The following is a 57,374-nucleotide window of genomic DNA, read 5'->3' as shown; positions in this document are numbered from 1 at the left end:
TAATATGAATTTTTTCTGCTGCTAAAGCATCATAAACTTCGGCACGTTCTTCACCAATGAAATCATTTAACCCGAAGGCATGGCTGATAAATACTTTGTCTTGTAGGCCATATTCTTTCGTTAAACGGATAATTTCTTTAATCGTTGTTGTCCCAGCTTCGTGACGGTCATGTAAATGAATATCCACACCGACACCATGTTTATCTGCTAAGCGGAATGTTTCAGCCAATGATTTTTTGTAATCACCATCTAGTGAATAAGGATCCACGCCACCAATAAAATCGGCACCTTTTGCCAATGCTTGATCAACTAATTCAACGGAATCTGAACGTAGTAAGCCGTGCTGTGGAAAGACGACAATTTCTACCGCAAATGGTTTCGTTTGGGCCAATGCTTGGACTTCATCAAAATAACGTAAGTCTGTCATCGGTTCCACGTCGACATGTGTTCTGAAAGCTGTCGCGCCATGTGGTAATTCTAAGTCGATTAAATGGTTGGCGCGTTCAGTTAAAGAAAGTTCTAAACTATCTAAATAAGGAATTTCTGTTTCGACACGTTCCACAATTGACTTCGCTGGTGTCACCGGATACCACGGAACACCTAGTTTACTTTTATCAAAGTGACAATGTTTTTCAATCAAACCTGGTAAAATCAATTGATGGTGACCATCAATAATTGTCAACCCAGGTTCTTCTACCAATTCTTCATTGGGAATGATTTTCGTAAATACTCCATCTGTTACTTCAATTGCTACTTCTTTGGTTACTGTCCCAGATAACCAGTCACCTTCTTTTTGATACCCTGTTTCAATTCGAACATTTTTTAACCAATAATTCATGCTTTCCTTCACTCCTACCTGTATTTATTCCTTCCCGAAAGGACACAATACTTAGTTGTACTGTGCTAAAATTTTACTAATTTCCGTATAACCTTTTTGCTTGGCATAGTCCATTGCTGTTCGACCAGAATTGTCTTTAATGGATTGATCCGCACCATTTTCCATTAACAATTTTACAATATCTTGGTAAAGTTGGTTCCCTTCACGTAACCCCACTGCCTCAATCAACGCTGTATAGCCAAAGTCATTTTGGAAATCTATGTCTTCTCGTCCATCTTCTAACAAGAGCTTCACATTGTCAATATGTCCTTTTTCAGCTGCCGGAATTAACGCATTGCCACCGTAACGGTTATGCTTATTTAAATCTGGGGTCGCATTTTTTAACATATACGCTAAAATCTCCGTACGTCCTTGCGCTCCCGCATAAAGATAGGGACTATCACTAATGCTATTTTGCAGATTAATATCGGCACCCCGATCAATCAACGCTTTTGCAATCTCAATGTCATTATTGTGAACAGCGATATTGAGCGGTGTGTTGCCTTCTGTGTCGACTTCATCCACTTGATAAGTAGTATTTTGTAAAATTTCCTTGACCTTCTTCGTATCTCGTTGATTGGCTGCTTCTAAAAGCGCACCCACTTCATAGGTCTTCATCGGTTCTTTCACTTCCTCTTTTGATGTTGTTTGAGCCACCGAACGGGTTGTACTGGTGCTTTCAGTTTTTGCACTACTTTGAGTAGTCACCGTTTGACTATTTTTTGACGCTGCGGAGGGTGTTTCTCCTCCTTGACACGCAGCAAGTAATGGAATGGTCACGACACTTAATAGCCCCATTAAAATTTTTTTGTTCATTGTGCTCAACTTCCTTTCCTCGAGAGAAATATGAGATTTTTCTCCAGTGGTTCTAATCTAACGAATCTTTTTTTATTTGTCGATTAAAACGCTTTCTCTGTTTTTCTATTTTAAAAAGAGAGAAACCAAAAGAAGTCGAAACTTTTTTTGGTTTCCATTCGTATGTTTTGTTCTTAAAAGGTAAATTCAGGATTAAAAGTTCCTTGGTATGGTTCATGTTCCACATAGACTTGGATATCGTTTCCTTCGTTATCTTTACCCATTCGTGTGTACGTAAAACGATTATCATTCAATTCTGTTAATTCTAAGACAGCACCATAGCGATTGGTTCCAATCGAAACATGGGCACGGAATTTATTTTGATTTCCTACTTTAAAGTAGCCATAGTCGCCACGAGTTTCACCAGTTTGTAAATTGAAAAATTCATATTTGCTGCTATCTTGGTCAAATTTCGCTAAGCTGATAAAGTTTTGGTTGGCCGAAGTTACGTCATTGCCATCTTTATCCACTACTTTTGTGCCATTCCAAAGAAGTTGCGGTGTCCCATCAAAGGAAGTTTTACCAATAATTTCATCCCCTTGTCGATTTACATCAATCTGGCCTGTTTGTTCTGTCATGGCACGGCGTCCATTCGTGAATTCTAGTGTTCTGGGACGATTATTGGGGTATGGCTGCGGACGACCATAAACTGGTCCTGAGGTTGCTTTGTTTTCTACGAAAACTTCAATATCATTTCCGTTTTTATCTTTCCCCATCTGTCTATACGTAAAAGTATCTTGGTATAAAGTTCTAAGTGGGTATACACCTTGATAATTTTTGGTTTCAGAAATAATTACAAGACGGGAAACATCTGTAATACCAGCGGTCATAAAGAAGGTTCCTTCATCTCCTGTTGATTCTCCAGTCTCTTTATCAAAAAATTCATAGAAACTAGTGGTTGCATCAAATTTGATTGCATGTAATAGGTTTTGATTTTCATCTGTTAAGTCATTCCCGTTTCGATCATAAACGCGTGTTCCAGCCCAATCTTTTTCTGATAATCCTTCATCTTGTCTAATACCAACTGAACGTAAATACTCAGGTAAATCCCCTAAATTATTGGGATTGTCTACGCTTTGAGGAACGTATGCTTCTGCCGTCAAAGCCCCTCCTGCTCCACCAACTAATAACGCACTTAAAGCCAACAACGTAATTGTACCAACGATTTTTTTCTTCATAAACGACTACTCCCTTTCCTTTTGATAATTTAAGGATAGCAAGTAGTTATTAACTCCACCTGTCCATAATATGAACAAATTATTAAATAATAATCATTATAATTATCTTAATAATAATATTTAATTATAACTAATAACAATTTATTTATAGAAGAAGAAGAGAAAACAAAAGAACGTTGAGGGACGTTCTTTTGTTAAATAAGAGAGAAGACAAGAGACTTTTAGAAAGTAAAGGCTGGATGATATGCGCCTTGGTAAGGTTCATGTTCCACGAACACTTGAATATCATTACCAGCATTATCTTTACCCATTCGAGTATACGTAAATCGATCATTGTTTAGTTCCGTTAATTCTAGCGCTGCACCGTAGCGATTCGTACCAATAGATACATGGGCCCGAATCTTGTTATTGTCCACCACTTGGAAGTACCCAAAGTCGCCGCGGGTTTCACCTGTTTGTAAATTGAAAAATTCATATTTACTTGTGTTTGGATCAAATTTCGCTAAACTAATGAAATTTTGATTGGCCGCTGTCACATCATTCCCGTTTTTATCTACGACTTTTGTGCCATTCCACAAGGTTGTTCCTAAAATTTTATCCCCTGATTTATTTGTCACAATTTTGCCAGTTTGATTGGTTAATGCTTCACGTCCATTTGTAAAAGCTAATTTTTTCCCATGATAAGGGATGTGTTCCACGTAAACTTCAACATCATTCCCCAGTTTATCTTTCCCTAAACGCTTGTAAGTAAATTTGTCTTTACTCACTTCGGTTAAATCCACTACGGCTTGATAATTTTGTGTCCGCGAAATTAAAATTCGTTTTGTGCCATCACCCGTCACAAAAAATGTTCCTTCGTCACCACGGGTTTCCCCAGTGTTTTTGTCGAAAAACTCGTAAAAACCGGTTTCACCATCATATTTTGCTAACCCAATAAAATTAGCATTTTCTGCCGTTAAATCATTACCTGCAGCATCATAAACTCGGGTTCCTTGCCAGTCCGTGCCAGATAAAATCTTAGTCACCTTATCGCCTTTTGTTTGGCCATTGTTTTGATGTTTGCCTAAATTTGCTGTAGCACTATTTGGATTGGCTGCATGACCTGCAAATGCTGGACTTGCATAACCTGCTATAAGTAACGTACTTAATGTTACTAAAGTAATCGAACTTAATACTTTCTTTTTCATAAAGCATCGCTCCTTTTCTTTGATAAACCTATCTTAACAAACGATTCTAAACTACCACTGTCAGAAAAATGAACAATTTATAAACGATTAAAAACAACTATAAACTATTTTTTTGTTAAAAATGAAGCGGTCAAAAGAATCCTTTACTTCCTTTTGACCGCTTCATCCACTCGTGATTGACCAATTAGAACGTGAAGTCTGGCGTAAAGTCTCCTTCATATGGTTCATGTTCTACAAAGACTTTAATTTCTTTGCCATTGTTGTCTTTACCCATTCGTGTATACGTAAAACGTTTATCATTTAATTCTGTTAATTCTAACGCAGCTCCATATTTATTGTCACCAATTGAAACGTGGGCCCGGATTTTGTTATTATCAATTACTTGGAAGTAACCAAAATCTCCACGGGTTTTACCCGTTTCTAAATCAAAGAATTCATATTTACTTGTTTTATTATCAAATTTCGCTAAACTAATAAACATTTTATTTGCTTCAGTAACATCGTTACCGTCTTCATCTAAAACTTTCGTGCCATTCCATAATGTAGCCCCTAAAATGTCATCCCCAGGTTCACTGGTAACAATCTTGCCAGTTTCTGTTTCTAAATCTTTACGGCCATTCGTAAAGGTTAATTTCTCGTCAGAATAAGGGATATGTTCTACAAAGACTTCTACATCTTTCCCGTCTTTATCTTTACCCATTCGCTTATAGGTAAATTTATCTTTCGTCACTTCCGTTAAATCGACCACCGCTTGATAGTTTTGTGTATCCGAAATTAAGATACGCTTTTCGCCATCGTCTGTCACAAAGAATGTGCCTTCATCGCCACGGGTTTCACCTGTTTCTTTGTCGAAAAATTCATAAAAACCTGTTTCACCATCATATTTTGCTAAACCAATAAAATTAGCATTTTCTGCTGTTAAATCATTATTGTTTTTGTCGTAAACTTTTGTGCCTTGCCAATCAGTACTGGATAAAATTTCTGTTAATTCTTGTCCTTTTGATTGCTCTTTAGCTGCTTCTGCTGAACTAGAGACTGCAGTGCTTGAGCTAGCTGCACTTGATTTATCTGTTGCAGAGTTGGCTCCGCCAGCACAGCCTGCAATCAACAACGTACTAAAGGTTAATAAGGTAATCGTACTAAAAACTTTTTTCTTTTTCATAGTTGGTAATCCCCTTTTTTCTTTTTGATATACCTAGAATAGCAAAGCCTTATAAACTCCTACTTGCCGAAAAATGAACAAATTATAAACAAATGAAAAAAAGTTAATAACAATACTAGCTTTTTTTTGTTCACTTGTAATACACTATAAGTAAGAAATAGATTAAAACCACTAGGAGGAACGCTTTTGACCATTAAACGCCGCTTTTTTATTTCTTATATTAGTGCCATCATTATTACTTTAGCCTCTGTTTTAGCTGTTTTATCCTTAGCTTCTTACATCACGTTAGGAACTGTCCCCAGTTTGCCCCAAGCTTACCGAATGATGAATAAGCAACGACCATTGACCGCTAACGAAGAAGAAAGTTATTTGGCCTTAGATCAACTGCTAAAAAAATCACCGAAATTACTAGATACACCTTTGAGTAAAGAATTAAAGGAAACGATTCAAACAATTGAAGCAAAAGGATTAAGTGTGATTATTCGAAAGAATGCACGGTTTCCTTATTATTCGGATAATTTAGTAGAAAAATCTTTGTCTGTACATATTCCAAACTACGAAATGAATAATATTATGCCAACTGGCACACTGGATAATGCAGGGCGTCTATATCATTATGTCAAATCCGATTTTCATTATTTAGATGGTTCTAACGGGAGCTTTATTGTCTTGAAACGCGAAAGCAGCCTTTTTGAATTCTTCACACGCTGGATTATCTGGATGATTTTGTTAATTATCCTTGTAGCAATTGCGGCAGCTTGGCTCATTAATAAGCGCTTAACCAAAACCACTATCGAGCCATTAGAAGCATTAGAAAAAGCGACTAAAACATTGGGTAAGGATGCCCAAAAAGAAAATCCATTTACACCAACTAGCCACCAAACCGTCTCAACAGAAGTCAAACAGCTCCAACTTAGTTTTGAACAAATGTGGCAAGATTTAGAAGAAGCCAATGCGGAACGCGAAAAATATGAAGCTAATCGGAAAGAATTAATTGCAAATATTTCTCATGACTTAAAAACACCAATTACTTCTATTATTGGTTACGTTGAAGGTTTGATGGATGGCGTTGCCAATACTGAAGAAAAAAAACAGCGCTATTTAACGGTCATTCATGAAAAAAGTTTAGGCCTCAATGATTTAATTGAAGAATTATTTTTGTATTCTAAATTAGACCTAGATCGTGCTGTCTTTACAATGGAAAAGACCAATTTCACTCGTTTTATTGCACATATTCTTGAAGAATACCGTTTGGAACAAGAACTCGTGATTACTTCTGTACTTCCCACCGAAGCCTTATACGTTCAAATGGACCCCACGCAGATGAATCGCGTGATTACCAATCTAATTCAAAATAGCATTAAATTTGCGGATCCCACTAAAGAACAACTAGCCTTTACGATTTCTTTAACACATAATCAAACAGACTTAGTTTTAACCATTACAGATAACGGCATTGGTATCGATAAAAAAGAATTACCTTATTTATTCGAACGCTTCTATCGTGTAGACAAATCTCGAACCCCAACAGTTAAAGGAAGCGGCTTGGGATTAAGTATTGTCAAACAAATTATTGACTATCATCAGGGAACAATCACTGTCACAAGTAAAAAAGGAGACGGCACCAACGTGATAATTACGTTGCCGTTGTTGGAGGATGAAAAATGAAACCACATGTATTAATTATTGAAGATGATCCAAGCATTGCTGATTTGCAAAAAGATTATTTAGAAATTAACGATATGACTGTCACAATTGAACATGATGGAAAAAAAGGATTGGAAGCAGCTTTAAATGAGCCCTTTGATTTAATTATTTTAGATGTGATGCTGCCAACTATGGATGGTTTTGAAATCTGTCGTGCAATTCGAAAAAAAAAGCAAACGCCGATCATGATTGTTTCGGCTAAAAAAGAAGATATTGATAAAATTCGTGGGCTTGGCTTAGGTGCTGATGATTATATAATCAAGCCGTTTAGTCCCAATGAATTAGTCGCTCGAGCAAAAGCCCATATGAACCGTTATCAATTGCTAAGCAAAGCAGAACAACCACCACAATTACTAAAAATCAATGAAATCGCTGTCGACACTGCCGCCCACAAAGTGTTTGTTTTAGAAAATGAAGTTATTTTTACAAGCAAAGAATACAAATTGTTGGTTTTCTTGATGGAACATCCTAATCGCGTGTGGAATAAAGAAGAACTTTTTGAAAGTGTCTGGGGATTTGATGCCTTAGATACTGAGGTTTCGACTGTCGTTGTTCACATTAAACGGATTCGGGAAAAATTAAAAAAAGCCAATCTTTCTGACTCTCCAATTGAAACACTCTGGGGAAGTGGCTACCGCTTCAATCGATAAAGAGAGCAAAAATAAGTCGGAGCCTATTTCTAGGCTCCGACTTATTTTTTTATTAATTTACACGAGAAAATTTTTGATAAAGTTGGTTGAAAACAATCATAAATTGTTCAATTTCTGCCATTGTATTGCTTTCATCTAAACTAATGCGCACAGCGGAAGTCGCCAATTCCCCAGGCACATGCATGGCATACAAGGTGCTGCTAGCCATTTTTTTTCGGCTAGAACAAGCACTCGTAGTCGAAATATAAATCTGTTTTTCTTCCAATGCATGGACTAGCACTTCGCCGCGAATCCCTTTCAAAGCAAAACATAAAATGTGTGGCGCAAAATGTTCATTATCTTGTGAAAAAACAGTCACATTTTGAAATTCTTCTAGCGCCTTTAGTAAATAACTCCGTAATGTCGCCACATGTTGCGGCCGTTGTTGTTCGTTCTCTAAATGCAAGCGTAACGCTTTGGCCATTGCCACAATTGCTGGTACGTTTTCTGTCCCACTGCGTTGGTTGTTTTCTTGCCCGCCTCCTGTTAAAAGCGGCGCTAAACGTTTTCCTTGTTTCCAATACATAAAACCAATGCCTCGTGGTCCATGAAATTTATGTGCAGAAAACGTTGCAAAATCCACCCGATCCGTTAACCACTCTGAGTAATTAACTTTCCCAATTGCTTGAACCGCGTCTACATGAAAATGAATTTTAGGAAACTCCGCTAAAACCTCGCTGATTTCTTTAATTGGTTGAATCGTTCCCACTTCATTGTTGACTGCCATAACAGAAACCAAAATCGTTTCTTTTCTAATTAATTTCTGTAATTCCTCGACTTTCACACGACCTTCTTTATCCACTGGCGCATAAGAAAGTTCAAAACCTAGTTCGACTAATTGTTCCGCTGTTTCTGTAACTGCTGGATGTTCCACTGCAGAAATAATAATATGATTACCAAATTCTCGTTTTTCGATTGCCGTTCCTTTTAAAACCCAGTTATCTCCTTCAGTTCCGCCACTTGTAAAATAGATTTCATTTGCTGAAACATTGATTAGCTCCGCAATCTGCTTCCGTGCTTGTTGTAAGAGCCGATTCGCTTGGTTGCCTAAGTCATGCAGACTAGACGGATTGCCAATAATCCGCTGACTGGTTTTTACATATGTATCTAAAGCCTGGGGGTAAATCGGTGTAGTTGCACTATTATCAAAATAAATCATTTGTCACCCTTCTTTTTTAAAATTCTTTCCCATTATATACTTTCTAAAGTATCACTTCAAGTCACCACCACGCCATAAAAACAGAGGCTTGTCTGTCGACAAACCTCTGTTTAGTGATTGTGGCTCTATAATATCTAGTGTTGGTGACGCCTTCTGTTGCCAATACTTTTTCTTTTTTCTAATAAACGCAAACAGACACCTTGAAATCCTTTAGAATAAAGTCGACGAAAACCATTCAAAGGAGTGTTTCAAGATGTCCTATTCAGAGTTTACCAAAGAGTTACTAGATATTCTAGACCTAAATCTTATCTTTCATGAAGATGCCTTTCGCAAAGAGCGAATCAATGACGAAACATGTTTTGTTTTTGATGGCACATTGACCTATCAACCAGAGGAATGCTTCCATTGTCACTATCAAAATAAGCAAACGATCATTAAATGGGGCTGGAAAAAAGTATCCATCTTATTGAATGATGTCAGTAACTACAAGACCATTCTGCGGATTAACAAACAGCGCTTCAAATGTAAACACTGTGGAAAGACTTTTTTAGCAGAAGATTCAGTTAGTGATCGTCGCTGCTCCATCGCCCGCAGAGTCAAACAAGCCATTCTTGAGCTATTAAGTGAGCCTATTTCTATGTCTTTGATTGCACGTATGAAGCACATTTCTCCGACCACTGTCATTCGAATACTTCGCAGCCTTCGGCCTAAAACCGTTTCTTTGAACCAGCCGTTACCAGAAGTGGTGTGTTTCGATGAATTCAAATCGGTGAAAAACGTCTCGGGAGCCATGAGCTTTGTCATGATGGACGGCAAGACCCATCAACTGATTGATATTGTGGAAAATCGGCAACTCAATCCTTTACGCGACTATTTCTTGCGCTACCCTAGAAAAGTCCGTGAACAAGTGCGTCTAGTGGTTTCAGATTTCTATACACCTTATCGCACATTGGTGAAAGAGTGTTTTCCGAATGCCCGAATCGTCGCCGATCGCTTTCATATTAGCCAACACATTGGTCGGGCTTTTACCAACCACCGAATTCAAGTAATGAAGACCTTTAAAAAAGGGGATCGTCGGTCGAAGCACTTAAAGAAATACTGGAGACTACTTCAAAAGAATGCGTGGGAATTGAAAGGTCAGCATCGCTACTGGCGTCCGTCATTTCGAGATCATCTGACAGAAGCAGAGATAGTCGATCGGCTATTATCTTATGATGATTCCTTAAAGCGAGGCTACGAAGTCTACCAGGATTTTCTTTCCGTTATCAGAAGACAAGATGTTCCTGAATTCGTCGCGCTCCTAAAAGAAGACTACAAGGAGTTGCCAGAGCACTACCAACCAGTGTTCACGACCTTCAAGAAATACCAAACAGAAATCAAACGAGCGTTGCGCGTTCCCTATTCCAACGGCCCTATAGAATGTTTGAATAACCATATCAAAGTACTAAAACGAATTGCCTATGGCTTTAGAAACTTTCAAAACTACCGAGAACGAATCTTTTTATATCGAGGAAAATATTTTAAGAAAACTAAGAATACTACCCAACTGACTAAAGCCAGAACAACAACACGGCTAGACAAGATAGCTGTCTAGCCGTGTGAGTATCTCGATTATTCTATTGAATTTCTTCACCAACACTCATTGACGAAGAGCCGTGATTGTTTAATTAAATTGCTGTTAAATTAGGGTTATTGATATTTTTAAAATAAAAATCTTCGATTCGTTTGAACGCCCCTGGCTCAACAGCTTCCAATGCCGTTCCAATTTCATCTAATGCATCTTGATAACGGAATTCTGTCGAGAATAAATACATGCTTTTATCTAAAGCCGCTCGGATGTTCTCGTGAGTATGACGATAGCGGTTTGCATATTGCATCATTTGTTCTGTCAGAGCTGCTGCATTGACTAAATCTTTTGTTTTCTTATCTAATAACTCTAAATCATCTTCGCATAAGTCACACAAACGATTGATTTCATCCATGTTAATGCGCATTTTATTTAAGGCTCGGCTTAAATCTTCAATTCGATCCGTTGCCACATAGAAAAATTCTAAGTAATCAGCAGACAAACCTGGTAATCGTTGCTTTTCAACATACCGTTTGATACTCCGTAAACGGAATTCGTATTCGTCGACTTTTTCTTGAGCGACTTTTTCGCCTTTTCTTAGTTCTTTCAATGAAGCATCAATTTCTAATTGTTGATTTTCAATATCATCTAAAATCTTATAGCATTCTTTATAGAACGCTTGAATTTCAGAGTAAGGAACGGTATGTTCTTTCATTCGAGGTTCCAAATCTTTTTGACGGCGAATAATTTCTTCAATTTCCGTTTGGAAACCACGACTACGTCCTAGCTCGTTGTTGTTTAAGGTATAGCTTTGTGATACATGGTCCAATTCAATCATTAATTGACGGTTATTTTTTAAGGAATGAGAAATATAATCGTCAATAATTTTTTGATTGGTTACGACATATTTCTTCGCTTCAATTTCACGTTCCATCACTTCATATAATGCATCAATCGCCGTTGCTGTGTCGCGATTTGCGACCTCTACTGCAGCAATCTCTGTTTTCTCTAAATCAGCCATTGAATTCTCGACACGTTTTTTCGCATGTTGAATTTCTTCAGCAAAGTTTTGTTCAGGGAACACATAATCGTCAGCTAATAATTGGTTGTAGCCTTCTTCGATTTCTTTTAATTGATCTGGGAAAGTTTCATTTAATTCTTCATACATTGGTGGAATCCGTTTCATTAAGTCTTCCAATTCATACGTATGACGTTCTGCATCTTCTAGGACTTCTCGAGCCTCGATTGGGTCTCCCGATGTATTTAGTGTGACAAATTGTGTGAATTCAATTTCGACGTTTCTTAATTGTTTTTGGATTTCGGAGTAAGCTGGACCAAAGCTAGCTTTATCATCTTTTAGTGATTTACTTAATTCTTCATAGACATCCAAAGCTTTTTGAACTTCTAATGAATTGCGCTCTTCACTTTCACGTAATTCTTTCAAGCCATTACGAATGACTTCCACTTCGGCTTCCATTTCGGTCATCGTTTCATTCGCTTCCACGACTGCTTTCTTCGCTTTCATGAAACGGAAAATTTCATTTTGATTTTCGACTTCATAAATTTGACTCTCTAGTTCGGCGAAAGAACGTGTCGATAGTTCTACCCAACGTTGATTCCATTCACGGAAACTATTTTGACTCTGTCCAACTAGATGCATTTTTTTAATGTCATCGATTTCTTCAAAGACTGGTAAGTCAAACAGGGCTTCTTTACGAACTTCTAATTCATCTAATTGTTCTTGATTTTTTTTGCGCATAAAATAACCAATTAAGTATAGCACCGCAGCAATAATAACGATTACTAGTACTAAAATGATAATCCAATTATTCTTCATTTTGGCTCCTCCGATAATTTTTCTATAATAAAAGAAAGGTTGTTTGTTCTCTTCACACGGTTATCTATTGTTCCTGACCCTTGAAAAAGGGCATTCTTGCAGAAATACCTATAGAAAATTATAGCACAAACTGTATATTCATTCACTAGTTATAACAAACTTTTTTAAGAAAACCCGCGATCTTCTTACGAAGGGGTTGATTCACTGCTTTCATCGATCCGATTTTCACTAATTTTTTTACAAATATCACTTAGTTGTGTTAAGAAGGCATCCGCTTGACTTTGATCCATCCCAAAGTGTTCATCGCGCATCGCCCAAACTTCTAGCCCAGCTTCTTTGGCAGAGGCAATGCCTTTTTCTGAATCCTCAATGGCTATACATTCCTGTGGCGCAACAGCTAATTCTTGTAACGTGTGCAGATAAATATCCGGCGCCGGTTTACTTTCTTCGAAATCTTCCCCACTCACGACCGCATCAAAATAACTACTTAATTGCCCCACTGCCAAAACCTCTTCAATTGCGTCTTTTGTGGAAGAAGAAGCTAATCCGATTTTATAGCCTTGTCTTTTTAAAAATTGTAAAACACGTTTCGCATTTTCATCAAGCACAGCTAAATAATCTATCGGATGCGCTTTTTTATAGGCTATGTATTGTTCATTTAAAAAAGCAATATCTAGCTCTTTTTTGTTGACTTGTTCAATCTTTTGCCATAATGAACGCATATCTGCACCGACTAATTCTGGCAAGGTTAGGCCCTCAATGGTCAAATCAAATTCCGCTAAAAATGCTTTACGTCGCTCATAATAATAAGCTTCGCTATCTACTAGGACACCGTCCATATCAAAAATAATGGCAGTTTTGGATTCTGTCATACTATTTAACTCCTTCGTTACGACTCATATCTTTACAGTTTAACAAAATTTTAAGGAAAAATGAAGAACAAATATTTTCATGATTTCCTAACTTTCTGAAAATAAGTGGTTGCTTTTCTAAATGTTTTTCGGTATCCTTTTACTAATCTACAAATGAGAAAATAATTAAAAACAGGAGTGATAAACGTGAACGTAGTTAAATTCGGCGGTAGCTCGCTAGCATCAGCACCACAGTTACAGAAAGTCTTACAAATCGTCAAGGAAGAGCCGCGCCGAACGTTTGTCGTTGTATCCGCTCCTGGAAAGCGAACCCCGCAAGATATTAAAGTGACTGATTTATTGATTCAATACTATCAGCGCTACTTAAATAATGAGGAAATTGAATCGACAATCTCTGCCATCATTCGTCGTTATGAAGATCTTTTTGATGAATTACACTTGGATAAAGCAGTTTTAGCTGATATTGCTATTTCGATTCGCCAATTAGCCACTTTACCAAAAGAAAACAATGCTTTTTTATTTGACTATTTTTTAGCTAGCGGCGAGGACAATAATGCAAAAGTTGTTGCCAGTTTTTTCAATCAGAATGGCTTAGATGCTCGCTACATTAGTCCAAAAGAATTAGGTCTCCTAGTGACACCTGAGCCAGGCAATGCCCGCATTTTACCAAAAGCTTTAGAGAAAATTAGTGCCTATCGTGAGACTCAACAAATCTTGGTTATTCCAGGTTTCTTTGGTTATACAGAAGCCGGCGAAATTTGTACTTTTTCTCGTGGCGGTTCCGATATCACAGGGTCCATTGTTGCCGCAGGTGTTCAAGCAGATTTGTATGAAAACTTTACCGATGTGGACGGAATTTATGTCGCCCATCCTGGAATTATTGAACAGCCTCAAACGATTCAAGAATTGACCTATAGAGAAATGCGGGAGTTAGCTTATGCAGGATTTGCCGTCCTCCACGACGAAGCCTTAATGCCTGCCTATCGCGCAAATATTCCAGTCGTTATCAAAAATACCAACAACCCACATCATCCTGGCACCCTAATTACCACCTCTCGCAAAGTGAAGCATGCCCCTGTTGTAGGAATTGCTAGTGATCAAGGGTTCGCAAGTATTTACATTAGTAAGTATTTAATGAATAGAGAGTTAGGTTTTGGGCGACGGCTTTTAGAAGTACTAGAAAAATTAGCCTTAAGCTATGAGCATATGCCCTCAGGAATTGATGACATCACGATTGTTTTAAGAGAAGACCAGTTAACAACTGAAATTGAAAATCGACTGATGGCTCAACTCCAAGAAGTTTTAGCGCCTGATGAGTTACGCATCACGCATCACCTTTCTATGATTATGATTGTCGGGGAAGGCATGCGCCAACGAATTGGGGTTACTGCTGAAAGTACAATGGCGTTAGCCAAAGAAAAAATCAACTTAGAAATGATTAACCAAGGATCTTCGGAAGTAAGCATTATGTTTGGTATCAAAAAAGAACAAGAGGAAAAAGCCATCAAAGCCTTATATCGGACGTTCTTCCATGATTAATAAAAAAGACGAATGAGTTTTCTCATTCGTCTTTTTCATTGGTCTCAGTAATTTTCAATTGGCGTTGAATTTCCGCTTTAATTTTAGCTTCTGGCGCAAAATCTTGTTCCCAATTTTCAGGTTTTAATACTTTATTTGTTTCCGGATCATAATGTGGCTGCCCATCTGGAAATAATTTCCCCATATTGGCTTGATGAACGATTTCAATAATTTTTGTTGGATTGACGCCCATTAAGCAAAACGAACCATAAGTAAAATACAATAAATCGACTAGTGCATCCACTTCCTCCACTAAAGGATCAGATACTGGTTTGCCTTTCGCCAAGACTTTCTGCTCTGCTTTATCGACAGATTTTTTTAATCCGTCGACCAATTGTTGAAAAAGCACTTGGTCATTATTAGCAGCACTATATAAAAATTCCACAAGTTCTTCGACTTTAAACTCTGCTCGTCGACTGGCTAGCTCTGGCGAAAAAGCAGTTGGTTGCTCTGGTTGTTGTGGATTAAAAACCTCGTGGAATGCACAAGCCATTTCATAAGGGGATTGCTTTTCAGACATTCAGCTACCTTCTTTCTCAAAATAAATCTAATTGTTTTGGATTCAAATCATCGTAACTCAAATTCAAGACTTTTTGCATCTGTAGGGCGTTTTCTGCAGCATCGCCGCCAGAATTATTATTAAAAATTACGCCCACTTCTTTAGCTTCTTGCGACATTTTTAAAACAGCTTCGCTTAAATCAGCGATTTCCTGCGTATTATAATGATAGAGGGTTCTTTTTTTACGCCACTCTGCATCATTGGCTAACCAGCCAGCCGCATTACGTCCGTGAAACCGGAAGAGCACGAGATTAGGATTCGTTACATACGGATAAAAGGGCACTGGATTTGTAGGAATCTGCGGTTCATCTACAATCACAAGTGAAAATTGATTTTCTTTCATAAATTGCAACATTTGTTTTACAAAGTTTGGTTGATACCATGAATTATTTCGTAATTCAATGGCGATAGGTAGGTCTTTAAACCAGTGACGAATTTTTTGCAAGTAAGCGACATTTTCTTTCGTACAACCAAATGTTCCTGAAAATTGTACCAGAAAGGCAAATAATTTTTTACTTTCAATTAATGGGGCCATACTTTCTAAAAAAGCGGTGATCATTTCTTCTTCACTTGCATAATAGGTCTGCCACTCACCTTGACAACTGATTCCACTATAAACTTTCATGACAAAGCGAAAGTTTTCGGGAACTGCTTTGACCCATTCAGCTACTCGTTCTTTGGGAGGAATCCCGTAATACGCCGTGTCCATTTCAACTAGCGGTAAATGACTGGCATATTCATAAAGCGTGGCCCGTTTTTTTCCAGTTAAATAGTCGTGTTCACTAAAAGATGTTAATCCTAAGCGAATCATGTCCTTCCTCCTCTGCGTAACTTTTTATTTTTCTAAACCGTCATCTCAACTTAGTTGGTCCAATCGATATTCGCTTCACAATAGGTTTGACCATCAATCCGAATCTCATGGCGCGTTTTCAACTGATTTTCTTGTTCGACAATTTCGTAATGACTTTCGACTTCTTGGCCATATTCTACTTCTTTATCAAATTTCACAAGAATTTTTTTCGGTTGATGCGTTGTTAAAAAGTCATACCCTAACACATCCAATAACCAATTAAAGTAAATCGCATTATTAACATGTTGATTGCCATCAATATCAAAAAAACGCACACGATAAGGTAAAAAGTTCCCCTCTGTGACTTTTTCAATTTTTTCATGGCGATAAATTTTAGTGATTTTTTCAGAATCAAAAGGTGCAATAATTTCTGGTAACACACTACTGATTTTCCGATTTTTTTGATCCATTAAGACAAAGGTTGATTTCACAAAGACACATTCATTGCCTTCTTCATCATGAACCCAAAAGTTACGATAACAAAAATATTTGTTATAACTCATAGCTTGCGTTGTAATTGCTACTTTTTCACCAACTTTTGGTAAGCGGTGAATCTCTATTTCATAATTGGTGATGACCCAGCCTAGACCAAATTGAGCGACATAAGCCGCATCTCTTCCTAGTAATTCTGTTTGTTCTTCTGATACTTTAATGACAACCGCTAACAAAGCCGGTATCTTCATTGCACCAGTAAAATCGCCGTCATAGTAGGCAACTTCATAAGAGGATGTATGTTTTTTTCCCACGAAATAATCTCCTTTTTCCAATGGCTACTTTCGTGTCATTGTTTCTTCTTAAAAGTATACCACGTGATTTCTTCAATTGCGATTCCGAATGAAAAATTAACAAAACTTTGAAAAACACTATTATTTATATTATTTAAAAACATTCTTAATATTACTTAAAAAATATTGTTTTATTTTTAAAAATAACATTTCTTATTATTTGTATCCGAAAGATTATTATGTTATATTCCTATCTGTAAGCGCATACAAAATAATTTTTTAGGAGGTTTTTTCGTGAAAAAGAGTTTATTAACAATCGTCCTGGCTTTTAGTTTTGTTTTAGGTGGCGCTGCATTGGCCCCTACTGTTTCGGAGGCTCATGGTTACGTAGCAAGTCCTGGAAGTCGTGCTTTCTTTGGTAGTTCTGCTGGTGGTAACTTAAATACAAATGTTGGTCGTGCACAATGGGAACCTCAAAGTATCGAAGCGCCCAAAAATACGTTTATTACTGGCAAATTAGCCAGTGCAGGTGTCTCAGGTTTTGAACCTTTGGATGAACAAACAGCTACTCGTTGGCACAAAACAAACATTACAACAGGTCCCCTTGACATCACTTGGAACTTAACTGCCCAACATAGAACTGCTTCTTGGGATTACTATATTACTAAAAATGGCTGGAATCCCAATCAACCATTAGACATTAAAAACTTCGACAAAATTGCTTCAATTGACGGTAAACAAGAAGTTCCTAATAAAGTTGTTAAACAAACAATTAATATTCCGACAGACCGCAAAGGTTATCATGTCATTTACGCTGTCTGGGGCATTGGTGATACGGTGAACGCCTTTTACCAAGCGATTGATGTGAACATTCAGTAAAAATACTCACATCTTAAACTACATTAAAGGAGTTCTCAAAAAATGAAGCTAAAAAAAATAATTCCTGCTTTTCTCCTTCTTTCAACCGTTGCAGTTGGCTTGTGGTTAACGCCTACTCAAGCTTCTGCAGATGCTGCGGATACGATGGTAGATATCTCTGGCAAAAAAGTGTTGGTTGGATATTGGCATAACTGGGCCTCAAAAGGACGCGATGGTTACAAACAAGGAACATCAGCATCACTGAACCTTTCAGAAGTAAATCAAGCCTACAATGTCGTACCGGTTTCCTTCATGAAAAGCGATGGCACGACACGGATTCCTACGTTCAAGCCTTATAACCAAACAGACACTGCCTTCCGACAAGAAGTCGCACAATTAAATAGTCAAGGTCGCGCAGTTTTATTGGCACTTGGTGGAGCAGATGCACATATCCAATTAGTCAAAGGCGATGAACAAGCCTTTGCGAATGAAATCATTCGTCAAGTGGAAACATACGGCTTTGATGGTTTAGACATTGACTTAGAGCAATTAGCGATTACTGCTGGCGACAACCAAACCGTCATCCCTGCTGCGTTGAAAATAGTCAAAGACCATTATCGAGCACAAGGAAAAAATTTCATCATTACGATGGCGCCAGAATTCCCTTATTTAAAACCTGGTGCCGCTTATGAAACATACATTACTTCCCTAAATGGTTATTATGATTACATTGCCCCACAATTATATAACCAAGGCGGTGACGGTGTCTGGGTTGATGAAATTATGACTTGGGTTGCTCAAAGCAACGATGCTCTAAAATACGAGTTCCTCTATTATATGTCTGATTCATTAATCCATGGCACGCGCGGCTATCTACAGATACCAAACGATAAATTAGTCCTTGGTTTACCAGCAAATCGGGATGCTGCTGGTAGCGGCTATGTCGTTGAGGCTACCCCTGTAGCCAAAACTTTTGATCAGTTAGCAAAAGACGGTAATCCTATCCGTGGCTTAATGACTTGGTCTGCAAATTGGGACGTTGGTCAAGATGTCAACGGCAAGTCCTACAACAATGAATTTGCGACACGTTATAGTAACCTTGTAAAATAAAAGCTATTTTGAGACAGAACACCGCATTTGGTTCTGTCTCTTTTTAAATTTTACTCACCTGTCTTTCAATAATCCAAACAATGTTCTCTCGCCTTCTAACCAATTAATTTTAAACCAATCACAGAAACAATGATTAAAAAAATAAAAAATATCCGGCGTAGGTCTTTTGATTCACCTAAGAGCATTCCTAAAATAGCGCCTCCTGCTGTACCAATTCCTGTCCAAACCGCATAAGAAACGCCCATCGGTAATTGTCTCATCCCTAAATATAAAAATAAGAAACTACCACTAAACGCTAGAATTAAAATTAACAATGAACGTAAGTCTTTTTTTGTTGTAAATAATTTAATTGAACCTACGCCAAAGATTTCAAAACAGCCTGCAATAACTAAGTATAACCAACTCATCTTGTTTCCTCCTCTTTATTTCCAGTTACCATTTTTAAGCCAATTACACCTATTAATAACAGCAACAGAAAAAGAACTTTTCCTATGCCCAATGGTGTGTGGAATAAAAAATGATCTGTCACAATAGTTCCAGCACTACCTAAGCCGACAAATACAGCATAGGCTGTGCCAACTGGCAATTCCTCTCCTGCTTTAATCAGCGCATAAAAACTGATAAAGATTGCGATTACTGTCCCTAAAATCTCCCACCATGTTGTACTATGCTTCATACCAATGACCCAAATCACTTCACAAAAAGCGCCAAAAATAACTTTTAACCAAGCTTTACTCATCTTGTTTTCCTTCCCTTCCAAACAAAAAAAGTGCCAACAAACAGTTCAGCTATGGCCTAAGAACTGTTCATTAACACTTTAGTCGCAAGCATCCGGCGATGTTTACGAAAGTTTATGTATTAAAATATCTCAGGCTATTATATTCTTATTTTTTTAAAAAATCAACTAAAAAATAATAGTTCGAATTCGAGACATTTCTTTTGCATTTTTAGGACTAATCATTTAAACTTACTTTTAGTAAGTTAATTAATTAAAAAATTATTTTTCTTTTAGGAGGATTTTTATTATGAATACACAAATTTTAGGTTTACACCACGTCACTGCCATGACTTCAAGTGCTGAAAAAATTTATCACTTTTTCACCGATATTTTAGGTCTACGTTTAATTAAGAAGACTGTCAACCAAGACGATATTGAAACATATCATTTATTTTTTGCTGATGATGCCGGCTCTCCCGGAACAGATATGACTTTCTTTGACTTTCCAGGCTTACCTAAAGGAACCAAAGGAACCAATACAATTTCTCGTACTTCCTTCCGTGTAAAAGATGATGCTGCTTTGGATTACTGGGTATCACGCTTTAATGAATATGCAATTGATCATGGAGAAATTCAAGAACGTTTTGGTAAAAAGTATTTAGAATTTGAAGACTTTGACAATCAACGTTACCAACTTATTTCTGATGAAAAGAACCAAGGTGTCGCAGCCGGCACGCCTTGGAAAAAATCTAACGTTCCTAGTGAACATGCTTTAATCGGCTTAGGTCCAGCCTTTGTAACTGTCGAAAATTACGAACATCTGCAACTAGTTTTAACTGAAGTTTTAGGATTCAAATTGATTGATGCTGAAGGTAGTTTCCATTTATTTGAAGTTGGTGAAGGTGGGAATGGCGCCAGCATCATCGTAGAGCATCGAGAAGATTTGCCAGCGGCTCAAGAAGGCTACGGCAATGTCCATCACTTAGCCTTGCGCGTTGCCGATGAGGAAGCACTACGTTTCTGGATTGAAAAAATTAATCGTTTGGAATTTCCTAATTCTGGCTTTGTGGAACGTTTTTACTTTAAATCTGAATATTTCTTGGCAGCAACACATGTTTTATTTGAACTGGCAACCGATGGTCCTGGATTTTTAGAGGATGAAACCTATGAACACGCTGGCGAAAAATTATCATTACCGCCATTTTTAGAACCAAAACGGGCAGGGATTGAAGAATTTGTGCGTCCTTTCGATACTTCAGATGCGAATGTTCAACGAAATTAGTATTTTTTCTAGGAGGTTCCTATGATTCATTACAATAGTAACGAGTTATCTGCAAAAACAGCGTATAAATTTTTATCAGGAAGTATTATTCCTCGGCCAATCGCTTGGGTTACAACACAAGATACAGCTACAGGTGTCGTCAACGCTGCCCCCTTTAGTTTCTTTAATGCGGCGGCAGCTGAAATTCCTTTAGCAACGTTGTCCATTTTACGACCAGACAAAGAGCCTAAAGATACGGCACGAAACATCTTGGCTACTAAAGAACTTGTCATCCATTTCGTTAACGAAGACGTTCTTACTCAAATGAATCAGACTTCGGCACCTTTAGCAGCAGAGATCAGTGAAATTGACACATTTGGGATTGAAACCATTGCCAGCCAGACTGTTGCTGTTCCAGCAATCAAAGCCGCGCCGATTCGGATGGAAGCTCGCTTACATCAATATGTACCTATTGCTAACCATGAAGGTCAAATTATTACGGATTTATTCATTGTAGAAATTACCGATTTCTATTTTGATTCAGCCGTTTTCGATGAAGAACATCAGTACATTTTACCTGAAAAACTCCAACCGATTGCTCGTTTAGCAGGCAATGATTATACAACATTGGGCGAAATCCGTGAAGTTCGCCGCCCAACGTAAAAAGAAGGCCCCCGCCATGACGGCGGGGGCCTTCTTTTTCTGTTTTATGCTAATGCGCCCATTGGATCCCAAGGTGCCAAAACAGTTGGCGCTTGTTCCCAAGCTTTTTTCTGTTCATCAGTTAATAAATCTTTGTGCACAACGATTTGATAAGTGTACTCGTCCATCCACGCATCGCTCATAACGAAGAAGCCATTTTCACCGACTTTTTCGCCCCAGCTATTTTCCACTTTCCATTTTGTTGTTTGACCATCAACGATATCAACACCTGTTAAAACCATGGCGTGTGTCATTAAGCTTTCACCAAAGTCTAAACGTTCTGCTTTAGTCATCGTAAAATCAATATCAAAAAGATCGTTCATATCGTAAACGTCTAATGCCATAATTCCTGTGTCACGTGTTGAAGATTGTCCGACATCACAACCAAACCAAACAGATTCGCCTTGTTCCAATTGTGCAGCAGCTAATTTTTTGAAAGCAGCCATTTCTACATTTAAATATTTAACTTCTTTGCCGCCGACAACATTCCCTAACATTTCAACAGTGTATGTTTTGTTGAAGGGTTTATCTTCTGTAGGAGCATTAATAATACTTACATAATCATGTAAATTAACGCCAACGTATTTTTCAAAGAATGTTTGCGGTGTTAGATTTTGATCCAAATGATAATTTTTTTCTTCGTCACGGTATTCAAAATCAAAGGTTTCTGGCGGCGTTCCTAAAGAGATTGCTAAGAAATTATAAATTTCTTGTAACATTGCTTCTTTGTTTTTTTGGACTTCTTCAGCAGAAGCGCCTTTTTCAATTAAACTACGTAAAATTGTTGCATCTTTGCGTAATTTTTTATTTAAATAGTTGTTTAAATCACGTGAATTGGAACTGTTGCTGCTTTCAGGCATTGCCGTTTTAGGCACTACGCCATATTTATCAAAAATTGAAACGATCATATCCCATTGCCCACCATCTTGTTGTGGTGTCGCTAATAAAAAGGCCACTTTACGACTAGTCAACGGTTGATCGGCTGTTGCAATAATATTTTCATAGAAATAGTTTGATTTTTCATATTTATCCCAGAAAAATGTATAGTTTTGTGATAATTCAAAATCTTTTAATTGAAACGCATTTAACATTCTATGTCTAAATGTATTTAATGCCGCAAACATCCAGCAGCGACCGCTTTGTTTTTGATTGGCTACTTTTCCAGTAGCTAAGTCGACTGAAAAGACGGGTACGTTATTCACGGCTCCTTGTACAGATTCACCTGAAGCGCTGATACCATTTTTTACTACACTACGTTGTAAGGCATTTTGTTTATTATTGTTCAAGAAATCTTGATGGAATTTCTCTGTTAATTTTGGTTCAATTGCTGTCATATTTTCATCGTCCTTTCATTTTACGTTCTTCTTCATTATATGCTTCTCTTTAAACAGAAACAACCATTTACTCTAAATTCCTTGCTTTCCAACTCTTTTTGTATTAGGATATATAATACAGATAACACAAATAAGACAGGAGTGATTCGATGCTTTTAGAAATAGATGAACAAAGCGAACAGCCCATCTATCAGCAACTCATTGATCAAATCATTGTAGGCATTGCCAAAGGTGAACTGGTTCCCAATGAAAGTTTGCCTTCTATCCGACAATTGGCGGACGAAATCGGGGTCAATATGATGACTGTTTCAAAAGCTTATAATAAGTTAAAGCAATCAGGTTATATTGTGACTGACCGTCGTAACGGCACCAAAATTGCCGCAAAGTTACCTGCTACCGCTGTTTGGCAACAGCAATTGCATGAGCGTTTAGAACTTCTGTTGGCTGAAAGTTTTTTACATCAGCAATCCGAAGCAGAAATCCAAGCACTTATTCAGAAAATTTATCAAAATTTTGATTCGAAAGGGCGTGCATTATAATGGCGGTATTCTTTTATTTCATCCTAGTTTCTGTCGCTTTTTTTATGGCATTTACTATGGGGATTTATGCAAATCCTCACAAAAATATTATTTTGGAAAACACTTTACCAGAAGATAAACTACAAGATCCCAGCGTTCAAGCAATCCGAAAACGTTATAAAAAACGCTTGGTTCAACTAGCAGCCGTTTTTAGTGTTCTTAGTTTACCTTTGTTATTTATTCCTTATGATTCGATTTTATTGTTCCTTTTTCTGTTACTTTTATTTAGTTTTATTGGCAGTGGCTACTATCTGCAAATTGTTTATATTCGCAAAATGGCCGCTTTAAAAATGCAAAACGGCTGGTTGCTACCTAAGCGTCCTCTCTTAATCGACACGCAATTAGTTTTAAATAAAAACCAGAAACTTATTTCATTTTGGTGGTTTTTACCTGCGATTATTCTTACTTTTGCTGGGGGCTTTTATTCCTTGCAAACGGCGATTGGTTCCTGGATTCTTTTCTTAATTACTGTTTTGATGTTAAGTTTGTTCATTGGCGGCTATTATTTTATTGCGCGCTTACCTGTCAAACCGCTAACTAGTGACTCAAAAATAAATCAGCAAATCAATGATTTATTTCGGCATCATTGGTCTGTTTTAATGGTTTTATCCGCCTTAGTTTTTGCACCGCTAACCATTTTACCAACTTTCACAATTGTCATTGATTATACGGTTGCGATGGCCCTTACTTTTTGTTATTTTATTCTTTTGTTTGTTTATGTAGGCTTTCTCTTCTACTACCTATTTTCAATGCGCAAAAAACAAGATCAATTCGTTTTACAGGCTGGCGATTATCGCTATGGGGATGATGATCAATATTGGCGGTATGGGATTTATATCAATCCAAAGGACCCCAAAATCATGGTTCCTGATCGCATTGGTATGAATTTATCTATTAACCTAGGACGGCCTGCTGGGAAAATTATTCTAGCCGCTACTGGTATTTTAACGATTGCGGTGCTGTTCTTTGCCACAGTACCAATGTTTATAAATGATTTTTCTAGTCATGCCTTTCAAGCAACTATTGAAAAGAACCAAATTGAGTTATCTGCCCCATTAGCAAAAACAAGGTCAATTCCTTTTAACCAAATCACTGCTGTTTCTTTGATTGATGACTTACCTCAAGAACGCATCCGCACAATGGGTGCTGCGACAGATAGTTACTTAACAGGAGAATTTAAAGTCGCTGGAAAACCTGCTTATTTACTAATTTATACAAAAAGTCATCCGATTCTGAAAATAGAAACGCGGGAAAAAGTTTATTATTACACTGCGCGTGATGGTCAAGAAACGACTAAGATTTATCAGGAAATCAAAGCAAAACTTCCATAACAAAAAAACAGGACCTACTCATGATGGTAGGCCCTGTTTTTTGTTATTCGCTGACAACCTTGAATTTTGTATCTGCCAACGTGGTATTCAATTCATCCTGGCTTACTTCACGATCTGCTGTCACAACGGCTGTTTGATCTGCCAAGTGAACCGCAACATTCGTTACGCCGTCAATTCCACTAAATTTTTCAGTGACCGCTTGAACACAGCCATCACATTTCATTCCATCAATTTTTACTGTTTTTTCCATTTCACTTCATCCTTTTCAATTTTATTTTTGACTTCCACTAGTTTTTTTCACCGTCGAAGGTTTAAATCCTTTTAAGCGTAAGGCGTTTAGTAAGACAGAGACTGAACTAAAACTCATAGCTGCTGCTGCAATCATCGGACTTAACAAAGGTCCACCAAATAAGTGTAACACACCCATAGCCACTGGAATACCTAATGTATTATAAGCAAATGCCCAGAAAAGATTTTCTTTGATGTTTTTGATGGTCGCTTTACTTAATTCAACTGCTGTAGGCACATCCATTAAATCACTACGCATTAGCACAATGTCGGCCGATTCCATTGCAACATCTGTGCCTGAACCAATAGCAATCCCCACATCTGCTTGGGCAAGTGCTGGTGCATCATTAATCCCGTCACCCACCATCGCAACTTTTTTGCCTTCTGCTTGTAGTTTTTTCACTTCTAACGCTTTATCTTCCGGTAAAACTTCACTTAAGACACGATCGATACCTACTTGTTTTGCAATCGCCTCGGCAGTACGCTTGTTGTCTCCCGTAATCATCACGGCTTCGATCCCCATTTTATGCAAACGTGCAATGGCTGTTTGACTGCTATCCTTCACAGTATCTGCTACCGCAATGATACCCGCAAACGAACCATCTTTTGCCACAAACATTGGGGTTTTCCCTTCTTCTGCCAAACGATCCGCTTGTTGAACAAACGTTGATAGCTCGATGGCCTCTTCTTTCATTAATTTTATATTGCCCAAAAGTAGGACTCGTTCGTTGATTGTCACACGGATGCCATGACCTGGAATCGCTGAAAAATCGCTTCCTTCTGCTAATGGCAATTGACGTTCTTTAGCCGCTCCCACAATTGCTTCACCTAGAGGATGTTCTGATCCTTGTTCTGCAGAAGCTGCTAATGTTAGTAACTCAGCTTCTGAAAGTGCTGAATCAGCAACTAAAATATCCGTAACCACCGGTTTGCCTTCTGTAATAGTTCCTGTTTTATCAAACACGATTGTTTGAATTTTGTGAGTGGTTTCTAAAGCATCCCCACTTTTAATTAAAACGCCATTTTCAGCGCCCTTACCTGTCCCCACCATAATCGCAGTCGGCGTTGCCAAGCCGAGCGCACAAGGACAAGCAATCACTAACACAGAAATGGTAATTGTCAAAGCGAAAATCCATGACTCTTGTCCTAAAAAGAACCAAGCCAAGCCAGAAAGAACAGCCAAACCAATAACGATTGGGACAAAAACACCCGAAATTTTATCAGCTAATTGTGCAATCGGTGCTTTTGAGCCTTGCGCATCTTCCACTAATTGAATGATTTGGGCAAGGGCCGTCTCTTTTCCCACTTTTGTTGCCTTGAATTGAAAGCTGCCATTTTTATTGATGCTAGCACCAATTACTGCATCACCGACTTTCTTTTCAACAGGCAAACTTTCGCCCGTTAACATGGCTTCATCCACAGAACTACTGCCTGAAACAATCACTCCATCAACAGGGATTTTATCTCCTGGGCGAACAATCACAATGTCATCCAACTAAACAGCATCAACTGGCACTTCAATTTCTGCGCCATCACGTAAAATATGGGCAGTTTTCGGTGCTAAACCCATTAATTTTTTTATCGCATCTGAGGTTTTCCCTTTTGAAACAGCTTCGAAATATTTTCCTAATGTAATTAAAGTTAAAATAACACCCGCTGATTCATAATAAAGAGCCATTGTAAAACTTGTATCTCCTAAGAATATCATGACTGTGCCATATAAACTATACACAAAAGCAGCACTGGTTCCTAAAGCTACCAAAGAAAACATATTCGGATGCCCTTTAAATAATGCTTTAAAACCAACTGTGAAAAATTCTCTGCCGACATATAGAACGGGTAACGTCAAAATCAATTGAACCATTGCAAAGGTCGTCGCATGTGTCATTGGATTCAAAAAAGCCGGCAATGGTAAGCCTACCATGTGTCCCATCGCAATATAAAGAAGTGGCACTGTAAACACCGCTGAGATCCAAAAACGTTGCCACATCTCAGCAATATGTTTTTGTTTCTTTTCACGATCTTGGTCCGCTGTTGCACCGGCAGCGACTTCTTCTGTCGCCTGATAACCTGCATCCGTAACTGCTTTGATAATTTCAGCACTCGTTACTTGATGGTCGTCATAACTAACCACCAGTTTTTCCGTGGCTAAATTAACAATCGCTTGTTGAACACCAGATAATTGGTTCACAGCTTTTTCAATCGTTTGGGCACAGGAAGCACAACTCATTCCTTCAATCGCAAACGTTCGTTGCTGGGCTGGGCTAATCGCCTTGTAACCAGCATCTGACACAGCTTCCTTAATTTCTTCTTCTGTGACTTCCGTCTGATCATACGTGACACTTAATTTTTCCGTAGCTAAATTGACACTTGCCTTTGCCATCCCAGGTAACTTCGCCGTAGCCTTTTCAATCGTTTGGGCACAGGAAGCACAGCTCATCCCTTCAATATCAAACGTTTTACTTTCCATTTTTTTCACTCCTTTTTTAAATTAAATGACATTGGCATTGACCAGGAATACAGTTGCAAGGGACAGATTCAACCGCCGTCTTGCGCTTCTCTTTCAAGAGTTCCTCTAATCGATCCAAATCGTCATAACTCAACTGACTCTCTGTCAAAATTGTTTCTACCACGGAACCAACTTTACGGCTGCACACTTTGGCTAAAAGTTCGTCTGCCACCGTTTCAACGCTCTGACGTTCTTCTACTAGCGGATAATAAATATATTTATTGCCTGCTTTCTCCGTCCCAACTAACCCTTTATCTGTTAAACGACTTAGTAACGTCTTGACGGTCGTTGATTTCCATTCTTTTTTCTCATTTAAAAGTGTATGCACTTCACGACTCGTGGTCTTGCCTTGGGTCCAAATAACCCGCATGACTTCCCACTCTGCATCAGTAATTGTCGCTAATTTATCTTTTGCCATACTCGTTAAATTCCTCCTTCATCAATAAAAAAAGAGTTCAAGATTATTGACTACAAACGTAGTCGTTTATCTTGAACTCATCATATAGCTATTTTATTTTTTTGTCAACAACTTCTGCTCATCTTTTTTTATTGCAACGCAGATTCTTGTTTTTTAACAAAGTATTTCAATAAGAACGGTGCAACTAAGGTCGTTAAGATAATTACCACAATCATGCTCGTATAATACGCTTCTGAAAGTAATTTAGATTGGTAACCAATTTGCGCAATGATTAATGCCATTTCCCCACGCGAAACCATCCCAGCACCGACCATTAAAGAACTTGTATTGGAGAAACCAACCATTTTCGCTCCCCAGGCGCCGCCCAGTAATTTCGTTAAAATCGCCATAATCGTCATTACCAAAATAAAAGGTAAATCTTTTCCTAACGTGTTAAATGTCACTGATAAGCCAATGCTGGCAAAGAAGACGGGAATAAACACGGCATAGCCAATAGCTTCAATATTGAAATCAATTTCTGTTTTTGCATCCGTTTGTCCCACAGCAATCCCTGCAAAAAAGGCACCTACGACAGAACTTAAACCAACTAAATCAGCCAAATAAGCCATGCCCAAACAGATAATCAATGACATGATAATAACAGACGACCCAATGTTCATTTTTTGACTTAAACGTAGTAAATAGGGAGCAATAAAGCGGACCAAAAAGAAAATCCCAATAAAGAATAAGCCTTGTTCAATTAACTTAACAATAAAGCTGACTTCTGTATTGCCGCCTGTACTTGCACCAATCATGCCGACAGCGACACTTAAAATAATCACGACCACGATATCGTCAACGACGGAAGCCCCAAGAATCGTTGCACCTTCTTTACTACTTAAAACATTCAACTCTCTTAATACTTCTACTGAAATGCTGACCGACGTTGCTGCTAAAACTAACCCAAGGAAAAAAGCTTCTTTCCAAGAAAAAGCAAACAGCTGACCAATCAACATAGTAAAACCAACCGGTAAAACGATGCCCAAAATAGCGACCATGACACTAGGTTTCGCATATTTTTTCAATAATTCCAATTCACATTCCATTCCAGCAATAAACATCAGCATAATGACACCAATTTCTGAAAAGTCATGCACAAACACATCTTGATGCACAATATTTAACATCGCTGGACCTAACACAATCCCTACTAGCAATTGCCCAATTACCGCAGGAATTCCTACTCTTTTACAAGCAACACCTGCTAAAGTCGTTGTAATTAAAATCAAACATAAAATACCTAAAAATTCCATTCTATTTCCCTCTTTCTCTATTAACCAATCATCACTGATTCTTTTGGATATTGAACTTTCGACTGACTTTCCAAGCCTTTCTTAATTAATGACAATAACACCGTGTACACACCCACACGACCGACGAACATTAGAAAAATAATCACCAGTTTACCAAAAACAGTTAAATCTGGTGTTAACCCCATTGTTAAACCGACCGTTCCAAATGCAGAAATCACTTCAAAAACAATATACTCAATCCCGTTTTTTAAAGGTAATGTTTCTGTAAACGAGAGAATAACCGAAGCAGTTACACATAAAAAAGTTGCCAAGAAGAACAAAGTAAACGCTTGGAGCACTACTCGCTCAGGAATTGTGCGTTCATGGAATTCCACTCGCTGTTTCCCTTTAAAAATTGCACGAAATTGTAAAAATAGCACACCAAACGTAGTGGTTTTCAAGCCGCCAGCGGTTGATCCTGAAGTGCCACCAATAAACATCCACAAAATCGTGACAATCAGGCCTGGATTACTCATTTTCAAATAATCAACTGAATAAAAGCCAGCCGTTCTTGGTGTAACCGACAAGAACCAACTGTTGACAAGACGCTGCCAAAAAGACATGTCAGCTGGAAAATGGCGATATTCTGAAATGTAAAAAATAACGGTCCCTAAGACTAAAAAGGTGGCGGTCACCGTTAAAGCAAGGCGTGTATGAATACTAACACGGTGCTTAATTTTATTTTTATAGCCTTTAATCATTGCAAAAATATCGCGCCACACAATAAATCCTAAACCGCCAGCTATAATTAAAAAGCTAATGACTAGTAAAAGATAAGGCGAATTTTGATAAGGAACCATACTATCCCCTAGCAAATCAAAGCCAGCATTACAAAATGCCGAAACGGCATGGAAGAGACTAAAAAACAACCCTTTTTTCCACCCAAATGTTGGCACAAATTGAAAGGACAACAAGAAGGCTCCAAGTAATTGAATAATGGCCGCAAACTTCATAATATATTTCATTAAACGAAAAACTCCGGAAACTTCACTAACATTTAACGCTTCTTGATACAACATCCGTACACTTAGTGACGCTTTTTTCCGCAGCAAACTAAAGAAAATCGTAGCAACGGTTAAAAAGCCTAAGCCGCCTAATTCAATCAAAATCATAATAATAACTTGCCCGATAGGACTCCAATGTTCCGCCGTATTCAAAGGCGAAAGCCCTGTAACACAGACGGCGGAAGTTGCCACGAAAAAAGCATCAATCCATTGCGTTTTTTGTCCAGCTTGTGCAGAAAAAGGCATCATTAATAAGATCGTGCCTACAACAATTAATAGAAAAAAGCCTAAGACAATTGTTTGAACAGGTGAAATATACAACCTTCTTTTGATCTGATGTTTCATTTTTTTCTCCTCTACCATTTCTTTGTCAATCAAAAACAACACAAACGGCTAGACAACTGTTGCTTTGTTCCTCTCGCCCTATGAGAAACTCAAAACCTTGAAAGCAACTTGCCCAACCGAATAATTATTTTTTAATTTTTGTTTTCACGTTGATAAATCGAATAAACCAACTCATTTTTTTGATAAACCTGTTTTAAACGAACTGGGATTGATTGAGCCATTGTCTCGTATAGAGCAATGCCCTCACCCAGAAACAGTGGTATTGTCGTCAAAATGAAGGTATCAATTAAATCAGCTGCCAGAAGCGGTTGAACCACTTTCGGGCCTCCAACAATCCAAATTCCCGCGCCGTCTTCTTCTTTGAGACGACGAATTAATGTGACGGGATCTTCCTTGGTAAAAGTTCTTGAAGCAGTTGATGGTTCTGGATGAGAGGTAATGATATAAGAATGCTTGTCTTCATAAAAATACACATCTGGGGACAATTCTTGTGTCACTTGATCATAAGTAGTCCGCCCCATTACCACAGTGTCTATTTTTTCATACATTTCATCGTAACTACGATCTTCTTCATCGCCACGAATATTCTCTTCTAACCAAGCAACACCGCCCGCTTTGTCCGCAATGAAACCATCAATACTCGCTGCAATAAATAAAATTACTTCCCGTGCCACATCAACGCCTCCTTTTCTCTTCTTATCTATTTTAGCTTGTTTTCTCAAAAAACTCTAGGGGTGCGCATTGTTATTTTTAAAAGAAAAAAGAGAAAAACTAGGATAATTGGGCTACTTTTTGTAAAATAGGAAATAAGAAACTTTTTATTGAGTTATTTTACATTTTTTTCAAGAAAAATAAGAATTGGTTTATTTGATTTACACAAAAAAATAACATATTCAGTTTTTATATAAAGGAGGATTACTTTGTTTGATTTAGAGAAGGTTCAGACCTTGAATGAATTAGAAATGCTCGTTTACCATTATGTATTGGAACACCTGCACCAAATCCCTCAACAGACCATTCGCCAACTGGCTACTTCCTGTCATGTCTCCACCTCAACGATTCTACGATTTTGTAACAAAATGGGCTATGCTGGTTTTTCCGAATTAAAATATGCAGTGAAAGAAGAAGCCAAACAAACACAAACGTTTGAAAATTTTTATGATGCCACGGTTCACGTCGATGCTTTTTTGAAAAAATTAAACCAAGAAACCTATTACGAAATGCTTCGTCCAGCAATCCAAATGATTGTTCAAGCACGTCACGTTGCCTTTACTGGCATTGGTACTAGCGGAATTTTAGGTAGTTATGGCAGTCGTTATTTTGCCAACTTAAATATCAATTCTTACAGTATTGCTGATCCCTTTACGCCTATCCCCAAGCGCGGATTTGAAAATACATTAGCCTTGATTCTGTCTGTATCTGGGGAAACCAATGAAATGATTAAACAAATGACCGATTTTAAAACAGCTGGTGCCAAAGTGCTAAGCATTACCAACAATCAACATTCAACTATTGCCCGCTTGGCTGACTACAACATCTCCTATTATATGCCCGACGAACGTTCTCCATTTGCAGATAAGTCAGTCAATACAACCACTCAAATCCCTGTCATTGCTTTAATTGAACTCCTAGCTCATCAAGCAAGTCAACTTTTAAAGGAACTAGATGAAACACCTTCCTAGTTGCTTTTCACAAAAGCTCATGCTGTCTAAAACAGCATGAGCTTTTTTGTTTTTTTTCTTGGTACATGTTTCTCATTCAAGCAAAAGTCTATTTTTTCTTCAAATAACCTTATATAGTAAATATGTAAACGGATACATTTGCATTTATATTATTCTTCAAAGGAGAGATTTTTATGAACGAATGGATTAACGAGAAATTATTACCTCCAGTACTAAAATTCGTCAATACCAAAGCAATTACTGCCTTACGGAACGGGATGCTTTACACGATGCCTTTTACCATTGTTGGTTCAGTGTTTCTTCTATTAGCGAATTTCCCAGTTACAGCTATTTCTGAATGGGTTAACGCAAGCGGTCTGGCTGTTTATTTCAATCAAGCATATGGTGCATCTTTTGCGATTATGTCGTTATTTGCGGTCATCGGTATTGCCTACTCGTATGTAAAAAGCGAGGGATTTGAAGGACTCCCAGCGGGCATGATTGCCATGGTGGTTTTCATTTTGTTTATGTCATCTGAAGTCAAAGATGCGGTTTCTGGCGCAGTAGTTGGCAATGTCATCAACAAAGATTGGACAGCTGGCAAAGGGATGATTACAGCTATTATTGTTGGTTTGTTAGTCGGCGTTGTATATAGTTGGTTTTTACGTCATGATATCCGTATCAAATTACCAGAAGCTGTACCAGAAAATGTGGCCAATTCCTTTACTGCGTTAATTCCTGCCAGCGTCATTGTAACTGGTGCAATGCTAATTTTCATTCTTCTAGATAAAGTCTTCAATACGACATTCTTTGACTTTATTTACGAAGTGCTACAATCACCACTTCAAGGAGTCACAGATTCACTAGGTGGCGCATTACTATTAGGTTTTGTCATTCCGCTCTTTTGGTTTTTCGGTGTTCACGGGTCAACAATCGTTGGCGGTATCATGGGCCCTATTTTACAAGCAAACTCTTTAGAAAATACCGAAATTTTGAAATCAGGAAAAGACTTAACACTGGCTAATGGTGGCCATATTGTTACACAACAATTTTTAGATCAATTTTTAACGGTCACTGGTGCGGGCATGACAATCGGGTTAGTCGTGTTCATGGTTTTCTTTGCCAAATCAGCTCAGTTTAAGCAATTAGGTCGGCTTTCAATTGGGCCAGCTGTTTTCAATATTAACGAGCCAATTGTCTTTGCTACACCTATCGTGATGAACCCAATCATGGCTGTGCCGTTCATTATCACACCGATTGTTTCTTCTGTTGTGACATATTTTGCCTTGTACACAGGACTGGTTCCTCTCTTTACTGCGGTACAAGTTCCCTGGACTACTCCTCCAATCATTTCTGGACTTTTAGTTGGTGGTTGGCAAGCAGCGTTGCTTCAAGTAGTAGTACTGACGATGAGTTTCTTTATCTATTTACCGTTTGCTAAAAAAATGGATGCACTTAATTACGCAGAAGAAACCAATCAACCAATTACTGAAGAAACCCTTGAAAAAGTCGAAGCACAAAACGTATAAAAATTTGAACAAAGGACTGAAACGATATGTCAATTTTGAAAAATGATTTTCTTTGGGGCGGCGCTGTCGCTGCTCATCAATTAGAAGGAGGCTGGGACCAAGGCGGTAAAGGGGTGAGCGTGGCGGATGTAATGACTGCCGGTGCACATGGCGTCCCTCGTAAAATTACCGCAGGCGTTTTACCAGATGAACACTATCCTAACCATGAAGCGATTGATTTTTACCATCGCTATCAAGAAGATATTCAACTATTCAAAGAACTTGGTTTAAATTGTTTCCGAACCTCTATTGCTTGGACACGAATTTTTCCTAACGGAGATGAAGAAACGCCCAATGAAGAAGGCCTTCGTTTTTATGATGCACTTTTTGACGAGTGTTTGAAAAATGGCATTGAGCCAGTCGTGACACTGTCTCACTTTGAAATGCCTTATCATTTAGTCACAAAATATGGCGGCTTTCGCAATCGCCAGGTCATTGATTTTTTTGTCAAATTTGCTGAAGTCTGTTTCACTCGTTACCAGAAAAAAGTCAAATATTGGATGACCTTTAATGAAATTAACAACCAAGCCAATTATGAAGAAGATTTTGCACCTTTTACTAACTCTGGTATTGCTTACCAGGAAGGAGAAGACCGCGAAGCAATTATGTATCAGGCTGCTCATTATGAACTAGTCGCTAGCGCACGTGCAGTGAAAATTGGCCACGCTATCAATCCCGACTTCCAAATTGGCTGTATGATTGCGATGGTGCCTATTTATCCTTATTCTTGTAATCCTGAGGATATGATGATGAGTGTTAGCGCAATGCAAAAACGTTATTGGTTTACCGATGTTCATGTCCGCGGTCATTATCCAAGTGCAATTCAATGCTATTTGAAACGAAAAAACATTTCATTAGATGTCACAGAAGAAGATTTAACTGATTTGGCTAATGGCTGTGTTGATTATATTGGCTTTAGCTATTACATGTCGTTTGCTGTGAAAGGTGCAGAAAAGGCCCCTACTTTTGACTACAATGAAGCAAAAGACTTGGTGCGAAATCCTTATGTAGCAACATCTGATTGGGGTTGGCAAATCGATCCTATGGGCTTACGCTATGCAATGAATTGGTTCAATGATCGGTATGAATTACCACTTTTTATTGTCGAAAATGGCTTTGGTGCTATTGATGAGCTAGAACCAGACGGAACGATTAACGACACTTACCGAATCGCTTATTTACGTGAACATATTGAGATGATGAAAGAAGCCGTTGCGTATGACGGCATTGATTTGATGGGCTATACACCTTGGGGATTCATCGATTTAGTGAGCGCTAGTACAGGCGAAATGAAGAAAAGGTATGGCTTCATTTATGTAGATAAGGACAACGATGGTCACGGAACGTTGGAACGGCGAAAGAAAAAATCGTTTGCTTGGTATCAACAAGTGATTGCTACGAATGGAGAAGAATTATAAACAAAAGGCCTTCGTCTAAAGACGAGGGCCTTTTGTTTATGCTTGTAATCCCTTTTCTAAATCAGCCAATAAATCTTCGACTGCTTCAATTCCTACAGATAAACGAATGAGTCCATCTTTAATTCCCACAGCTTCACGATTTTCTTTGGGAATAGATGCGTGAGTCATAATGGCAGGTACTTCAATTAAACTTTCTACGCCACCTAAACTTTCCGCTAAAGTAAAAATTTCCAACGCTTCTACGAAAGGAACGACTTGCTCATCCTTGGCTAATTCAAAAGAAATCATACCACTAAACCCCGACATCTGTTTTTGTGCAATTTCGTGACCAGGATGACTCGCTAGTCCTGGATAATACACCGTTGCTACCGCTGGATGCGCTTCTAAAAATTCTGCGATTTTTTGAGCATTTTGGGCATGCGCTGCCATCCGGACGCCTAATGTTTTTAAACTACGTTGGACCAGCCAACTATCATGTGGTCCTAAAACAGCACCAATCGCATTTTGTAAAAAGGCAATCTTTTCTGCGCTTTCTGGATGATTCGTTACGACTAAACCAGAGACTACATCACTATGGCCCCCTAAATATTTTGTCCCGCTGTGAACCACAATATCAGCACCTAACGCTAACGGCCGTTGAAAATAAGGCGTCGCAAATGTATTATCGACAATAGTTAACAACTGATGTTTTTTAGCAAGCTTAGCTGCCGCTTCAATATCTGTAATTTTTAACAGTGGATTACTTGGTGTTTCCAAAAACAAGGCTTTTGTATTTGGCTGAATTGCGGCTTCAATTGTTGATAAGTCGCTGGCGTTTACAATCGTGTAGCTTAACCCATTTGCTACAAATACTTTATCCAATAAACGGAAACTGCCCCCATAGACATCATCACCTAATAAAATATGATCTTCGGGTCCAAACATAGAAATGATTGCATGGATACCAGCTAAGCCTGAGCTAAACGCAAAGCCATGGCTCCCACCTTCTAACTCAGCGATTAAGGTTTCTAACGCGTGACGTGTGGGATTACCTGAACGAGAATATTCATATTCTTTTGGCTGGCCCACGCCATTTTGTTCAAAGGTTGACGTTTGATAAATAGGAACACTCACTGCACCTGTTGTTGTGTCTTTGCTAATGCCGCCATGAATTAATTTGGTATTGAATTTCATAAAAGTTTTCCTCCTAAGAATAAATATTTTTTGATAAATAACGGTCACTACCGTCAGGAAAAATAGTTACAATTGTGCTGCCTGCTGGTAAGCGGCGCGCCTCTCTTAATGCCGCCGCAAACGCTGCGCCGCTGGAGCTTCCCACCAGCAAAGCGCTTTTCTTGGCTAATTGTTTGACCCAGAAAAAACCATCCTCGTCTGAAATGGTATAAAAGCCGTCCACAGGAATCTGTTTAAGAAAAGGCGGCACGAACTCCACGCCAATGCCTTCGATTTCATGTCCGTGTGCAGGTCCGCCATTTAAAATCGAACCTTCTGGCTCCACACCCCATAATTGCGTCTTACTATTTTGTTCTTTGAGATATCTGCCAACACCTGCAAACGTTCCACCACTGCCTAAACCTGCGACAAAGCTAGTAATCTTCCCGCCTAGGTCTTGAACAATTTCAGGTCCTAATCCTTCGTAGTAAGCAGCAGGATTATCCGGATTTTCAAATTGTAATGGCACGTAACTATTAGGAATTTCCTTGGCTAAGTCTTGAGCACTAGTTATCGCTCCGACAATCCCTTGCTCTGTTGGCGAAGGGACAATTTTAGCACCTAACGCTTGCATCAGCTGTTGTTTTTCCTGACTAAATTTTTCTGGCACAACAAAGATTGTCTTGAGGCCCAGTTGACTGGCAGCTAATGCAAGTCCAATCCCTGTATTCCCCGCTGTCGGTTCAATAATTGTTGTGGCTTGATTTATCTTTCCCGTTTTCATTGCTTCTTTGAGAAGATGCACACCAAGCCGATCTTTGACGCTGCCACCTGGATTCAAATATTCTAGTTTCGCATAAATTTTAGTGCCTTCTGGCATAGGATATTGTTCACTTGTAAATTCAAATAATGGTGTTGCTCCGATTGTGTCTAAAATTGACTGAACAATCATAGCGAATTCCTCCTTCTAATACATGTACATAAAACAAAAAGGTGCTGATCGCATCAGCACCTTTTTTGTTTATTTCTGGTTGTCTAGATTCAGAGAGGAATCGTGTTAGGCAATTTTTCAGAAATAACGGAGGTTTTCCCCATCACAAAAGAGTATGCTGCACTATTTTGCACCATACAACAACAGCTTTCCGTTTCTAAAAAAGAGCTAGCTTGTTTTTTCGTCATGGTTGATTTCCTCCTTCGTCATGTGTTGACCAAACTATACCATTTCCCATTTTCTAGTGTCAACGATTCTAACGATTGCTATTTCCTATCACACCAATGGTTTTCTTATAGGTAAAAGAATTAATAGACCAAAAAAAAACAGAAGGCTAGCCTTCTGTTTTTTTTGGTACTTATTTAGCACGTTTTAAATACGTACCTTCCGCAGTATTGATTTCTAATAATTCGTCTGCTTCAACAAAATCTGGAACGTTAACAACTAATCCTGTTTCCATTGTAGCAGGTTTACCAGAACCAGTTACTGTTGCGCCTTTGATTGAAGGTTGCGTTTCAGCAACACGTAAGATTACCGTTGTTGGTAAAGTTAAACCAATGACTTCTTCACCATAAAATTGAATTTTTACTTCCATATTTTCTAATAAATATTTTAATTCTTCTTCAATTAAAGCAGTTGGTACTTCATATTGTTCATATGTTTCTAAATCCATGAAAATAGCCATATCATCTTGGCTGTATAAATATTGAACCGGTTTTGTATCGATGTGCGCTTTTTTCACTTTTTCATCTGGGCGCATTGTTGTATCTGTTGTTGAACCCGTACGAACATCTTTTAATTTCATACGCATAACCGTGTTACCTTTACCTGGTTTGTGGTGGCTAGCTTCCATTACTTTAATTAATTTGCCGTCTTGCTCAAAAGTCATACCGGCTTTTAAATCGCTTGCTGCAATCATTGTAATTTCTCCTTTTCTCTGGTTAATTCTTCATTATTGTAGCAAATAACCTAGGATTAATCTAGGAAATCACGTATCTTTTTTAGAAGTTTATCACTCCCCAGACATTGAATTGGGAAATAAAACGAGTTTAACTTGCCTTTTTTCTTGAATTGCGTTAGAATTACCAAGCTTTCATCAATTATTTTCACTTTTTACATAGAAAAAATCAATCATTAAAGGGGGTGATGATATGATACGTCAAACGCTATCTTTATCAAAAACACATGAGGTTGTCTGTCACTAAACATACGTTGGTGAGACAAATTGCCTTTCAGCGTATGTACTCGGTCTATTTGAAAGGAATTTAAAATCATGAACCCAACTATTCAACCTTACCAATTTAACATAATTAAAGAACAAGTCGCTGTGTTACTAAATACCTATACGTCTGTTAACGATGCTACGACTGTCAAAACTGTCCAGGCCCTATGTGTCGAAAAAATCAATGGGTTATTTCCAGAAGAACACCCTGCTGTTACGATTTTGTTGGACAAAGTGATGGATCGTCGTTTAACACGCGCACGTGCTGAAAAATATTTAGATGAATTAAAAGAAACCGTGTTGCCCTTTAAAGAACCTTCAACACCACAAGTCACGAAAGTCTTTCGCAAAGTGAAAAAGTTAAAGATTCCTGAGTGGGAAAACATGGATTTACGGAACAATACCTATGTCGGTTGGAACGACGCTGGGACTCAGAAAAAATTTATCTTAGCTTATCGAGAAAATAAATTAATCGGCGTCCACGGCACCCTTTCACCCACCATTGTTAAAGGTGTTTGCTCCATCTGTCAAACAATCACGAATGTGTCTATGTTCCTAGCTACCACCAAATCAGGCGGCGACGGAACCTACACGAAAAAAGGCAATTACATTTGCCATGATAGCGACACCTGTAACCAACAATTAACACAACCTGAATATTTGGAAGCCTTTATGGAAAATGTTAAGGCTGTGAAATAACAAAAAACCGTCAAGAAAATTTCTTGACGGTTTTTTTGTTACATCTCTTTCAATTTCCCACGAAATTCTTCAATACTTTCATAACCTTTTGCTGCCATGATTTCTTGTAATTCTTTGGCTAGACGTTCAAAAACTTGTGGACCTTCTTGATGCAATTGTGTGCCAACTTGTACTAATGTCGCACCACATAAAAGATGCTCAAAAACATCTTTTCCACATGTAATACCGCCCGTTCCAATAATTTTGATTTCTGGTTTCAAACGTTGCGCAAACGCACGAACATTGGCTAACGCTGTTGGTTTGACATATTCGCCGCCCAGTCCACCGAAGCCTCCTTTTGGTTTAATGACTACTTCTTCCTTGTCACTGTCAATATATAAACCATTACCGATGCTATTAATACTATTCACGTATACTAAAGGGAATTTATTTAAAATTTCAGCCATTGCGTCAAAATGTGCAATATCAAAAAATGGGGGTAATTTTACACCTAATGGTTTAGTAAAAAATTGGAAAACTTCTGTTAAAAGCTTTTCTGTTAATTCAAAATCATAAGCAATTTGCGGTTTACCAGGCAAATTGGGACAAGACAAATTAAATTCTGTCACTCCTGTGTATTCACTTTCTTGCACTTTTTTTAAAATAGCGATATTTTCCTCATAATTCATACCAGATACAGATAAAAAGCGTAACTCCTCAGGAAATTCCTTTTGACGTGCAATCTGATAATCTAAATAATAATCAATCCCTAAATTAGGCAAGCCCATTGAGTTAATACTTCCTAATGGTGTATCAAAATACCGAGGCTCCTCATTGCCCTGACGAGGATTAGGTGTTGCTGTCTTAGCGACAAAAGCACCTGCTTGAGAAGCCGCTAACTCATCCATTTCCTTAATTGTCATACAATGAATGCCTGATGCGTTCATTAACACATTCGCCAATTTATGTCCCGAAAACTCTACTGAAATATCCAAAAGAAAAACCCTCCTGTAAATTGTTTTACTCATAAGCTTACCACCTTCACGTAAGCTTTTTATGATTATAGCATGTTTTTTTGCGTTAGTGTTATTTATATAAATTTAAAAAGGAATAAGCCATTGTGACTTATTCCTTTTCTTAGGGAAACTAACGTATCCAAAATTGATTGATTCTTATCGTCCCACAATAAACGTCAATTCACATTCGCAGACCTTTTTATCTTCCACGTAAGCAGTCGCTTTGCCAATGCCAACAAAGTCACGTAATTTGACGATTTCAAAATGTAATTTCAAGACATCACCAGGGACCACTTTTTGACGGAATTTGGCTTTGTTGATACCGCCAATATAGGCTGTTTCACCTTCAAATTGATCCATTTTTAAGATTAAAATCGAACCTACTTGTGCCAATGCTTCAATAATCAAAACGCCTGGCATTGTTGGATTTCCAGGGAAATGTCCTTGGAAAAATTCTTCGTTAATTGTCACATTTTTTGTTGCAATAATCTTTTCATTTGGAATAATTTCATCCACATAATCAATATAACAAATCGGATAGCGATTAGGAATCATTTCCATAATTTCTGTTGCAGTCATTACTTTTTTCATACTAGTTTTCCTCCCATTTCTTCAAGCAAATTACACCATTATGGCCACCAAAGCCAAACGAATTACTAATTGTATAGTCCGCTGTAATGTCACGTGCACCTTCTGTGACATAATCTAAATCACAATCTGGATCAGCAACTTGGTAGCCTACTGTCGGATGAGCTTTTCCTTCTTGCAATGTTTGTACACAAGCGATCGCTTCGATACCGCCAGCCGCGCCCAATAAATGTCCAGTCATACTCTTTGTACTTGAAATTGGAATTTGCGATGCTCGCTCACCAAAGACACGTTTGATGGCCGTTGTTTCCGCAGCGTCATTCGCTGGGGTTGACGTACCATGAGCATTGATATACCCAATTTGTTCCGGTGTAATCCCTGCTTCTGCAATCGCCATTTCCATCGCAGCCGCCGCGCCACTACCGTCTTTTAAAGGAGCGGTCATGTGGCTAGCATCACAGTTGCTGCCATAGCCAACAATTTCGCCGTAGATAGTTGCGCCACGTTTCTGTGCATGCTCGAGTTCTTCTAAAACCAGCATTCCTGCGCCTTCACCCATCACAAAACCTTTTCGTTCTTTATCAAAAGGAATCGAAGCCCGAGTCGCATCTTCTGTTGTATTTAAAGCATTCAATGCTGCAAAGCCTGCAATCCCAATTTCACATACTGTGGCTTCTGTCCCCCCAGTTACCATCATGTCCGCTAAACCATATTTAATCGTGCGAAAAGCTTCACCAATCGCATTCGTCGCAGAAGCACAAGCAGTCACGATAGTTTGAGAAGGTCCTTTTGCACCTAAACGAATCGAAATATTTCCCGCTGCCATATTAGCAATTACCATGGGCACGAAAAATGGTGTTACGCGTTTTGCGCCTTTTTTATCCATTACCCGTACTTGGTCTTGTAAGGTAGTCATCCCGCCAATCCCACTACCGACAATCACACCTAAACGAGTCGGGTCAATCGTTGCTTCTGTTAAACCACTCATTTCCCACGCTTCTAAAGCAGCGACCAAGCCATATTGAGAAAATAAGTCCATTCTTTTTTGCTCTTTGCGTTCTAAAACAGCACTTGGGTCAAACTCTTTCACTTCACCAGCCAAAGCCACCCCAGTATCTTCAGAATCAAATTTAGTAATTTTGCCAATTCCTAGCTTGCCATCCACTAGATTATGCCAAAATTCTTTTACGGTATTGCCTAATGGTGTTACGGCACCCATGCCGGTTATGACCACTCTTTTCATACTGTACCTCCGAGTTTATTTTGATTATCAAACTATTATTTCATGCGGTTTCCAGCACTTTTTCTTAAAAAATAAGAAAAATAGTTTGACTTTCAAAGTATTTTGGTTAATAATTCAGACATCAGGAAAAATGTCTGTTTTTTTCAAGATTAGAAAATTGAGAAGATTTTGTTATCATTCTCACACAGATAATACCAGTTGAAATTTTATTCGTCAACTCAATAAATGTAACTTTTACATTTTGATGAAGAAAAGCCTATTCTATCAACAAAAATTTTTTATTAAAGGAGATTTTATATGTTTTTACAAAATAAGAATGTCGTCGTAATGGGTGTTGCCAACAAAAAAAGTATTGCTTGGGGCTGTGCAAAAGCATTAAAAGATCAAGGGGCCAATGTTATTTATACGTATCAAAACGAACGCATGAAAAAGCAAGTGGTTAAATTAGCAGATGAAAATGATTTGTTGGTGGAATGCGATGTTGCTTCTGATGCGTCCATTCAAGCAGCCTTTGAAACAATTAAAAATGAAGTGGGCACGATCGATGGACTAGTCCATGCGATTGCTTTTGCCAAAAAAGAAGAATTGTCTGGAAACGTTAGTGACATCACTCGTGATGGTTTCCTATTAGCACAAGATATTAGTAGCTACTCTCTTTTAGCAGTTACTCATTATGCGAAACCTTTGTTAAATCCTGGTTCAGGAATTGTCACATTGACGTATTTAGGTTCCGAACGTGCGATTCCTAACTACAATATGATGGGGATTGCTAAAGCTTCTTTAGAAACTGCCGTGAAATATTTAGCTTTTGAATTAGCTGCAGATAAAATTCGTGTCAACGGAATCTCCGCAGGAGCGATTAAAACATTGGCTGTGACTGGTGTAAAAGACTACGATCAATTGATTAGTATTTCTAATGAGCGGACACCAGATAAAACAGGTGTAACCATTGAAGAAGTCGGAAACACTTGTGCCTTTTTAGTCAGTGACCTAGCTAGTGGCGTGGTCGGTGACATCATTTATGTCGATAAAGGCGTTCACTTAACTTAATCATTTTTTGTTTTTATTTTCTATTTATACATTAAAAAACAGAGATTGGACGATCTCTTTCACTCATTGATTGTCCAATTTCTGTTCTATTTTGTACTTTATTCTATAATAAAATTGACAGTTCCAATTCCAAAAACAGTTGTTAGGATTTGATTAACTTGTTCAAAAAGTTTTGGTAAATCTTCCAGTTTATTTTTAGATTGGATTTTTTCAGAACCGTTATCGTAGCTTAAATGATTGTACGCTTCTTTAAAGGTTACTGTTGTGTCTTCTTTTCGATAAAGGATATATTCGTCATCTAGCATATCCATTTGCAGCTCCTGTTTAAATCCATTTCTGGCAACAATAGCAGAAACTAGATGAGCAACAGTCAAGCCATCTAACGGAATATCCACTCCATTCATTGCTAATGTGTAGACGGTATCTTCCACTAAACCACAGGCGTTACAACCACCACTGGTTAAATCTACTGTACTTGTTATAATTGCCTCTTGCATCGTTTCTTCCCCCATATTGTTTTTTAAAGTTATTCTTTCATTTGTTATTTACGAACGTAATTCACATCATAATCGTCAACTTCAATATAGATATAGATTTTTTTATCAGGCATTTTACTACGAATATCTCGTTCAATCGCATTCACAACATCAGGTGCATCTTCTTCCATTGGTTCTACCACATCAATTTTTGCCGCTACTAAAATTTCAGTTGGGCCTAAATGAACGGTTTTTACATCAATTAGTTTTTCAACATCCGCCCGATCAAATGCGGTTTTAATTTTTGCTAAATCTGTAGCGGTCACACTTTCTCCTATAATCAAACTATAAAATTCTTTCGCTAAGAAAATGGCTGCACACATTAATAGTAAACCAATCAGTAAACCACTGATAGCATCAAATGCAGCAATCCCAGTTACCATTGTTAAAAGGGTTCCCACCAAAGCTAAACACAAACCAATAACCGCACAAAAGTCTTCCGTAAAAATAATTAAAATTTCACTGTGACGACTTTCTCGCAAAAATTTTAAGAGCGATAACTTCTCTGTATTCAATTCTTTGATTTCTTTCATCGCTACACGCAAAGAGCTACCTTCCACAAGCAAACCAAAAATTAAAATACCAATGACAATAGCCACATTTTCTACTTCATGAGAGGGATGCAGTAACTTCTGAATAGCCTCCATTACGCCTAACGCGCCCCCACCAAAAAAGAGCATCGTTGCAACAATTGTACTAAAAAAGTATTTTGCACGGCCTTCTCCAAATTGATGTAACGCACTTTGTCCACGAGAAGCGCGCTTATTCCCAAAAAGTAATAACACCTGATTACTACAGTCCACGACACTGTGGATACTTTCATTCATCATAGCGGTACTACCACTTAAAGCAAAACCAACAAATTTACTAATCGCTACTAAAATATTCGCAATCAGTGCGGCAATAACTGCAAACATGCCACTCGATTTTTTTGTCTCCATAATTACCTCCTATATGTAACGTAAAACTAAGATAAACCACCCGTTTATTCATCCATCATTTTACCACTTCTGAGGTATTTGTAAAAAAGAGTTCTCTTAAAATTCAAAAAGAAATGTACTGACTGTTTTAGTTGGCCCTCATTTATCGGTGTCCATCCCACTCTTGATAAAATTCCTCCAGATAAAGTTCCATAAATTGATGACGCTTTTCCGCCAATAAGCGACCATAATTTGTATTGATTTGTTCCTTTAACTTTAAAAGTTTCTCATAAAAATGCATAATAGCAGTATCTTCCCCATTCCGGTATTCTTCTTGGGTTAACTGTTCACGAGGTTGTTTGTGAGGATCGTGAATTAAACGGCCTTTATTTCCCGAATAAGCCATCACCCGTGCAATTCCAATTGCGCCGATGGCATCTAGTCGATCCGCATCCTGGACCACTTTTCCTTCTAATGTAGTAACTGTTTTCCCAGTATTTCCTCCTTTAAAGGACATATTAGCAATAATGGAAAGGATGTGATTCGTTTGCTCTGTTGATACGTTATTTGCTTCCAACCATTGTTGCACCTTTAGTAAGCCAGCCTCTTCACTTTCGTTAAATTTTTCATCGCCAATATCATGTAACAATGCTGTTAATATACATAAAAATAAATTTGCTTGTTCTTTCTCTGCAATTGTTTTTGCTAATTGTGTCACTCGATAAATATGCCACCAGTCATGGCCACTTGCTTCGTTGGCTAATTCTTGTTGAACATAACGCGCTGCTGCTTGAATAATTGTTTGTTCTTCAAAACTAAGAGATTCATTTTCAAACATCCTAACACTCCTTTATTCTGGATTTAAAATTTCCACCTGGATAATCCCGCTAGCTTTCAGAAACATATTGGTGACAATCGGACCTACAAAAGAAAATCCTCTTTTTTTTAAGTCTTTTGCTACGTTATCTGACAAAAGCTGTGTGCGCGGGACTTGGTATGCTTCTTCATAAATAGATAAAACGGGGACGTTTTTTACAAATTGCCATAGATAATTGGCAAAACTGCCAAATTCTTCTTGTACTTTTAAAATTGCTTGCGCATTTTTAATGGTTGCTTCAATTTTGCGCCGATTGCGAATCATATCTGGATCAGCTACTATTCGATCGACTTCGTCAGGCAACAGCGCGGCAACTTTTTCCGGCTTCATTTGGCAAAAATTTTTCATGAATGCTACTTTTTTCCCTGCGGCTGCTTTCCAACTTAAACCAACTTGAAAAACACCCACCGTCAACAATAAAAACAGCAAATCATCCTCTCTTGTAGGTTTTCCCCATTGTTCTGTATACCATTGATAGTTGTTCATCGCCGCCTCCTTTTAAGACTGTTCAAATGTTAATAATGCTTGTTTCATTGCTAAACCACCACGGTAACCGGTTAATTGTCCCTTGCTGCCGATGACTCGATGGCAAGGAATGACCATTAATAAAGGATTTTTCCCAATCGCTGTGCCAACTGCTCGAACCGCACGTGGACGCCCAATTTTTTCTGAAATTTCTTGATAGGTCATTGTCTCACCATAAGGGATTTCTTGCAACGCCTGCCAAACTTCTTTTTGAAAGGGCGTTCCTTCGATGTCTATGGGGCAAGCAAACGTTGTCGAATGTTGGTTAAGATAACTTATTAATGCTTCTTTATAAGGCGCAGTTTTCTTTTCAGAAGCTTCTAATTGTGCTTGAGGGTACCAGTTTTTCAGCTCTTCTATCGATTGATTGGCTGAACCTACAAAAGCTAGTCCAGCGTCTGTCACACCAAGATAATAGTGATCGTTCTGCCATTCTTGTTGCGCATAATAAATTTTTTTTGCCATATTTCTACACTTCTTTCTCGTGTTTTTCTTATCTTCATTATAATTCTTTTGGCTTTCAAAATCTTGCGCTCCTATCACTTTTTACTTGTTTTTATTAGGGATTCTTTTACAATGAAGAAAACGGGAGGTGTGCTTACAATGAAAACAACGTATCGACTTACTCAGAAACGTTGGGAAGCCATTCAAAATAATAATACGCAATTTGATGGTGATTTTTTTTATGGTGTGACCACAACTAAAATTTTTTGTCGTCCTTCGTGCCCTTCCCGTGTGCCCAATAAGAACCACGTTCTGATCTTCAAAACGGCTCAGGAAGCTTTAACACTTGGTTTTCGTCCATGTAAAAGATGTCAACCAACCGGGCAAGTCGTTCCTAACGAGGAATGGGTTGCTCAAATTAAGCAATTTATTGATCGGCATTCAGCGGAACCTTTAAGTTTAGACTATTTAGCGCAAACCTGCCACGGTAGTCCCTTTCATTTGCAGCGAACCTTTAAGGAACAGACGAAACAAACCCCATTAGCTTATTTAACAAGTGTCCGAATTAGGCAAGCCCAAGAATTGCTTCTCCATTCACCCCTTACGATTCAACAAATCGCGAAAAAAGTTGGCTTCCAAACCGCAGCATATTTTGCCACCACTTTTAAAAAAGAAACAGGCGTAACCCCCTCTGTTTATCGCAGTAAAAATGAGCCGAAAAAATAACATTTCGGCTCATCGGATTATTTATTGGGGCGTGATTGTAGCCATGCTACAATCAATTGACTGATTTCTGTTTGCTGTTGCTCATTAGAAATTGTCGCTTTGTTGTCTCCTTTTTGGACACCGTAATTACCAAACCCTGCATGGTTACCACCTTTGATAGATACATACTGCGTATCTTTTGGCAAAAACTGTTTGGCTTTTTGGTAGCTAGTCCAATTTAAAACACCATCGTTTGTGGCTGTTATTGACAGAACCGGCAGATCTTGCTTGTTTAGTGCACCTTTTTCGTCAGGATAGCTGGCTAAATAAATCATGCCTTTGATTCGTTGCTCATTTTCCGCTACAAAACGACTAGCCATCACACCACCCAGAGAATGCCCAGCCAAAACGAAGTTTTGTTGTGGATGATCCTTTATAATTTGTTCTGCAGCATTTGGTGCAAGAACCGCTAAATTCAAAGGAAAATGAACAACATAGACATCATAACCTTTCGTAGCAACTTCTTGCGCCCATTCACTATAACTAGCGGGCGCAACCAATGCACCTGGATAAAAAATCAGTGCTGTATCATTTTTTTGCCCGTTTGTATAATAATCATAGTTTTTTTCTTGCGTGGCACTTTGGCTTATTTTTAAGGCTGAATCGGTTGCTTGATACGTACTATTTTTAATAAAAATAGTCAGACCGATGACTAATACCGCTAAAAAAAGCCCGATTCCTAGGACAATTTTTTTCCAGCGTGATTTTGTTCTATTTTTCATCTCATTTCCTCCCAATGAAAAAATTCTTCTTTCTGATTCTACCTTTAATAAAAAAAGAACACAACAATAGGAGTTGGTGAAGCAACCCTTTTCTTGCTCCACCAACTCCTAACTAGACTGTTTCTCGATGCCTTAGATTATTTTGATTCTTTTTCGCCTGCTTCTAAGTAGCTGACATCATTGACTTTATCCAAAGTATATTCGCCATTTTTGTAATGAATTGTTGTGATACTAGCATTCTTTAAACCGCCTTCTGGGACTTTAAAATCATCAAATAAAGTTGCTAACAACGCTGAAATACTCAAGCCATGAGAGACCACTAAAACATTGCCATTCCCGGGATTGGCTGATTCTGTGGCAACAATTTTATCTAAGCCTTTTTTTAAACGTTTGGTAATTGTAGCATAGTCTTCTGCAGGCCAGTTATTCTTGCTTTCCTCGCGCTGTTGATCCAGTTTAGCTACACTGTTGGCAAAAGATTCAGGGGTCATGTTTTTCATAAATTCTTCTAAGGAAACACCTTGATCATCAGCAATATCCTGCCACATTGTCTTGTTTAAATCCCCTTCATAGCTACCAAAATTAAATTCACGTAAATCTGGGTCCCGCACGACTTCAAGGTCTTTGCCTGCTTTATTTTGATCTAAAATAAGTTGAGCAGTTTGCAAGGCGCGGCCACTATCACTACTATATGCATTTTGAAAGGCAACATCTTTCAAACCAATCCCAGTTGCTGTCACAACTTTTTCACCTTCTGGTGTTAAGACCGCATCTGACCATCCTTGTACGCGGTCCGTCGTATTTAACATGGTTTTTCCATGGCGCACAATGTAAAGAGTTAGTTCTTCAGGTTTTGTCTCTTTTTCTTTTGTCGTTGCTTGCTGATTTTTACCACAACCAACCATTACTAAAATGGCCAGAAAAAGCATCCCCACAATCGTCAATCGTTTTTTCATTTTTTATTTCCCCTCATTTTCTACTCAGTTGTTAAGTTTTCACCATTACTAGCGATAACTTGTTTGTACCAATTAAATGATTTTTTCTTAGTTCGTTTCAAGGTTCCCTGACCTTCGTCATCCATGTCTACATAGATAAAGCCGTAACGTTTTTTCATTTCGCCAGTCCCTGCTGAAACTAAGTCAATACAACCCCATGGCGTATAACCAATTAAGTTAACCCCGTCTTCTTCTACTGCGGTTCTCATGGCTTCAATATGTTGTTTAAAATAATCAATGCGGTAATCGTCGACAATCGAGCCATCCTCTTGCAATGTGTCCACCGCGCCAAACCCGTTTTCAACCACAAACAATGGCATATTGTAACGATCTGACAACTGACACAATGAAATTCTTAACCCTAAAGGATCGACAGCCCAGCCCCATTCAGATTCTTGCAAATAAGGATTTTTAACCGCAGGCATTTGGTTGCCTCCGACATATTTTACTTCTTCGGGATAAGCAGTCGAAACGGTCGACATATAATAACTAAACCCGATATAATCAACTGTTCCTTTTTGAATAATCGCTAAATCCTCTGACTCCATTTGAATTGTCATTCCTTCACGCTCAAATTCTTTGAGCTTATGCGCTGGATAATAGCCCTTAGCCTGGACATCCATATAAAATTCTTGCTCTCGGTTAAATTGAACAGCTGCCATCACGTCCTCAGGTTTGCAGGACAAAGGATAACTTGGAATATAAGCCACCATCATACCAATCTGGAAATCTGGATTGATGGAATGTCCTAATTCAACTGCTTTCGCACTTGCTACAAATAGATGATGCGCTGCTTGATATTTACTTTGTTTATCATTATTGTGAATCCCAATTTGCGTCCAACTTCTTAAAAAATTAATTTCATTAAAAGTCATCCAATACTTCACTTTATCCTGATAACGCGTAAAAATGGTTTCGCAAAAGAAAACAAAGAAATCAATCACTTCACGATTTTTCCAACCATCATATTCATCGGCCAAATACATCGGAATATCAAAATGGTTAATCGTCACAACGGGCTCAATTCCATTGCGCAGCAAAGCATCAAAAACTTTATCATAAAAGGCTAAGCCTTCTTCATTAATCTCTTTTGTTCCATTTGGGCAAATCCGGCTCCAGGCGATAGACAGCCGAAAACATTTGAAACCCATTTCTGCAAATAAGGCGATATCTTCTTCGTAATGATGGTAAAAGTCCGTCGCTACATGACTAGGGTAGTATAACTCTTCATCGATATAACCAATCGCTCCTTCGGGTAATGCTTGATCGCGCGTACACGAAGCTTTTTGGCCCTCTTTAGTTAAATACGTAATCCGTCGCGGTTCTGTTTGACTACCACCAGTAATTGCATCTAATGTACTCAGACCTTTGCCTCCTGAAAGGTAGCCACCTTCATATTGGTTAGCAGCTGTTGCACCGCCCCATAAAAAATTTTCTGGAAATCCCATAAAATCCCTCTTTCCCTCTGTTTTTAGGCATCACAAAGAAACCATCAAGGGAATTGACACTGGCAGAAGAGTCCTTGTTTTTTCTACCAACGTCAAACGCCCTTTAATAGTTGCTAATTTTATTAATTACTTAAATCTTCACCATTTGTTGCGATTACTTTTTTGTACCAATCAAACGATTTCTTCTTGCTTCGTTTTAACGTACCATTTCCTTCGTTATCGCGATCCACATAGATAAAGCCATAGCGTTTTTTCATTTCACCTGTTCCAGCTGATACTAAATCAATACAGCCCCAAGTCGTATAGCCTAACAAGTCGACACCATCTTGTTCAACGGCATCTTTCATCGCTTGAATATGCGCCGCCAAATAATCGATACGATAATCATCGACTACATAACCATTTTCGTCTGGTGTATCTACCGCTCCTAAGCCATTTTCAACAATGAATAGTGGTTTTTGATAACGATCATATAAGTCATTCATCGTAATTCTCAAACCAAGTGGATCAATTTGCCAACCCCATTCACTGGCTTTTAAATAAGGATTTTTCACAGAGGCAAAGATGTTACCAGCTGTTTGCTCATTAATTTCTGGATCTGTTGATGTGACACGAGAAGAATAATAAGAGAACGAAATGAAGTCCACCGTATGTTCTTTTAAAAGTTCTTCGTCGCCTTCTTCCATTTCAATTTGAATACCTTTACGTGCCATTTCTTTTAAAGCATACGCAGGGTATTCCCCACGTGATTGGACATCAATAAAGAAATAATTTTCACGATCTGCTTGTCGAGCAGCGAAAACATCTTCTGGTTTACAAGTATAAGCGTAGTTGGAACCAGCCGCTAACATACAACCTACTTGGTTTTCAGGATCTACCTCATGAGCAATTTTTGTCGCAATTGCACTTGCTAGTAGTTCATGATGGGCCGCTTGGTATTTCACTTGTTCTTTGTTTTCGCCTTCTTCAAAGTATAGACCTGCTCCCATAAATGGTGCATGTAAAATCATATTAATTTCGTTAAATGTTAACCAATATTTGACTAATCCTTTATATCGGTTGAAAATTACACGGCAAAGATTTTCATAGAAACCTACTAACTTACGACTACGCCAAGCGCCATATTCTTCCACTAAGTGCATTGGGCAGTCAAAGTGTGTAATCGTTACTAGTGGCTCAATCCCATATTTATGACATTCTTTGAATAAGTCTTCATAGAACTTCAAGCCTTCTTCATTCGGCTCTGTTTCATCTCCCATTGGAAAAATTCGACTCCAAGCAATGGATAAACGGTATGTTTTAAAACCCATTTCACCAAATAAGGCGATATCTTCTTTATAGCGATGATACATATCAATCGCCTCTTGTGCAGGATAGAAATGTTCTTCATCAAAGTTAAACATTTTCTTTTCACCAGTGATTACTGGAAAACGATCTGGACCAGTTGGCGCTAAATCGACGTTTGCCAAACCGCGTCCACCTTCGTTATAGCCACCTTCACATTGATTGGCTGCTGTTGCGCCACCCCATAAAAAGTCTTTTCTAAATGCCATAAATTCTCTTCCTCCACATCTTTTTATATTAAAGCGGTCAGCAAATCATCACTTGTTGAAACTTCATTACTGCCGACTTCCAAAATATCTAAATAATCCGCTGTATTCGTCACAACGATTGGGATTTGTGTACTAAACCCAGCTTTTTTAATTCCTTCTAAATCAAAGGTTACTAATGTTTGACCTTTTTTCACGCGGTCACCTTGTTTTACAAAAGCTTCAAAGCCTTCGCCTTCTAATTGAACTGTATCAATCCCAATATGAATCAATAATTCTGTGCCGTTATCTGAAATCAAACCTAATGCATGTTTTGTTGGGAATAGTGTGACAATCGTTCCATCAAAGGGTGCAACCACTTTGCCTTCCGTTGGTTCAATCACGACCCCATTTCCTAATGCTCCATTTGCAAAAGCAGGATCCTCTGCATTTTTTAAAGATAACACTCGTCCTTTGACTGGACTTGTAATATTTTCTTTTTTAATCGTTGTTTTATCAATAATCACTTCTTCTTCCTCAACTGTATTGTCTTTCCAGAAGAAGAATGTTAGACCAAAACCGACGACCGCTGCAATGGCAATTGCAATAAAGGACTGGATCATCCCACTTGCATCATCACCATTGATAAAGTTTAGCACACCGAAAATTCCTAAACCACCCATTGTATAAGCTGTCACATTGTTGATCATCAAATATAAACCACCGACAGCGCCACCAATCATTGAATAAATAAATGGCCATTTTTTTGGTAAAGTGATTCCATAAATTGCTGGCTCTGTTACACCAAAAATACCAGAGATAATTGCTGGCGGACACAAAGCTTTTAACTTTTTATCTTTCAATTTGAAGAACATCGCTAAAACAACCGCTGTTTGCGCAAAACTAGCTGCAAATGATCCCGTTAATACTTGGCTTGAACCTTCTTGTGTCACTTGCATAATAGCTAATGGCACAACGCTCCAATGTAAACCAAAAATAACTAAGACTTGCCAGAAGAAACCAAGAATCAAACCATACAAAGCTGGTGAGAAACTCATTAATGCTGTAAAGCCAGCGCTTAATAAATCTGTTAGCATGCTAACGATTGGCCCAATTACTAAGAAACCAATTGGTAAGGCAATCAACAAGACGAAAAACGGTACTAAGAACGTTTGAACAACTTCTGGAATAATCCGTTTAAACACTTTTTGAACTTGTGCCGCAAAAGCAATAATGAAGATGATTGGTACGACACTACTTGTATAGTTCGCACCGACCCAAGGAATCCCCATAAATGTATTATAGGCAGGTAAGCCGAATAAATTATACGGTGCTGCGGCTCCGGCACCCGCTGTTGTTTCAAAGGCCGTTTGTAATGCACTTCCTTGAATCGTTGGGTAACATAAAGCTGCGCCAATCACGATCCCTACCATCGGATGCAACCGGAATTTTTTAGCTGCTGTATAACCTAAAATAACTGGCATAAAGTAGAAAATTGCATCGCCAATCCCATTTAACATGGTATAAGTCCCTGACGTAGCCGTATAGAGCTTTAAGAAAACCAATAAGGCATTTAACCCTTTGACCATCCCAGCCGCTGCTAACGCCCCTAAAAAGGGTTGGAAACAACCACTTAAAATATCTATTAAGCGATCAAATAAATTCCCACTGGAAGCTTCTTCTTCACGTTCTCCTGACAAGCCTGCAATACTAACTACTTCTTCGTAAACGGCTGGAACATGGTTCCCAATAACGACTTGGTATTGTCCACCGCTTTTCATAACAGTTACCACACCGTCCATATTTTTTAAGACATCATCATTCGCTTGACTCTCATCTTTTAATTTGAAGCGAAGACGTGTGATACAATGTGTCAAACTATTAATATTCTCTTGCCCACCGACATTTTTTACAATTTTTTCTGCTAGTTCATGATATTTTCCCATCTTTTTTTCCTCCAAAAATTTATTTTCATTTGAAGGTTTAGCCAACTGAATGTCACTATCCAAAGTGGTGCGTTTATTGTTCCGTTGTTTGTACAATTCGTGCAATGTGAATCGTTAGGTACAAGCGTTCTTCATTTGAGACTTGATAGTCATAGTTCTCATTTAAATACAAGCTGATCTTTTCCACGCAACGATAGGCGTTAAGATATTTCTTTTTAATTACCGCATACAGTTCTTCATCATCATTTTCGACAACTTCACGTTGGTGTAATAAGCGATAACAGAAAAATTTTAAATGTGTGCTAAATCGATAAAAGTAAACAGAGTCTTCATCAAAACTTACCTTAAAATAGTATTTGACGATATTTGTAATCTCTTGCATCAACTTTGTCAATTCGTAAATATTACCGACTTCTTCCTCCATCTCCGCATTCACCAAGTGCAATGCGATAAAACCTGCCTCATCCGTTGACAATTCCATTCCTACGCGCTTTTGTACCATTTTTAAAGCATTTACTCCTACTTCGTACTCTTCAGGAAAAAAACGTTTAATATCCCATAATAATAAATTCTTAATTGCAATTCCTTGTTTTTTTCTTTCTAAAGCTGTGTACAAATGATCCGTCAGAGAAATATAAATGGTATCATTCAAACTCTTTTTCAACGTTGATTTTGCATAAACAATAATGTCATCCGAGAGTTTCATCATCTCTAAAGGAATATTTCCTAACAATTCTTGAAACTTAAGTGATGTTTCTTGATTGGCTAAATAAAAAACTTGATCAATACTTTCATCAGGAACCCAATCCCCAATGCGTTTCTTAAAAGCAATTCCTTTGCCCATAACAATTTGCTCTCGTTTATCATCATCTAATGTAATAACCACATTATTGTTTAAAATTTTGTGAATAATCAATGCCCCACCTCCTTTGTGTTTCGTTGAAAAAAGAAAAACCCAATTTCTTCAAAAAGAACGACACACCTGTCGCTTCATGAAAAAATTAGGTTTAGCTTGTCTTTAAACAATCACTATCCATCTATTTACTTATCCCTACATCCAAAGAATAACATATTTACAACAAATGTCAACGCTTTCAACGACATTTGTTTGTAATAAAAATAAAAAAAGCATACAAACAATGTTTGTATGCTTCACTATGACCCGTACGGGACTCGAACCCGTGTTACCGCCGTGAAAGGGCGGTGTCTTAACCGCTTGACCAACGGGCCATTAAAAAGAAAAAACGGAGAAGGAGGGATTTGAACCCTCGCGCCGGTTTCCCGACCTACACCCTTAGCAGGGGCGCCTCTTCAGCCACTTGAGTACTTCCCCAAGAAATAAATGGGCCTAAATGGACTCGAACCATCGACCTCACGCTTATCAGGCGTGCGCTCTAACCAGCTGAGCTATAGGCCCCAAATAAGAAAAAAGCGGGTGACGAGAATCGAACTCGCGACAACAGCTTGGAAGGCTGTGGTTTTACCACTAAACTACACCCGCAAATTTTTCTTGGATGGCGCGGGACAGAATCGAACTGCCGACACATGGAGCTTCAATCCATTGCTCTACCAACTGAGCTACCGAGCCAAAAACGGTCTGGACGGGACTCGAACCCGCGACCTCCTGCGTGACAGGCAGGCATTCTAACCAGCTGAACTACCAAACCAATTCGTTTTTGCTTTATGCAAATGTATGCTTTAAAAAATAAAAGCAATTGCGGGGGCAGGATTTGAACCTACGACCTTCGGGTTATGAGCCCGACGAGCTACCTGACTGCTCCACCCCGCGATAATTAGACTAAGGAAACTTAATTCCTAAGAAAGGAGGATAAGGGATTCGAACCCTTGCACGGTTTTACCCGCCTGACGGTTTTCAAGACCGTTCCCTTCAGCCGGACTTGGGTAATCCTCCGTAACAAAACTATGACCCGTACGGGACTCGAACCCGTGTTACCGCCGTGAAAGGGCGGTGTCTTAACCGCTTGACCAACGGGCCATTTTATAAAATTATGGGCCTAAATGGACTCGAACCATCGACCTCACGCTTATCAGGCGTGCGCTCTAACCAGCTGAGCTATAGGCCCAAAAAGAAAAGCGGGTGACGAGAATCGAACTCGCGACAACAGCTTGGAAGGCTGTGGTTTTACCACTAAACTACACCCGCATGGCGGTCTGGACGGGACTCGAACCCGCGACCTCCTGCGTGACAGGCAGGCATTCTAACCAGCTGAACTACCAAACCATACTTTTCTTTTTATGTGCTTTTGAAATCAAAAGCAATTGCGGGGGCAGGATTTGAACCTACGACCTTCGGGTTATGAGCCCGACGAGCTACCTGACTGCTCCACCCCGCGATAATTAGACCAAGGAAATTTAATTCCTAAGAAAGGAGGATAAGGGATTCGAACCCTTGCACGGTTTTACCCGCCTGACGGTTTTCAAGACCGTTCCCTTCAGCCGGACTTGGGTAATCCTCCATGATAAAAATAAAACTATAAACAACGTCACAATGGACCTTGTAGGACTCGAACCTACGACCGGACGGTTATGAGCCGTCTGCTCTAACCAACTGAGCTAAAGGTCCAGGCTCTTCCAAATGTATAATCGCGGCGGAGGGGATCGAACCCCCGACCTCCCGGGTATGAACCGGACGCTCTAGCCAGCTGAGCTACACCGCGAAACTCTTATATTAAATAAGAATGGAGCCTAGCGGGATCGAACCGCTGACCTCCTGCGTGCAAAGCAGGCGCTCTCCCAGCTGAGCTAAGGCCCCATGAAAATTATTATCGGGAAGACAGGATTCGAACCTGCGACCCCTTGGTCCCAAACCAAGTGCTCTACCAAGCTGAGCTACTTCCCGTATATAACTAATGCACCCAAAGGGAGTCGAACCCCTAACCTTTTGATTCGTAGTCAAACACTCTATCCAGTTGAGCTATGGGTGCTAAATATAAAACAATGCCGAGGACCGGAATCGAACCGGTACGGTGATCACTCACCGCAGGATTTTAAGTCCTGTGCGTCTGCCAGTTCCGCCACCCCGGCGTAATGAATTGGCTAAGCGGAAAACGGGGTTCGAACCCGCGACCCCCACCTTGGCAAGGTGGTGCTCTACCACTGAGCTATTTCCGCAAAATGGTGCCGGCTAAAGGACTTGAACCCTCGACCCTCTGATTACAAATCAGATGCTCTACCAACTGAGCTAAGCCGGCTAAATATGCGGGTGAAGGGACTTGAACCCCCACGCCTTGCGGCGCTAGATCCTAAATCTAGTGCGTCTGCCAATTCCGCCACACCCGCAAATGAAATATGAATATGAGCCGTACAGGGCTCGAACCTGTGACCCTCTGATTAAAAGTCAGATGCTCTACCAACTGAGCTAACGGCTCAAAAAATGGAGGTTAACGGGATCGAACCGCTGACCCCCTGCTTGTAAGGCAGGTGCTCTCCCAGCTGAGCTAAACCTCCAAAAACAACAATTCGCGTGGCGA

53 protein-coding genes, 25 tRNA genes, 1 rRNA gene and 1 pseudogene (2 of these 80 cut by a window edge) are annotated in these 57,374 nt (G+C 38.7%); 16 read left to right on the top strand and 64 right to left on the bottom strand.

Features of this window, described 5'->3' with window-relative positions; all coding sequences use genetic code 11:
* From AB1I62_RS02270 to AB1I62_RS02250, 5 genes are all read right to left on the bottom strand, one after another.
* Window positions 1-838, bottom strand: partial view of an amidohydrolase family protein gene (locus tag AB1I62_RS02270; protein ID WP_048737136.1) — the 5' portion only. The gene continues 374 nt to the left of window position 1, outside the view; only the first 838 of its 1,212 coding nucleotides appear in the window; the start codon lies at window positions 836-838; the stop codon falls past the left edge of the window.
* 51 nt (window positions 839-889) lie between these two features.
* The gene (locus tag AB1I62_RS02265; RefSeq protein WP_010824369.1) at window positions 890-1,693 is read right to left on the bottom strand and encodes an ankyrin repeat domain-containing protein; all 804 of its coding nucleotides are present in this window, start codon (window positions 1,691-1,693) and stop codon (window positions 890-892) included.
* Between the two features lie 173 nt (window positions 1,694-1,866).
* Entirely contained in the window at window positions 1,867-2,910 is a 1,044-nt protein-coding gene (locus AB1I62_RS02260; protein WP_002387660.1) for a DUF4822 domain-containing protein, read from the bottom strand.
* A 221-nt stretch (window positions 2,911-3,131) separates the two neighbouring features.
* Entirely contained in the window at window positions 3,132-4,097 is a 966-nt protein-coding gene (locus AB1I62_RS02255) for a DUF4822 domain-containing protein (RefSeq protein ID WP_048737139.1), read from the bottom strand.
* 184 nt (window positions 4,098-4,281) lie between these two features.
* Entirely contained in the window at window positions 4,282-5,259 is a 978-nt protein-coding gene (locus tag AB1I62_RS02250; protein WP_016618112.1) for a DUF4822 domain-containing protein, read from the bottom strand.
* Between the two features lie 324 nt (window positions 5,260-5,583).
* Between AB1I62_RS02250 and AB1I62_RS02245 the strand changes: the two genes are divergently transcribed.
* Together AB1I62_RS02245 and AB1I62_RS02240 are read left to right on the top strand one after the other, a co-directional pair.
* Window positions 5,584-6,927: a HAMP domain-containing sensor histidine kinase gene (locus tag AB1I62_RS02245; RefSeq protein ID WP_002385380.1), complete on the top strand. Its 1,344-nt coding sequence runs from the start codon at window positions 5,584-5,586 to the stop codon at window positions 6,925-6,927.
* Window positions 6,924-7,616, top strand: coding sequence for a response regulator transcription factor (locus AB1I62_RS02240; RefSeq protein WP_002355236.1), 693 nt, complete (start codon window positions 6,924-6,926; stop codon window positions 7,614-7,616). Before AB1I62_RS02245 ends, AB1I62_RS02240 begins: the two co-directional genes overlap by 4 nt.
* A 52-nt stretch (window positions 7,617-7,668) precedes the next feature.
* Here the strand turns inward: AB1I62_RS02240 and AB1I62_RS02235 are convergent, their stop codons facing one another.
* Entirely contained in the window at window positions 7,669-8,814 is a 1,146-nt protein-coding gene (locus AB1I62_RS02235) for a cysteine desulfurase family protein (RefSeq protein WP_002355234.1), read from the bottom strand.
* A gap of 253 nt (window positions 8,815-9,067) precedes the next feature.
* Here AB1I62_RS02235 and AB1I62_RS02230 point away from each other — a divergent pair, with 253 nt between their 5' ends.
* The gene (locus AB1I62_RS02230) at window positions 9,068-10,408 is read left to right on the top strand and encodes an ISL3 family transposase (RefSeq protein WP_127978659.1); all 1,341 of its coding nucleotides are present in this window, start codon (window positions 9,068-9,070) and stop codon (window positions 10,406-10,408) included.
* Window positions 10,409-10,481: 73 nt separating this feature from the next.
* On the opposite strand, the gene ezrA is transcribed toward AB1I62_RS02230, so the two are convergent.
* A complete protein-coding gene (gene ezrA / locus AB1I62_RS02225) occupies window positions 10,482-12,218 on the bottom strand; it encodes a septation ring formation regulator EzrA (RefSeq protein ID WP_002355233.1) in 1,737 nt (578 codons plus the stop codon).
* 185 nt (window positions 12,219-12,403) lie between these two features.
* A complete protein-coding gene (locus AB1I62_RS02220) occupies window positions 12,404-13,090 on the bottom strand; it encodes an HAD family phosphatase (RefSeq protein ID WP_016615909.1) in 687 nt (228 codons plus the stop codon).
* Window positions 13,091-13,276: 186 nt separating this feature from the next.
* Between AB1I62_RS02220 and AB1I62_RS02215 the strand changes: the two genes are divergently transcribed.
* Entirely contained in the window at window positions 13,277-14,629 is a 1,353-nt protein-coding gene (locus AB1I62_RS02215; RefSeq protein WP_002385384.1) for an aspartate kinase, read from the top strand.
* A 22-nt stretch (window positions 14,630-14,651) separates the two neighbouring features.
* On the opposite strand, the gene AB1I62_RS02210 is transcribed toward AB1I62_RS02215, so the two are convergent.
* The 3 genes from AB1I62_RS02210 to AB1I62_RS02200 are packed head-to-tail and all read right to left on the bottom strand — an operon-like array spanning window position 14,652 to window position 16,823.
* Window positions 14,652-15,188, bottom strand: a complete 537-nt coding sequence (locus AB1I62_RS02210; protein ID WP_002358362.1) for a haloacid dehalogenase — start codon at window positions 15,186-15,188, stop codon at window positions 14,652-14,654.
* A 16-nt stretch (window positions 15,189-15,204) separates the two neighbouring features.
* Complete coding sequence (locus tag AB1I62_RS02205) at window positions 15,205-16,038, bottom strand: DUF72 domain-containing protein (protein WP_002358361.1); 834 nt, start codon at window positions 16,036-16,038, stop codon at window positions 15,205-15,207.
* 50 nt (window positions 16,039-16,088) lie between these two features.
* Window positions 16,089-16,823, bottom strand: a complete 735-nt coding sequence (locus tag AB1I62_RS02200; RefSeq protein WP_002355227.1) for an acyl-ACP thioesterase domain-containing protein — start codon at window positions 16,821-16,823, stop codon at window positions 16,089-16,091.
* A 273-nt stretch (window positions 16,824-17,096) separates the two neighbouring features.
* Here AB1I62_RS02200 and AB1I62_RS02195 point away from each other — a divergent pair, with 273 nt between their 5' ends.
* Both AB1I62_RS02195 and AB1I62_RS02190 read left to right on the top strand, forming a co-directional pair.
* On the top strand, window positions 17,097-17,681 hold the full coding sequence (locus tag AB1I62_RS02195) for a lytic polysaccharide monooxygenase (protein WP_002355225.1): 585 nt from the start codon (window positions 17,097-17,099) through the stop codon (window positions 17,679-17,681).
* 42 nt (window positions 17,682-17,723) lie between these two features.
* Window positions 17,724-18,770 carry a chitinase gene (locus AB1I62_RS02190; protein ID WP_002364979.1) on the top strand — a complete coding sequence of 349 codons (1,047 nt, stop codon included), beginning with the start codon at window positions 17,724-17,726 and terminating at the stop codon, window positions 18,768-18,770.
* A 95-nt stretch (window positions 18,771-18,865) separates the two neighbouring features.
* On the opposite strand, the gene AB1I62_RS02185 is transcribed toward AB1I62_RS02190, so the two are convergent.
* Together AB1I62_RS02185 and AB1I62_RS02180 are read right to left on the bottom strand one after the other, a co-directional pair.
* Entirely contained in the window at window positions 18,866-19,177 is a 312-nt protein-coding gene (locus AB1I62_RS02185; protein WP_002355223.1) for a multidrug efflux SMR transporter, read from the bottom strand.
* Window positions 19,174-19,530: an SMR family transporter gene (locus AB1I62_RS02180; protein WP_002386054.1), complete on the bottom strand. Its 357-nt coding sequence runs from the start codon at window positions 19,528-19,530 to the stop codon at window positions 19,174-19,176. The genes AB1I62_RS02185 and AB1I62_RS02180 overlap by 4 nt, the downstream gene beginning before the upstream one ends.
* A gap of 265 nt (window positions 19,531-19,795) precedes the next feature.
* Here AB1I62_RS02180 and AB1I62_RS02175 point away from each other — a divergent pair, with 265 nt between their 5' ends.
* On the top strand, window positions 19,796-20,770 hold the full coding sequence (locus tag AB1I62_RS02175) for a ring-cleaving dioxygenase (protein WP_002355221.1): 975 nt from the start codon (window positions 19,796-19,798) through the stop codon (window positions 20,768-20,770).
* A gap of 21 nt (window positions 20,771-20,791) precedes the next feature.
* Window positions 20,792-21,412 carry a flavin reductase family protein gene (locus AB1I62_RS02170; protein WP_002395578.1) on the top strand — a complete coding sequence of 207 codons (621 nt, stop codon included), beginning with the start codon at window positions 20,792-20,794 and terminating at the stop codon, window positions 21,410-21,412.
* Window positions 21,413-21,456: 44 nt separating this feature from the next.
* On the opposite strand, the gene AB1I62_RS02165 is transcribed toward AB1I62_RS02170, so the two are convergent.
* Complete coding sequence (locus AB1I62_RS02165; RefSeq protein ID WP_002358357.1) at window positions 21,457-22,785, bottom strand: aminopeptidase C; 1,329 nt, start codon at window positions 22,783-22,785, stop codon at window positions 21,457-21,459.
* Window positions 22,786-22,934: 149 nt separating this feature from the next.
* Between AB1I62_RS02165 and AB1I62_RS02160 the strand changes: the two genes are divergently transcribed.
* Together AB1I62_RS02160 and AB1I62_RS02155 are read left to right on the top strand one after the other, a co-directional pair.
* Window positions 22,935-23,324, top strand: a complete 390-nt coding sequence (locus tag AB1I62_RS02160) for a GntR family transcriptional regulator (RefSeq protein ID WP_002358356.1) — start codon at window positions 22,935-22,937, stop codon at window positions 23,322-23,324.
* The gene (locus AB1I62_RS02155; protein ID WP_002367848.1) at window positions 23,324-24,694 is read left to right on the top strand and encodes a PH domain-containing protein; all 1,371 of its coding nucleotides are present in this window, start codon (window positions 23,324-23,326) and stop codon (window positions 24,692-24,694) included. The genes AB1I62_RS02160 and AB1I62_RS02155 overlap by 1 nt, the downstream gene beginning before the upstream one ends.
* A gap of 43 nt (window positions 24,695-24,737) precedes the next feature.
* Here the strand turns inward: AB1I62_RS02155 and AB1I62_RS02150 are convergent, their stop codons facing one another.
* From AB1I62_RS02150 to AB1I62_RS02125, 6 genes and pseudogenes are all read right to left on the bottom strand, one after another.
* Window positions 24,738-24,944 (bottom strand): heavy metal-associated domain-containing protein, encoded by a 207-nt coding sequence (locus tag AB1I62_RS02150; protein WP_002355215.1) that lies wholly within the window; start codon window positions 24,942-24,944, stop codon window positions 24,738-24,740.
* Between the two features lie 21 nt (window positions 24,945-24,965).
* Window positions 24,966-27,452 (bottom strand): annotated as a pseudogene (locus AB1I62_RS02145) (heavy metal translocating P-type ATPase).
* A 16-nt stretch (window positions 27,453-27,468) separates the two neighbouring features.
* Window positions 27,469-27,909 (bottom strand): CopY/TcrY family copper transport repressor, encoded by a 441-nt coding sequence (locus AB1I62_RS02140; protein WP_002379040.1) that lies wholly within the window; start codon window positions 27,907-27,909, stop codon window positions 27,469-27,471.
* A 128-nt stretch (window positions 27,910-28,037) separates the two neighbouring features.
* Window positions 28,038-29,201, bottom strand: coding sequence for a cation:proton antiporter (locus AB1I62_RS02135; RefSeq protein ID WP_002355211.1), 1,164 nt, complete (start codon window positions 29,199-29,201; stop codon window positions 28,038-28,040).
* Window positions 29,202-29,221: 20 nt separating this feature from the next.
* Window positions 29,222-30,607 carry a TrkH family potassium uptake protein gene (locus tag AB1I62_RS02130; protein ID WP_029644748.1) on the bottom strand — a complete coding sequence of 462 codons (1,386 nt, stop codon included), beginning with the start codon at window positions 30,605-30,607 and terminating at the stop codon, window positions 29,222-29,224.
* Window positions 30,608-30,720: 113 nt separating this feature from the next.
* Complete coding sequence (locus AB1I62_RS02125; RefSeq protein ID WP_002386047.1) at window positions 30,721-31,311, bottom strand: dihydrofolate reductase family protein; 591 nt, start codon at window positions 31,309-31,311, stop codon at window positions 30,721-30,723.
* Window positions 31,312-31,509: 198 nt separating this feature from the next.
* On the opposite strand from AB1I62_RS02125, the gene genR reads away from it, so the two are divergent.
* From genR to genA, 3 genes are all read left to right on the top strand, one after another.
* Window positions 31,510-32,271, top strand: a complete 762-nt coding sequence (genR, locus tag AB1I62_RS02120) for a transcriptional regulator GenR (RefSeq protein ID WP_002362941.1) — start codon at window positions 31,510-31,512, stop codon at window positions 32,269-32,271.
* Between the two features lie 173 nt (window positions 32,272-32,444).
* Window positions 32,445-33,779, top strand: a complete 1,335-nt coding sequence (gene genB, locus AB1I62_RS02115; protein WP_002355207.1) for a PTS sugar transporter subunit IIC — start codon at window positions 32,445-32,447, stop codon at window positions 33,777-33,779.
* Window positions 33,780-33,805: 26 nt separating this feature from the next.
* Entirely contained in the window at window positions 33,806-35,236 is a 1,431-nt protein-coding gene (gene genA, locus AB1I62_RS02110; RefSeq protein ID WP_002355206.1) for a 6-phospho-beta-glucosidase GenA, read from the top strand.
* 36 nt (window positions 35,237-35,272) lie between these two features.
* On the opposite strand, the gene AB1I62_RS02105 is transcribed toward genA, so the two are convergent.
* The 4 genes from AB1I62_RS02105 to efp form a co-directional block, all read right to left on the bottom strand.
* Entirely contained in the window at window positions 35,273-36,409 is a 1,137-nt protein-coding gene (locus AB1I62_RS02105; protein WP_002358342.1) for a cystathionine gamma-synthase, read from the bottom strand.
* A gap of 13 nt (window positions 36,410-36,422) precedes the next feature.
* Window positions 36,423-37,340 carry a PLP-dependent cysteine synthase family protein gene (locus AB1I62_RS02100; protein WP_002361143.1) on the bottom strand — a complete coding sequence of 306 codons (918 nt, stop codon included), beginning with the start codon at window positions 37,338-37,340 and terminating at the stop codon, window positions 36,423-36,425.
* Between the two features lie 89 nt (window positions 37,341-37,429).
* Window positions 37,430-37,567 carry a hypothetical protein gene (locus tag AB1I62_RS02095; RefSeq protein ID WP_010824974.1) on the bottom strand — a complete coding sequence of 46 codons (138 nt, stop codon included), beginning with the start codon at window positions 37,565-37,567 and terminating at the stop codon, window positions 37,430-37,432.
* A 170-nt stretch (window positions 37,568-37,737) separates the two neighbouring features.
* Window positions 37,738-38,298, bottom strand: a complete 561-nt coding sequence (gene efp / locus AB1I62_RS02090) for an elongation factor P (RefSeq protein ID WP_002355202.1) — start codon at window positions 38,296-38,298, stop codon at window positions 37,738-37,740.
* Between the two features lie 354 nt (window positions 38,299-38,652).
* Here efp and AB1I62_RS02085 point away from each other — a divergent pair, with 354 nt between their 5' ends.
* Window positions 38,653-39,300 carry an elongation factor G-binding protein gene (locus AB1I62_RS02085; protein ID WP_002361142.1) on the top strand — a complete coding sequence of 216 codons (648 nt, stop codon included), beginning with the start codon at window positions 38,653-38,655 and terminating at the stop codon, window positions 39,298-39,300.
* A gap of 38 nt (window positions 39,301-39,338) precedes the next feature.
* On the opposite strand, the gene AB1I62_RS02080 is transcribed toward AB1I62_RS02085, so the two are convergent.
* From AB1I62_RS02080 to fabF, 3 genes are all read right to left on the bottom strand, one after another.
* The gene (locus AB1I62_RS02080; RefSeq protein WP_002386045.1) at window positions 39,339-40,307 is read right to left on the bottom strand and encodes a dihydroorotate oxidase; all 969 of its coding nucleotides are present in this window, start codon (window positions 40,305-40,307) and stop codon (window positions 39,339-39,341) included.
* A gap of 144 nt (window positions 40,308-40,451) precedes the next feature.
* On the bottom strand, window positions 40,452-40,886 hold the full coding sequence (gene fabZ / locus AB1I62_RS02075; protein ID WP_002355197.1) for a 3-hydroxyacyl-ACP dehydratase FabZ: 435 nt from the start codon (window positions 40,884-40,886) through the stop codon (window positions 40,452-40,454).
* A gap of 1 nt (window position 40,887) precedes the next feature.
* Entirely contained in the window at window positions 40,888-42,126 is a 1,239-nt protein-coding gene (gene fabF / locus AB1I62_RS02070) for a beta-ketoacyl-ACP synthase II (protein ID WP_002358339.1), read from the bottom strand.
* 297 nt (window positions 42,127-42,423) lie between these two features.
* On the opposite strand from fabF, the gene fabI reads away from it, so the two are divergent.
* Entirely contained in the window at window positions 42,424-43,176 is a 753-nt protein-coding gene (fabI, locus tag AB1I62_RS02065; protein ID WP_002387650.1) for an enoyl-ACP reductase FabI, read from the top strand.
* Between the two features lie 98 nt (window positions 43,177-43,274).
* Here the strand turns inward: fabI and AB1I62_RS02060 are convergent, their stop codons facing one another.
* The 5 genes from AB1I62_RS02060 to AB1I62_RS02040 form a co-directional block, all read right to left on the bottom strand.
* Window positions 43,275-43,688 carry a DUF4809 family protein gene (locus AB1I62_RS02060; protein ID WP_002387649.1) on the bottom strand — a complete coding sequence of 138 codons (414 nt, stop codon included), beginning with the start codon at window positions 43,686-43,688 and terminating at the stop codon, window positions 43,275-43,277.
* Window positions 43,689-43,717: 29 nt separating this feature from the next.
* Window positions 43,718-44,653 (bottom strand): cation diffusion facilitator family transporter, encoded by a 936-nt coding sequence (locus AB1I62_RS02055; protein WP_002355191.1) that lies wholly within the window; start codon window positions 44,651-44,653, stop codon window positions 43,718-43,720.
* 142 nt (window positions 44,654-44,795) lie between these two features.
* A complete protein-coding gene (locus AB1I62_RS02050) occupies window positions 44,796-45,470 on the bottom strand; it encodes an HD domain-containing protein (protein ID WP_002364995.1) in 675 nt (224 codons plus the stop codon).
* Between the two features lie 12 nt (window positions 45,471-45,482).
* Window positions 45,483-45,995 (bottom strand): DNA-3-methyladenine glycosylase I, encoded by a 513-nt coding sequence (locus AB1I62_RS02045; RefSeq protein WP_002355189.1) that lies wholly within the window; start codon window positions 45,993-45,995, stop codon window positions 45,483-45,485.
* Between the two features lie 12 nt (window positions 45,996-46,007).
* Window positions 46,008-46,499, bottom strand: coding sequence for a methylated-DNA--[protein]-cysteine S-methyltransferase (locus tag AB1I62_RS02040; protein WP_002355188.1), 492 nt, complete (start codon window positions 46,497-46,499; stop codon window positions 46,008-46,010).
* 111 nt (window positions 46,500-46,610) lie between these two features.
* Between AB1I62_RS02040 and AB1I62_RS02035 the strand changes: the two genes are divergently transcribed.
* A complete protein-coding gene (locus AB1I62_RS02035) occupies window positions 46,611-47,204 on the top strand; it encodes a bifunctional transcriptional activator/DNA repair enzyme AdaA (protein WP_002358333.1) in 594 nt (197 codons plus the stop codon).
* Window positions 47,205-47,221: 17 nt separating this feature from the next.
* Here the strand turns inward: AB1I62_RS02035 and AB1I62_RS02030 are convergent, their stop codons facing one another.
* The 32 genes from AB1I62_RS02030 to rrf form a co-directional block, all read right to left on the bottom strand.
* Window positions 47,222-47,965 (bottom strand): alpha/beta hydrolase, encoded by a 744-nt coding sequence (locus AB1I62_RS02030; RefSeq protein WP_002364998.1) that lies wholly within the window; start codon window positions 47,963-47,965, stop codon window positions 47,222-47,224.
* A 137-nt stretch (window positions 47,966-48,102) separates the two neighbouring features.
* Entirely contained in the window at window positions 48,103-48,921 is an 819-nt protein-coding gene (locus tag AB1I62_RS02025; RefSeq protein ID WP_002364999.1) for a histidine phosphatase family protein, read from the bottom strand.
* Between the two features lie 20 nt (window positions 48,922-48,941).
* Window positions 48,942-50,408 (bottom strand): glycoside hydrolase family 1 protein, encoded by a 1,467-nt coding sequence (locus AB1I62_RS02020; RefSeq protein ID WP_002365000.1) that lies wholly within the window; start codon window positions 50,406-50,408, stop codon window positions 48,942-48,944.
* A 122-nt stretch (window positions 50,409-50,530) separates the two neighbouring features.
* Entirely contained in the window at window positions 50,531-51,961 is a 1,431-nt protein-coding gene (locus AB1I62_RS02015) for a 6-phospho-beta-glucosidase (protein ID WP_002355183.1), read from the bottom strand.
* 23 nt (window positions 51,962-51,984) lie between these two features.
* Window positions 51,985-53,883, bottom strand: a complete 1,899-nt coding sequence (locus AB1I62_RS02010) for a beta-glucoside-specific PTS transporter subunit IIABC (RefSeq protein WP_002358327.1) — start codon at window positions 53,881-53,883, stop codon at window positions 51,985-51,987.
* 73 nt (window positions 53,884-53,956) lie between these two features.
* Complete coding sequence (gene licT, locus AB1I62_RS02005) at window positions 53,957-54,799, bottom strand: BglG family transcription antiterminator LicT (RefSeq protein ID WP_002355181.1); 843 nt, start codon at window positions 54,797-54,799, stop codon at window positions 53,957-53,959.
* A gap of 242 nt (window positions 54,800-55,041) precedes the next feature.
* A tRNA-Glu gene (locus tag AB1I62_RS02000) sits at window positions 55,042-55,113 on the bottom strand.
* A gap of 15 nt (window positions 55,114-55,128) precedes the next feature.
* Window positions 55,129-55,216 (bottom strand) — tRNA-Ser (locus AB1I62_RS01995).
* 10 nt (window positions 55,217-55,226) lie between these two features.
* Window positions 55,227-55,300, bottom strand: a tRNA-Ile gene (locus AB1I62_RS01990).
* Between the two features lie 13 nt (window positions 55,301-55,313).
* Window positions 55,314-55,384: transfer RNA gene (locus tag AB1I62_RS01985), tRNA-Gly, on the bottom strand.
* 14 nt (window positions 55,385-55,398) lie between these two features.
* A tRNA-Phe gene (locus AB1I62_RS01980) sits at window positions 55,399-55,471 on the bottom strand.
* A gap of 5 nt (window positions 55,472-55,476) precedes the next feature.
* Window positions 55,477-55,550 (bottom strand) — tRNA-Asp (locus AB1I62_RS01975).
* Window positions 55,551-55,598: 48 nt separating this feature from the next.
* Window positions 55,599-55,672: transfer RNA gene (locus AB1I62_RS01970), tRNA-Met, on the bottom strand.
* Window positions 55,673-55,705: 33 nt separating this feature from the next.
* Window positions 55,706-55,795, bottom strand: a tRNA-Ser gene (locus AB1I62_RS01965).
* Between the two features lie 12 nt (window positions 55,796-55,807).
* Window positions 55,808-55,879: transfer RNA gene (locus AB1I62_RS01960), tRNA-Glu, on the bottom strand.
* A gap of 14 nt (window positions 55,880-55,893) precedes the next feature.
* A tRNA-Ile gene (locus tag AB1I62_RS01955) sits at window positions 55,894-55,967 on the bottom strand.
* A 9-nt stretch (window positions 55,968-55,976) separates the two neighbouring features.
* Window positions 55,977-56,047: transfer RNA gene (locus AB1I62_RS01950), tRNA-Gly, on the bottom strand.
* A gap of 1 nt (window position 56,048) precedes the next feature.
* A tRNA-Asp gene (locus tag AB1I62_RS01945) sits at window positions 56,049-56,125 on the bottom strand.
* 38 nt (window positions 56,126-56,163) lie between these two features.
* Window positions 56,164-56,237: transfer RNA gene (locus tag AB1I62_RS01940), tRNA-Met, on the bottom strand.
* 33 nt (window positions 56,238-56,270) lie between these two features.
* Window positions 56,271-56,360 (bottom strand) — tRNA-Ser (locus AB1I62_RS01935).
* A gap of 33 nt (window positions 56,361-56,393) precedes the next feature.
* A tRNA-Ile gene (locus AB1I62_RS01930) sits at window positions 56,394-56,467 on the bottom strand.
* A gap of 20 nt (window positions 56,468-56,487) precedes the next feature.
* Window positions 56,488-56,561 (bottom strand) — tRNA-Met (locus AB1I62_RS01925).
* A gap of 22 nt (window positions 56,562-56,583) precedes the next feature.
* A tRNA-Ala gene (locus tag AB1I62_RS01920) sits at window positions 56,584-56,656 on the bottom strand.
* A 13-nt stretch (window positions 56,657-56,669) separates the two neighbouring features.
* Window positions 56,670-56,743 (bottom strand) — tRNA-Pro (locus AB1I62_RS01915).
* Window positions 56,744-56,754: 11 nt separating this feature from the next.
* Window positions 56,755-56,828: transfer RNA gene (locus AB1I62_RS01910), tRNA-Arg, on the bottom strand.
* Between the two features lie 14 nt (window positions 56,829-56,842).
* Window positions 56,843-56,928 (bottom strand) — tRNA-Leu (locus AB1I62_RS01905).
* A 15-nt stretch (window positions 56,929-56,943) separates the two neighbouring features.
* Window positions 56,944-57,015: transfer RNA gene (locus tag AB1I62_RS01900), tRNA-Gly, on the bottom strand.
* Between the two features lie 4 nt (window positions 57,016-57,019).
* Window positions 57,020-57,095 (bottom strand) — tRNA-Thr (locus tag AB1I62_RS01895).
* Window positions 57,096-57,101: 6 nt separating this feature from the next.
* Window positions 57,102-57,183: transfer RNA gene (locus AB1I62_RS01890), tRNA-Leu, on the bottom strand.
* Window positions 57,184-57,199: 16 nt separating this feature from the next.
* Window positions 57,200-57,272: transfer RNA gene (locus AB1I62_RS01885), tRNA-Lys, on the bottom strand.
* 6 nt (window positions 57,273-57,278) lie between these two features.
* Window positions 57,279-57,351: transfer RNA gene (locus AB1I62_RS01880), tRNA-Val, on the bottom strand.
* A gap of 14 nt (window positions 57,352-57,365) precedes the next feature.
* Window positions 57,366-57,374, bottom strand: a 5S ribosomal RNA gene (gene rrf / locus AB1I62_RS01875) (it continues 107 nt past the right edge of the window).

It is taken from the genome of Enterococcus sp. AN402 (assembly GCF_040719405.1).
Classification (GTDB): Bacteria; Bacillota; Bacilli; order Lactobacillales; family Enterococcaceae; genus Enterococcus; species Enterococcus faecalis.
Note: the sequence above shows the minus strand (reverse complement) of the source record. Positions and strands in the feature narration are given on the sequence as shown.

Bases quoted from the DNA above. Each gene is read 5' to 3' on its own strand.
- AB1I62_RS02015 (WP_002355183.1), bottom strand. From the start codon at position 51,961: ATGGCATTTAGAAAAGACTTTTTATGGGGTGGCGCAACAGCAGCCAAT.
- AB1I62_RS02060 (WP_002387649.1), bottom strand. From the start codon at position 43,688: ATGGGGGAAGAAACGATGCAAGAGGCAATTATAACAAGTACAGTAGAT.
- AB1I62_RS02045 (WP_002355189.1), bottom strand. From the start codon at position 45,995: ATGAACAACTATCAATGGTATACAGAACAATGGGGAAAACCTACAAGA.
- AB1I62_RS02055 (WP_002355191.1), bottom strand. From the start codon at position 44,653: ATGGAGACAAAAAAATCGAGTGGCATGTTTGCAGTTATTGCCGCACTG.
- AB1I62_RS02190 (WP_002364979.1), top strand. From the start codon at position 17,724: ATGAAGCTAAAAAAAATAATTCCTGCTTTTCTCCTTCTTTCAACCGTT.
- AB1I62_RS02050 (WP_002364995.1), bottom strand. From the start codon at position 45,470: ATGTTTGAAAATGAATCTCTTAGTTTTGAAGAACAAACAATTATTCAA.
- AB1I62_RS02095 (WP_010824974.1), bottom strand. From the start codon at position 37,567: ATGACGAAAAAACAAGCTAGCTCTTTTTTAGAAACGGAAAGCTGTTGT.
- AB1I62_RS02245 (WP_002385380.1), top strand. From the start codon at position 5,584: ATGAATAAGCAACGACCATTGACCGCTAACGAAGAAGAAAGTTATTTG.
- AB1I62_RS02265 (WP_010824369.1), bottom strand. From the start codon at position 1,693: ATGAACAAAAAAATTTTAATGGGGCTATTAAGTGTCGTGACCATTCCA.
- AB1I62_RS02260 (WP_002387660.1), bottom strand. From the start codon at position 2,910: ATGAAGAAAAAAATCGTTGGTACAATTACGTTGTTGGCTTTAAGTGCG.
- genA (WP_002355206.1), top strand. From the start codon at position 33,806: ATGTCAATTTTGAAAAATGATTTTCTTTGGGGCGGCGCTGTCGCTGCT.
- AB1I62_RS02135 (WP_002355211.1), bottom strand. From the start codon at position 29,201: ATGGAATTTTTAGGTATTTTATGTTTGATTTTAATTACAACGACTTTA.
- AB1I62_RS02205 (WP_002358361.1), bottom strand. From the start codon at position 16,038: ATGATTCGCTTAGGATTAACATCTTTTAGTGAACACGACTATTTAACT.
- fabZ (WP_002355197.1), bottom strand. From the start codon at position 40,886: ATGAAAAAAGTAATGACTGCAACAGAAATTATGGAAATGATTCCTAAT.
- AB1I62_RS02085 (WP_002361142.1), top strand. From the start codon at position 38,653: ATGAACCCAACTATTCAACCTTACCAATTTAACATAATTAAAGAACAA.
- AB1I62_RS02010 (WP_002358327.1), bottom strand. From the start codon at position 53,883: ATGGGAAAATATCATGAACTAGCAGAAAAAATTGTAAAAAATGTCGGT.
- AB1I62_RS02170 (WP_002395578.1), top strand. From the start codon at position 20,792: ATGATTCATTACAATAGTAACGAGTTATCTGCAAAAACAGCGTATAAA.
- fabI (WP_002387650.1), top strand. From the start codon at position 42,424: ATGTTTTTACAAAATAAGAATGTCGTCGTAATGGGTGTTGCCAACAAA.
- AB1I62_RS02140 (WP_002379040.1), bottom strand. From the start codon at position 27,909: ATGGCAAAAGATAAATTAGCGACAATTACTGATGCAGAGTGGGAAGTC.
- AB1I62_RS02240 (WP_002355236.1), top strand. From the start codon at position 6,924: ATGAAACCACATGTATTAATTATTGAAGATGATCCAAGCATTGCTGAT.
- AB1I62_RS02035 (WP_002358333.1), top strand. From the start codon at position 46,611: ATGAAGAAAACGGGAGGTGTGCTTACAATGAAAACAACGTATCGACTT.
- AB1I62_RS02185 (WP_002355223.1), bottom strand. From the start codon at position 19,177: ATGAGTTGGTTATACTTAGTTATTGCAGGCTGTTTTGAAATCTTTGGC.
- fabF (WP_002358339.1), bottom strand. From the start codon at position 42,126: ATGAAAAGAGTGGTCATAACCGGCATGGGTGCCGTAACACCATTAGGC.
- AB1I62_RS02130 (WP_029644748.1), bottom strand. From the start codon at position 30,607: ATGGTAGAGGAGAAAAAAATGAAACATCAGATCAAAAGAAGGTTGTAT.
- AB1I62_RS02100 (WP_002361143.1), bottom strand. From the start codon at position 37,340: ATGATTGTTCAGTCAATTTTAGACACAATCGGAGCAACACCATTATTT.
- AB1I62_RS02040 (WP_002355188.1), bottom strand. From the start codon at position 46,499: ATGGCAAAAAAAATTTATTATGCGCAACAAGAATGGCAGAACGATCAC.
- AB1I62_RS02020 (WP_002365000.1), bottom strand. From the start codon at position 50,408: ATGGGATTTCCAGAAAATTTTTTATGGGGCGGTGCAACAGCTGCTAAC.
- AB1I62_RS02255 (WP_048737139.1), bottom strand. From the start codon at position 4,097: ATGAAAAAGAAAGTATTAAGTTCGATTACTTTAGTAACATTAAGTACG.
- AB1I62_RS02210 (WP_002358362.1), bottom strand. From the start codon at position 15,188: ATGTCTGAAAAGCAATCCCCTTATGAAATGGCTTGTGCATTCCACGAG.
- AB1I62_RS02160 (WP_002358356.1), top strand. From the start codon at position 22,935: ATGCTTTTAGAAATAGATGAACAAAGCGAACAGCCCATCTATCAGCAA.
- genB (WP_002355207.1), top strand. From the start codon at position 32,445: ATGAACGAATGGATTAACGAGAAATTATTACCTCCAGTACTAAAATTC.
- AB1I62_RS02025 (WP_002364999.1), bottom strand. From the start codon at position 48,921: ATGAAAAAACGATTGACGATTGTGGGGATGCTTTTTCTGGCCATTTTA.
- efp (WP_002355202.1), bottom strand. From the start codon at position 38,298: ATGATTGCAGCAAGCGATTTAAAAGCCGGTATGACTTTTGAGCAAGAC.
- AB1I62_RS02250 (WP_016618112.1), bottom strand. From the start codon at position 5,259: ATGAAAAAGAAAAAAGTTTTTAGTACGATTACCTTATTAACCTTTAGT.
- AB1I62_RS02155 (WP_002367848.1), top strand. From the start codon at position 23,324: ATGGCGGTATTCTTTTATTTCATCCTAGTTTCTGTCGCTTTTTTTATG.
- AB1I62_RS02150 (WP_002355215.1), bottom strand. From the start codon at position 24,944: ATGGAAAAAACAGTAAAAATTGATGGAATGAAATGTGATGGCTGTGTT.
- ezrA (WP_002355233.1), bottom strand. From the start codon at position 12,218: ATGAAGAATAATTGGATTATCATTTTAGTACTAGTAATCGTTATTATT.
- AB1I62_RS02080 (WP_002386045.1), bottom strand. From the start codon at position 40,307: ATGAGTAAAACAATTTACAGGAGGGTTTTTCTTTTGGATATTTCAGTA.
- AB1I62_RS02030 (WP_002364998.1), bottom strand. From the start codon at position 47,965: ATGAAAAATAGAACAAAATCACGCTGGAAAAAAATTGTCCTAGGAATC.
- AB1I62_RS02220 (WP_016615909.1), bottom strand. From the start codon at position 13,090: ATGACAGAATCCAAAACTGCCATTATTTTTGATATGGACGGTGTCCTA.
- AB1I62_RS02175 (WP_002355221.1), top strand. From the start codon at position 19,796: ATGAATACACAAATTTTAGGTTTACACCACGTCACTGCCATGACTTCA.
- AB1I62_RS02230 (WP_127978659.1), top strand. From the start codon at position 9,068: ATGTCCTATTCAGAGTTTACCAAAGAGTTACTAGATATTCTAGACCTA.
- AB1I62_RS02235 (WP_002355234.1), bottom strand. From the start codon at position 8,814: ATGATTTATTTTGATAATAGTGCAACTACACCGATTTACCCCCAGGCT.
- AB1I62_RS02165 (WP_002358357.1), bottom strand. From the start codon at position 22,785: ATGACAGCAATTGAACCAAAATTAACAGAGAAATTCCATCAAGATTTC.
- AB1I62_RS02105 (WP_002358342.1), bottom strand. From the start codon at position 36,409: ATGAAATTCAATACCAAATTAATTCATGGCGGCATTAGCAAAGACACA.